General features: G+C 66.9%; 41 protein-coding genes and 1 tRNA gene (1 of these 42 running past the window's edge). 23 read left to right on the forward strand and 19 right to left on the reverse strand.

Translation table 11 applies throughout. The annotated features are described in order from the left end of the window. The 10 genes from tuf to rpoC form a co-directional block, all read left to right on the forward strand. Positions 1-1,047 (forward strand): elongation factor Tu (tuf, locus tag U9J41_RS25730; protein ID WP_322405020.1); only part of this gene is annotated, 1,047 nt, incomplete at its 5' end. 111 nt (positions 1,048-1,158) lie between these two features. Next, positions 1,159-1,234 (forward strand) — tRNA-Trp (locus tag U9J41_RS25735). A gap of 37 nt (positions 1,235-1,271) precedes the next feature. After that, entirely contained in the window at positions 1,272-1,661 is a 390-nt protein-coding gene (gene secE, locus U9J41_RS25740) for a preprotein translocase subunit SecE (protein WP_322405021.1), read from the forward strand. Continuing rightward, positions 1,661-2,284 carry a transcription termination/antitermination protein NusG gene (gene nusG / locus U9J41_RS25745; RefSeq protein WP_322405022.1) on the forward strand — a complete coding sequence of 208 codons (624 nt, stop codon included), beginning with the start codon at positions 1,661-1,663 and terminating at the stop codon, positions 2,282-2,284. Before secE ends, nusG begins: the two co-directional genes overlap by 1 nt. A gap of 105 nt (positions 2,285-2,389) precedes the next feature. Next, positions 2,390-2,821, forward strand: a complete 432-nt coding sequence (gene rplK, locus U9J41_RS25750; RefSeq protein ID WP_322405023.1) for a 50S ribosomal protein L11 — start codon at positions 2,390-2,392, stop codon at positions 2,819-2,821. Continuing rightward, positions 2,822-3,517: a 50S ribosomal protein L1 gene (rplA, locus tag U9J41_RS25755; protein WP_322405024.1), complete on the forward strand. Its 696-nt coding sequence runs from the start codon at positions 2,822-2,824 to the stop codon at positions 3,515-3,517. A gap of 338 nt (positions 3,518-3,855) precedes the next feature. Continuing rightward, positions 3,856-4,383 (forward strand): 50S ribosomal protein L10, encoded by a 528-nt coding sequence (rplJ, locus tag U9J41_RS25760; RefSeq protein WP_056439741.1) that lies wholly within the window; start codon positions 3,856-3,858, stop codon positions 4,381-4,383. Positions 4,384-4,436: 53 nt separating this feature from the next. Further along, positions 4,437-4,811, forward strand: a complete 375-nt coding sequence (rplL, locus tag U9J41_RS25765; protein ID WP_056439748.1) for a 50S ribosomal protein L7/L12 — start codon at positions 4,437-4,439, stop codon at positions 4,809-4,811. 282 nt (positions 4,812-5,093) lie between these two features. Continuing rightward, the gene (gene rpoB, locus U9J41_RS25770; RefSeq protein ID WP_322405025.1) at positions 5,094-9,203 is read left to right on the forward strand and encodes a DNA-directed RNA polymerase subunit beta; all 4,110 of its coding nucleotides are present in this window, start codon (positions 5,094-5,096) and stop codon (positions 9,201-9,203) included. Positions 9,204-9,423: 220 nt separating this feature from the next. Beyond that, positions 9,424-13,674 carry a DNA-directed RNA polymerase subunit beta' gene (gene rpoC / locus U9J41_RS25775; RefSeq protein ID WP_322405026.1) on the forward strand — a complete coding sequence of 1,417 codons (4,251 nt, stop codon included), beginning with the start codon at positions 9,424-9,426 and terminating at the stop codon, positions 13,672-13,674. An 80-nt stretch (positions 13,675-13,754) separates the two neighbouring features. Here the strand turns inward: rpoC and yfcF are convergent, their stop codons facing one another. Then, positions 13,755-14,372, reverse strand: a complete 618-nt coding sequence (gene yfcF, locus U9J41_RS25780) for a glutathione transferase (RefSeq protein ID WP_322405027.1) — start codon at positions 14,370-14,372, stop codon at positions 13,755-13,757. A 278-nt stretch (positions 14,373-14,650) separates the two neighbouring features. On the opposite strand from yfcF, the gene U9J41_RS25785 reads away from it, so the two are divergent. Then, the gene (locus tag U9J41_RS25785; RefSeq protein WP_322405028.1) at positions 14,651-15,220 is read left to right on the forward strand and encodes a cysteine hydrolase family protein; all 570 of its coding nucleotides are present in this window, start codon (positions 14,651-14,653) and stop codon (positions 15,218-15,220) included. Here the strand turns inward: U9J41_RS25785 and U9J41_RS25790 are convergent. Then, on the reverse strand, positions 15,195-15,515 hold the full coding sequence (locus tag U9J41_RS25790; RefSeq protein WP_322405029.1) for a hypothetical protein: 321 nt from the start codon (positions 15,513-15,515) through the stop codon (positions 15,195-15,197). The genes U9J41_RS25785 and U9J41_RS25790 overlap by 26 nt on opposite strands. A 174-nt stretch (positions 15,516-15,689) precedes the next feature. On the opposite strand from U9J41_RS25790, the gene sodC reads away from it, so the two are divergent. Further along, the gene (gene sodC / locus U9J41_RS25795) at positions 15,690-16,220 is read left to right on the forward strand and encodes a superoxide dismutase [Cu-Zn] SodC (protein WP_322405030.1); all 531 of its coding nucleotides are present in this window, start codon (positions 15,690-15,692) and stop codon (positions 16,218-16,220) included. A 9-nt stretch (positions 16,221-16,229) separates the two neighbouring features. Here sodC and U9J41_RS25800 read toward each other — a convergent pair whose 3' ends face one another. The 3 genes from U9J41_RS25800 to U9J41_RS25810 form a co-directional block, all read right to left on the reverse strand. Continuing rightward, positions 16,230-16,700 (reverse strand): nuclear transport factor 2 family protein, encoded by a 471-nt coding sequence (locus U9J41_RS25800; protein ID WP_425261126.1) that lies wholly within the window; start codon positions 16,698-16,700, stop codon positions 16,230-16,232. Between the two features lie 98 nt (positions 16,701-16,798). Then, complete coding sequence (locus U9J41_RS25805) at positions 16,799-17,044, reverse strand: hypothetical protein (protein ID WP_322405032.1); 246 nt, start codon at positions 17,042-17,044, stop codon at positions 16,799-16,801. Positions 17,045-17,123: 79 nt separating this feature from the next. Continuing rightward, complete coding sequence (locus U9J41_RS25810) at positions 17,124-17,792, reverse strand: energy transducer TonB (RefSeq protein WP_322405033.1); 669 nt, start codon at positions 17,790-17,792, stop codon at positions 17,124-17,126. A gap of 260 nt (positions 17,793-18,052) precedes the next feature. On the opposite strand from U9J41_RS25810, the gene U9J41_RS25815 reads away from it, so the two are divergent. Genes U9J41_RS25815 through U9J41_RS25835 form a run of 5 tightly spaced genes read left to right on the forward strand, consistent with a single transcriptional unit; the run spans position 18,053 to position 24,758 of the window. Beyond that, the gene (locus tag U9J41_RS25815; RefSeq protein ID WP_229412640.1) at positions 18,053-18,703 is read left to right on the forward strand and encodes a response regulator; all 651 of its coding nucleotides are present in this window, start codon (positions 18,053-18,055) and stop codon (positions 18,701-18,703) included. A gap of 44 nt (positions 18,704-18,747) precedes the next feature. After that, positions 18,748-19,725 carry a hypothetical protein gene (locus U9J41_RS25820; RefSeq protein ID WP_322405034.1) on the forward strand — a complete coding sequence of 326 codons (978 nt, stop codon included), beginning with the start codon at positions 18,748-18,750 and terminating at the stop codon, positions 19,723-19,725. Beyond that, positions 19,722-21,305 carry a sensor histidine kinase gene (locus tag U9J41_RS25825; protein ID WP_322405035.1) on the forward strand — a complete coding sequence of 528 codons (1,584 nt, stop codon included), beginning with the start codon at positions 19,722-19,724 and terminating at the stop codon, positions 21,303-21,305. The genes U9J41_RS25820 and U9J41_RS25825 overlap by 4 nt, the downstream gene beginning before the upstream one ends. 60 nt (positions 21,306-21,365) lie before the next feature. Beyond that, positions 21,366-23,054, forward strand: a complete 1,689-nt coding sequence (locus tag U9J41_RS25830; protein ID WP_322405036.1) for a M14 family zinc carboxypeptidase — start codon at positions 21,366-21,368, stop codon at positions 23,052-23,054. Between the two features lie 30 nt (positions 23,055-23,084). Next, entirely contained in the window at positions 23,085-24,758 is a 1,674-nt protein-coding gene (locus U9J41_RS25835) for a PQQ-dependent sugar dehydrogenase (protein ID WP_322405037.1), read from the forward strand. A gap of 38 nt (positions 24,759-24,796) precedes the next feature. On the opposite strand, the gene U9J41_RS25840 is transcribed toward U9J41_RS25835, so the two are convergent. The 3 genes from U9J41_RS25840 to U9J41_RS25850 form a co-directional block, all read right to left on the reverse strand. Then, entirely contained in the window at positions 24,797-26,626 is a 1,830-nt protein-coding gene (locus U9J41_RS25840) for a DUF885 domain-containing protein (protein ID WP_322405038.1), read from the reverse strand. Positions 26,627-26,740: 114 nt separating this feature from the next. Continuing rightward, the gene (locus tag U9J41_RS25845; protein ID WP_322405039.1) at positions 26,741-27,874 is read right to left on the reverse strand and encodes a branched-chain amino acid ABC transporter substrate-binding protein; all 1,134 of its coding nucleotides are present in this window, start codon (positions 27,872-27,874) and stop codon (positions 26,741-26,743) included. A 65-nt stretch (positions 27,875-27,939) separates the two neighbouring features. After that, positions 27,940-28,425, reverse strand: coding sequence for an Lrp/AsnC family transcriptional regulator (locus U9J41_RS25850; protein ID WP_322405040.1), 486 nt, complete (start codon positions 28,423-28,425; stop codon positions 27,940-27,942). A 152-nt stretch (positions 28,426-28,577) separates the two neighbouring features. Between U9J41_RS25850 and U9J41_RS25855 the strand changes: the two genes are divergently transcribed. From U9J41_RS25855 to U9J41_RS25865, 3 genes are all read left to right on the forward strand, one after another. Then, complete coding sequence (locus U9J41_RS25855; RefSeq protein WP_322405041.1) at positions 28,578-30,527, forward strand: aminotransferase class V-fold PLP-dependent enzyme; 1,950 nt, start codon at positions 28,578-28,580, stop codon at positions 30,525-30,527. 162 nt (positions 30,528-30,689) lie between these two features. Continuing rightward, entirely contained in the window at positions 30,690-39,398 is an 8,709-nt protein-coding gene (locus tag U9J41_RS25860; protein ID WP_322405042.1) for a GH36-type glycosyl hydrolase domain-containing protein, read from the forward strand. Positions 39,399-39,483: 85 nt separating this feature from the next. After that, the gene (locus U9J41_RS25865) at positions 39,484-41,109 is read left to right on the forward strand and encodes a CehA/McbA family metallohydrolase (protein ID WP_322405043.1); all 1,626 of its coding nucleotides are present in this window, start codon (positions 39,484-39,486) and stop codon (positions 41,107-41,109) included. Here U9J41_RS25865 and U9J41_RS25870 read toward each other — a convergent pair. Further along, positions 41,106-41,696, reverse strand: a complete 591-nt coding sequence (locus U9J41_RS25870) for a TMEM165/GDT1 family protein (RefSeq protein ID WP_322405044.1) — start codon at positions 41,694-41,696, stop codon at positions 41,106-41,108. The two genes, U9J41_RS25865 and U9J41_RS25870, sit on opposite strands and share 4 nt — an antisense overlap. Positions 41,697-41,834: 138 nt before the next feature. Between U9J41_RS25870 and U9J41_RS25875 the strand changes: the two genes are divergently transcribed. Next, positions 41,835-43,475, forward strand: a complete 1,641-nt coding sequence (locus U9J41_RS25875; RefSeq protein ID WP_322405045.1) for a serine hydrolase — start codon at positions 41,835-41,837, stop codon at positions 43,473-43,475. A 119-nt stretch (positions 43,476-43,594) separates the two neighbouring features. Here the strand turns inward: U9J41_RS25875 and U9J41_RS25880 are convergent, their stop codons facing one another. Next, positions 43,595-44,512: a hypothetical protein gene (locus U9J41_RS25880; RefSeq protein WP_322405046.1), complete on the reverse strand. Its 918-nt coding sequence runs from the start codon at positions 44,510-44,512 to the stop codon at positions 43,595-43,597. Next, positions 44,512-46,053, reverse strand: coding sequence for a S1C family serine protease (locus tag U9J41_RS25885; RefSeq protein ID WP_322405047.1), 1,542 nt, complete (start codon positions 46,051-46,053; stop codon positions 44,512-44,514). Before U9J41_RS25885 ends, U9J41_RS25880 begins: the two co-directional genes overlap by 1 nt. A 384-nt stretch (positions 46,054-46,437) precedes the next feature. On the opposite strand from U9J41_RS25885, the gene U9J41_RS25890 reads away from it, so the two are divergent. Beyond that, complete coding sequence (locus tag U9J41_RS25890) at positions 46,438-47,499, forward strand: MBL fold metallo-hydrolase (RefSeq protein ID WP_322405048.1); 1,062 nt, start codon at positions 46,438-46,440, stop codon at positions 47,497-47,499. Here U9J41_RS25890 and U9J41_RS25895 read toward each other — a convergent pair. The 8 genes from U9J41_RS25895 to U9J41_RS25930 form a co-directional block, all read right to left on the reverse strand. Continuing rightward, complete coding sequence (locus tag U9J41_RS25895) at positions 47,459-48,229, reverse strand: spermine/spermidine synthase domain-containing protein (RefSeq protein ID WP_322405049.1); 771 nt, start codon at positions 48,227-48,229, stop codon at positions 47,459-47,461. The two genes, U9J41_RS25890 and U9J41_RS25895, sit on opposite strands and share 41 nt — an antisense overlap. Then, entirely contained in the window at positions 48,229-48,597 is a 369-nt protein-coding gene (locus tag U9J41_RS25900; RefSeq protein ID WP_322405050.1) for an energy transducer TonB, read from the reverse strand. The genes U9J41_RS25895 and U9J41_RS25900 overlap by 1 nt, the downstream gene beginning before the upstream one ends. 101 nt (positions 48,598-48,698) lie before the next feature. Further along, positions 48,699-50,030, reverse strand: coding sequence for a sensor histidine kinase (locus tag U9J41_RS25905; protein WP_322405051.1), 1,332 nt, complete (start codon positions 50,028-50,030; stop codon positions 48,699-48,701). After that, entirely contained in the window at positions 50,027-51,361 is a 1,335-nt protein-coding gene (locus U9J41_RS25910; protein WP_322405052.1) for a sigma-54-dependent transcriptional regulator, read from the reverse strand. The genes U9J41_RS25905 and U9J41_RS25910 overlap by 4 nt, the downstream gene beginning before the upstream one ends. Before the next feature lie 24 nt (positions 51,362-51,385). After that, a complete protein-coding gene (locus U9J41_RS25915) occupies positions 51,386-52,621 on the reverse strand; it encodes an ABC transporter permease (protein WP_322405053.1) in 1,236 nt (411 codons plus the stop codon). 11 nt (positions 52,622-52,632) lie between these two features. Then, positions 52,633-53,943 carry an ABC transporter permease gene (locus U9J41_RS25920; protein ID WP_322405054.1) on the reverse strand — a complete coding sequence of 437 codons (1,311 nt, stop codon included), beginning with the start codon at positions 53,941-53,943 and terminating at the stop codon, positions 52,633-52,635. Between the two features lie 10 nt (positions 53,944-53,953). Further along, entirely contained in the window at positions 53,954-54,670 is a 717-nt protein-coding gene (locus U9J41_RS25925) for an ABC transporter ATP-binding protein (protein WP_322405055.1), read from the reverse strand. A gap of 19 nt (positions 54,671-54,689) precedes the next feature. Beyond that, positions 54,690-55,958: an efflux RND transporter periplasmic adaptor subunit gene (locus tag U9J41_RS25930; protein WP_322405056.1), complete on the reverse strand. Its 1,269-nt coding sequence runs from the start codon at positions 55,956-55,958 to the stop codon at positions 54,690-54,692. A gap of 276 nt (positions 55,959-56,234) precedes the next feature. Between U9J41_RS25930 and U9J41_RS25935 the strand changes: the two genes are divergently transcribed. Beyond that, positions 56,235-57,671 carry the 5' portion of a MutS-related protein gene (locus U9J41_RS25935; RefSeq protein WP_322405057.1) on the forward strand. 117 nt of this gene lie beyond the right edge of the window, so 1,437 of the gene's 1,554 nt are visible here — the first part of the coding sequence; the start codon lies at positions 56,235-56,237; its stop codon lies off the right edge, out of view.

Genomic DNA, 57,671 nt, shown 5'->3' on the forward strand with positions numbered 1-57,671 from the left:
CAGATCGACGCGGCGCCGGAAGAAAAAGCGCGCGGCATCACGATCAACACCGCGCACGTCGAGTACGAAACGGCCAACCGCCACTACGCTCACGTCGACTGCCCGGGCCACGCCGACTACATCAAGAACATGATCACCGGTGCTGCCCAGATGGACGGCGCGATCCTGGTGTGCTCGGCCGCTGACGGTCCGATGCCGCAGACGCGCGAACACATCCTGCTGGCTCGCCAGGTGGGTGTGCCGTACATCATCGTGTTCCTGAACAAGTGCGACCTGGTCGACGACGCGGAACTGCTGGAACTGGTCGAAATGGAAGTGCGCGAGCTCCTGTCGAAGTACGAGTTCCCGGGCGACGACCTGCCGATCATCAAGGGTTCGGCTCGTATGGCGCTGGAAGGCCAGCCGGGCGAGATGGGCGAAGAGTGCATCGCCCGCCTGGCTGAAGCCCTGGACACCTACATCCCGACCCCGGAACGTGCCGTCGACGGCGCCTTCCTGATGCCGGTTGAAGACGTGTTCTCGATCTCGGGTCGCGGTACCGTGGTGACCGGTCGTGTCGAGCGCGGCATCATCAAGGTCGGCGAAGAGATCGAAATCGTCGGCATCACCGACACTGTCAAGACCACCTGCACCGGCGTGGAAATGTTCCGCAAGCTGCTGGACCAGGGTCAAGCCGGCGACAACGTCGGTCTGCTGCTGCGCGGCACCAAGCGTGAAGATGTCCAGCGTGGTCAGGTCCTGGCCAAGCCGGGTTCGATCAAGCCGCACAACCACTTCACCGGCGAGATCTACGTGCTGTCGAAGGATGAGGGCGGCCGTCACACCCCGTTCTTCAACAACTACCGTCCGCAGTTCTACTTCCGTACGACTGACGTGACCGGTTCGATCGAGCTGCCGGCCGACAAGGAAATGGTCATGCCTGGCGACAACGTGTCGATCACCGTCAAGCTGATCGCACCGATCGCGATGGAAGAAGGCCTGCGCTTCGCGATCCGCGAAGGCGGCCGTACCGTCGGCGCCGGCGTGGTTGCCAAGATCCTGGCCTGATCGCAGTAAGATAGTACCTCCGGGCGGAACGTTTCTGTTCCGCCCAACAATAGAGTGTTGCGCGAAGTATCCACCTCGCGTATAATGCTCGATTCAGCTAGAAGTTTTTGTAGGGGCGTAGCTCAATTGGCAGAGCGTCGGTCTCCAAAACCGAAGGTTGGGGGTTCGATGCCCTCCGCCCCTGCCACCGAATTCGGTGCCAGGCACCCGAAAGTAAATTAAGTATGTCTAATCAATCCGTGCAAACCGTCGGCACCTCGAACGACAAGTTCAAGGTCGCGCTGGCAGTGGTTGCTACGATTGCAGGCGTGGTCGGCTTTTTCATTCTGAAAGGCCAGAACAAACCAGCCCTGATGTGCGCAGGCGCACTCGTGGCTGGTTTGGCTATTGCCGTCCTGCTGTTGTGGACTTCCGCCACCGGTCGCGACTTCCTGATCTTCGCGAAGGAATCCGTACGTGAAACGAAGAAGGTTGTATGGCCTACCCGCAAGGAAGCGACCCAGATCACCGCCGTGGTGTTCGGGTTCGTGCTGGTGATGGCAATGTTCCTGTGGGGCACGGATAAGATTCTTGAGTTCCTGATGTACGACGTGATCCTTGGGTGGAAACAGTAATGAGCGAAAACGCTGAAAACGTGCCGGGTGAAGTCCCGGCGGCCGGCGTTCCGGCACAAGACGATGGCGCGCCGCTGAGTGTTCCGGTCAGTAATAAGCGCTGGTACGTCGTGCATGTCTACTCCGGCATGGAAAAGAGCGTGATGCGTGGCCTGACCGATCGCATCGAGCGCGGCGGCATGCAGGAGCAGTTCGGCCGCATCCTGGTGCCGACCGAAGAAGTGGTCGAAGTCAAGAACGGCAGCAAATCGGTAACCGAGCGTCGCTTCTTCCCGGGTTATGTGCTGGTCGAGATGGAAATGACCGACGAGACCTGGCACCTCGTGAAGAACACGCCGAAAGTCACCGGCTTCATCGGCGGCAAGAGCAACAAGCCGACCCCGATTCCGGCGCGCGAGATCGACAAGATCATGCAGCAGGTCCAGGAAGGTGTCGAGAAGCCGCGGCCCAAAGTGCTGTACGAAGTGGGCGAGCATGTGCGCATCAAGGAAGGCCCGTTCACCGACTTCAACGGCAGCGTCGAGGAAGTCAACTACGAAAAATCGAAGGTGCGGGTGTCTGTCACCATCTTCGGCCGCGCGACTCCGGTGGAACTGGAGTTCGGGCAGGTAGAGAAAGTCTAAAACGCCGAATCGGAGCGTCGCAGCAGCAAGGCGGAATCCGATAAGAGGAGCTCCGCCAGATAGGTGGTGGAGCGCTACCACTCATAATCGACAAAGGAGCCAATCATGGCAAAGAAAATCGTCGGTTTTATCAAGCTGCAAGTGGCGGCTGGTAAAGCAAATCCCTCCCCTCCGATCGGCCCGGCCCTCGGCCAGCGCGGTCTGAACATCATGGAATTCTGCAAGGCCTTCAATGCCAAGACGCAAGGCATGGAACCGGGCATGCCGATTCCGGTCGTGATCACCGCCTTCGCGGACAAGTCCTTCACCTTCGAGATGAAGACCCCGCCGGCAACGTACCTGATCAAGAAATTCGCTGGCGTGACCAAGGGTTCGCCGAAGCCGCACACCGACAAGGTCGGCACGCTGACCCGTGCCCAGGCCGAAGAAATCGCAAAAACCAAACAGCCGGACCTGACCGCTGCCGACATGGATGCCGCTGTGCGCATCATCGCCGGCTCGGCACGTTCGATGGGCATCACGGTGGAGGGTATCTAAATGGCTAAGCTGTCCAAGCGCCTCAAAGAAATGAAAGCCAAAGTAGACCGTAACAAGGCCTACGCTTTCGACAACGCCGTCGCAATCGTCAAGGAATTCGCAACCGCCAAGTTCAACGAGTCGATCGACGTCGCCGTTCAGCTGGGCGTGGATCCGAAGAAGTCGGACCAGGTCGTTCGCGGTTCCGTCGTTCTGCCGGCCGGTACGGGCAAGACCGTCCGCGTCGCCGTCTTCGCCCAGGGCGACAAGGCCGAGCAGGCTAAAGCCGCCGGCGCCGACATCGTCGGCATGGAAGACCTGGCAGAACGCGTCAAGGCCGGCGACATGCCGTTCGACGTCGTGATCGCTTCGCCGGACACCATGCGTATCGTCGGTACCCTGGGCCAGATCCTGGGCCCGCGCGGCCTGATGCCGAACCCGAAGGTCGGCACCGTGACCCCGGACGTGGCGGGCGCCGTGCGCAACGCCAAGGCCGGTCAGGTCCAGTACCGTACCGACAAGGCAGGTATCATCCACGCCACGATCGGCCGCAAGTCGTTCAGCGACGAACAGCTCAAGACCAACCTGGTCGCGCTGATCGATGCCCTGAACAAGGCCAAGCCGGCTTCGTCGAAGGGTATCTACCTGCGCAAGGTCGCGATCTCGTCGACCATGGGCGCGGGCGTCCGTGTCGATCACGGCACCCTGGCTGCTTAAGTAAAAAATAAAGCGACGAGAACTTGTTCTCGTCCTTCTCGGCACTGCCGAGAACGACTCCCCGCGAAGGCGGGGATCCAAGTTTAGACCTCATGGTTTTATCGTGGGGCAGATCTTTGGGCTGGCGGCGTCAAGCTGCCAGGCAATCAAAGACCGTTGGGCCAAAGGCAGAGGTTGGGCTGGAGGTTAATACGTAAAACCCAACGCAGATGGCGAACCCGAGCAAGTTTTGTAGTCGATGCTACGTAGTTGTATTCGTTAGTCTCGCTTCTTAACTTCGGACGCCGTGTTCGAACCGATGCGGGGGATTTCCTCCACATCATTTAAGGAGATTGACCGTGGGTCTTAATCTGAATGACAAAAAGGCCGTCGTCGAAGAAGTTTCCGCAAAAGTAGCAACTGCGCAAACCATCGTCGTCGCCGAGTACCGTGGCATCCAGGTTAGTCACTTGACGAAACTCCGTGCAGCCGCTCGTTCGCAGGGTGTGTACCTGCGTGTTCTGAAGAACACGCTGGCACGTCGCGCTGTGGAAGGCACCCAGTTTGCACCGCTGGCTGATTCGATGGTTGGTCCGCTGATCTACTCGATCTCGGATGACGCCGTCGCAGCAGCCAAAGTGCTGGCCGACTTCTCCAAGACCAACGACAAGCTGGTGGTGAAGGGCGGTAACTACGCTGGTAAGAATCTGGATGTCGCTGGTGTTTCGGCACTGGCAAGCATCCCGAGCCGTGAAGTCCTCATCGCCCAGCTGCTGGGTGTCATGCAGGCTCCGGTCTCCGGCTTTGCACGCGTTCTGGCTGCCGTGGCAGCACAAAAAGGCGAAGGTTCCGCAGCTCCGGCAGCGGAAACCGCAGCGGCTGAATAAGCCCTGCCTTTTTGGTCAAGTACTAACTACACAACATATATTTGGAGTTTCAAATGGCAATTAGCAAAGAAGAGTTCCTGGACGCAGTTGGCGCAATGTCGGTCATGGAACTGAACGACCTGGTCAAGGCTTTCGAAGAGAAGTTCGGCGTGTCGGCAGCTGCAATGTCGGCACCGGCAGCTGGCGGCGGCGCCGCTGCAGCAGCTGTTGAAGAGCAGACCGAATTCAACGTCGTGCTGACCGAAGTCGGCGCGAACAAGGTCGGCGTCATCAAGGCTGTCCGCGAAATCACCGGCCTGGGCCTGAAAGAAGCCAAGGACGTCGTTGACGGCGCACCGAAGACCGTCAAGGAAGCCCTGCCGAAAGCTGACGCTGAAGCCGCCAAGAAGAAGCTGGAAGAAGCTGGCGCCAAGGCCGAGCTCAAGTAATACATATGCAAAGGGCACTGGTAACAGTGCCCGGCGCCGGAGTCAAAGCGCGCAGATCCCCGCCGGAAGGTGGGGTATGCGGCTTTGGCTCTTTTGTCGTCCCTACGACAAAATGGGCAGCGCCCCTGTTTTGGAAGCACCGCAGCACGGCATTATCGTAACACAGCAGCACCGGTTCCTAATCACCCGGCGGATCGCGGCGAGATTTGAGGCCTTGCATGTGGTTGCTTAACCACTGGCAATTCCTGAATTCTCATCCTTTCTGTCACTCACGGAGTGTCCATGCACTACTCATTTACTGAGAAGAAACGCATTCGCAAGTCGTTCGCGAAGCGCGCCAACGTTCACAACGTTCCCTACCTCCTCGCTACGCAGCTGGAGTCTTACGAGAATTTCCTGCAGGCGGACGCTGGGCCCTCCGCACGCAAGAACGAAGGTCTGCAATCGGCTTTCACCTCCATCTTCCCGATCGTGTCGCACAACGGTTTTGCGCGTCTCGAGTTCCTCTCTTACGTACTGGGTGACCCCGCTTTCGACGTCAAGGAATGCCAACAACGTGGCCTGACCTTCGCGTCGCCGCTGCGCGCCAAGGTGCGTCTGGTGATCCTGGACAAGGAATCGCCGACCAAGCCGGTCGTGAAGGAAATGAAGGAACAGGAAGTGTACATGGGCGAACTGCCGCTCATGACCGCCAACGGCTCGTTCGTGATCAACGGCACCGAGCGCGTGATCGTCTCGCAGCTGCACCGTTCGCCGGGCGTGTTCTTCGAGCACGACCGCGGCAAGACGCACTCGTCGGGCAAGCTGCTGTTCTCGGCACGTATCATTCCCTACCGCGGCTCGTGGCTGGACTTCGAGTTCGACCCGAAGGACATCCTGTTCTTCCGCGTCGACCGCCGCCGCAAGATGCCGGTGACGATCCTGCTGAAAGCCATCGGCATGACGCCGGAGCAGATCCTCGCCAACTTCTTCGTGTTCGACAACTTCAACCTGCGCTCGGAAGGCGCGGAGCTGGAATTCGTGGCCGAGCGCCTGCGCGGCGAAGTCGCGCGCTTCGACATCGTCGATCCGAAGTCGGGCAAGACGCTCGTGACGAAGGATAAGCGCATCAACGCCAAGAACGTGCGCGACGTCGAGACCGCCGGCATCACCCACATCTCGGTGCCGGAAGACTACCTGATCGGCCGCGTGCTGGCGAAGAACGTCGTCGACGGCGACACCGGCGAGATCATCGCCAACGCCAACGACGAGCTGACCGACGAGCTGCTTGGCAAGCTGCGCGATGCCAACATCGACGCGATCCAGACGCTGTACACCAACGACCTCGACCAGGGCGCGTACATCTCGCAGACCCTGCGCACCGACGACACCGCCGACCAGACGGCCGCACGCGTGGCGATCTACCGCATGATGCGTCCTGGCGAACCGCCGACCGAGGAATCGGTGGAAGCGCTGTTCCACGGCCTGTTCTACAGCCCGGAGCGCTACGACCTGTCGGCCGTCGGCCGCATGAAGTTCAACCGCCGCATCGGCCGCGACGAGCTGGTCGGCGACATGACCCTGTCGAACGAAGACATCCTGGCCGTGATCAAGATCCTGGTCGAGCTGCGCAATGGCCGCGGCGAAGTCGACGACATCGATCACCTGGGTAACCGCCGCGTGCGTTGCGTGGGCGAGCTGGCCGAAAACCAGTTCCGCGCCGGCCTCGTGCGCGTGGAGCGTGCCGTCAAGGAACGCCTCGGCCAGGCCGAAGCGGACAACCTGATGCCGCACGACCTGATCAACAGCAAGCCGATCTCGGCCGCGATCCGCGAATTCTTCGGTTCGTCGCAGCTGTCGCAGTTCATGGACCAGACGAACCCGCTGTCGGAAATCACGCACAAACGCCGTGTCTCCGCACTGGGCCCGGGCGGCCTGACCCGCGAACGCGCCGGCTTCGAAGTCCGCGACGTGCACCCGACCCACTACGGCCGCGTCTGCCCGATCGAAACGCCTGAAGGCCCGAACATCGGCCTGATCAACTCGCTGGCTCTGTTTGCGCGCCTGAACGAATACGGCTTCCTGGAAACCCCGTACCGCAAGGTCGACGGTTCGAAGGTCACCGACAAGATCGAATACCTGTCGGCGATCGAAGAAGGCCGCTACATCATCGCCCAGGCGAACGCCGCGATCGATGCGACCGGCACGCTGGTCGACGAACTGGTGTCGGCCCGTGAAGCCGGCGAAACGATCCTGGTCTCGCCGGAACGCATCCAGTACATGGACGTGGCCCCGGGCCAGATCGTGTCGGTCGCAGCGTCGCTGATTCCGTTCCTCGAGCACGATGACGCGAACCGTGCACTGATGGGCGCCAACATGCAGCGCCAGGCCGTGCCTTGCCTGCGCCCGGAAAAAGCCTTCGTCGGTACCGGCATCGAGCGCACCGTGGCGGTCGACTCGGGCACGACCGTGCAGGCGACCCGTGGCGGTACCGTCGATTACGTCGACGCCGGCCGCGTGGTGATCCGCGTGAACGACGAAGAAGCGCAGGCTGGCGAAGTCGGTGTCGACATCTACAACCTGATCAAGTACACGCGTTCGAACCAGAACACCAACATCAACCAGCGTCCGATCGTGAAAGTGGGCGATCGCGTGGCACGCGGCGACGTCATCGCCGACGGCGCCTCGACCGACCTGGGCGAGCTGGCACTGGGCCAGAACATGCTGGTGGCGTTCATGCCCTGGAACGGCCTGAACTTCGAGGACTCGATCCTGATCTCGGAAAACGTCGTCAAGGACGACCGCTACACCTCGATCCACATCGAGGAACTGTCGGTCGTCGCGCGCGACACCAAGCTCGGCCCTGAAGAAATCACCCGCGACATCTCGAACCTGGCGGAAAACCAGTTGGCTCGCCTGGACGAATCGGGCATCGTCTACATCGGCGCCGAAGTGCAGGCCGGTGACGTGCTGGTCGGTAAAGTGACGCCGAAGGGCGAAACCCAGCTGACCCCGGAAGAGAAGCTGCTGCGCGCGATCTTCGGCGAAAAAGCGTCGGACGTGAAGGACACGTCGCTGCGCGTGCCGTCGGGCATGGTCGGTACCGTGATCGACGTGCAAGTGTTCACGCGTGAAGGCATCGTGCGCGACAAGCGCGCCCAGCAGATCATCGACGACGAGCTGAAGCGCTTCCGCCTGGACCTGAACGACCAGTTGCGTATCGTCGAAGGCGACGCGTTCCAGCGTCTGGAGCGTCTGCTGGTCGGCAAGACCGTCAACGGCGGTCCGAAGAAGCTGGCGAAGGGTGCCGTGATCGACAAGGCCTACCTGGACGACCTCGACAAGTTCCACTGGTTCGACATCAGGCCGAGCGACGACGAAACCGCCAACGCACTGGAGGCGATGAAGGAGTCGATCAACGAGAAGCGCCACCAGTTCGACCTCGCGTTCGAAGAGAAGCGCAAGAAGCTCACGCAGGGCGACGAGTTGCAGCCGGGCGTGCAGAAGATGGTCAAGGTCTACCTGGCCGTCAAGCGCCGCCTGCAGTCGGGCGACAAGATGGCGGGCCGCCACGGTAACAAGGGTGTGGTCTCGCGTATCGTGCCGGTGGAAGACATGCCGTTCATGGCCGATGGTACCCCGGCCGACGTCGTGCTGAACCCGCTGGGCGTGCCGTCGCGTATGAACGTCGGCCAGATCCTGGAAACCCACCTGGGTTGGGCTGCCAAAGGTCTGGGCCTGCGCCTGGGCGAAATGATCAAGGCCAAGGCGGAGACCGAGCAACTGCGCGCCTTCCTGGCCAAGATCTACAACGAAACGGGCAAGAAGGAAGACCTGGACAACTTCAGCGACGAGGAAATCGTCGAACTGGCGAACAACCTGAGGAACGGCGTGCCGTTCGCGACCCCGGTGTTCGACGGTGCGCACGAAGAAGAAATCCGCCGCATGCTGGACCTGGCCTTCCCCGACCCGATCGCGAAGCACCTGGGCATGACCCCGTCGAAGAACCAGGTCACGATGTTCGACGGCCGCACCGGCGAAGCGTTCGAACGCAAGGTGACCGTGGGCTTCATGCACATGCTGAAGCTGCACCACCTGGTGGACGATAAGATGCACGCCCGCTCGACCGGCCCGTACTCGCTCGTGACGCAGCAGCCGCTGGGTGGTAAAGCCCAGTTCGGCGGCCAGCGCTTCGGTGAGATGGAGGTGTGGGCACTGGAAGCGTACGGCGCATCGTACGTGCTGCAGGAAATGCTGACCGTCAAGTCGGACGACGTGAACGGCCGTACCAAGGTGTACGAGAACCTGGTCAAGGGCGACCACGTGATCGACGCGGGTATGCCGGAATCGTTCAACGTGCTGGTGAAAGAGATTCGTTCGCTGGGTATCGACATCGATCTCGAGCGCAACTAAGACAGCGGCACGGCCGCCAGCCTTCGGGCTGGCCCGCGACCTCAACATCGTCGTTCCCGCGCAGGCGGGAACCTAAGTTCGGCGGATCAGCCGAAAAACTTGGATCCCCGCCTGCGCGGGGAGGCGGTTTTAAGGAATGTGGTTCCAGCAAGCACTGGCGAAAATCAGTGAGAAGCTGGCGGTAGTAGTAGATACAGAATTCAATCACCCGGAGTGATAAATGAAAGCACTGCTCGATCTATTCAAGCAAGTTCAGCAAAACGAGAGCTTCGACGCCATCAAGATCGGCCTGGCGTCGCCCGAGAAAATCCGTTCGTGGTCGTTCGGCGAAGTCAAGAAGCCGGAGACCATCAACTACCGTACGTTCAAGCCGGAACGCGACGGCCTGTTTTGCGCGAAAATCTTTGGTCCGATCAAGGACTACGAATGCCTGTGCGGCAAGTACAAGCGCCTGAAGCACCGCGGCGTCATCTGCGAGAAGTGCGGCGTCGAAGTCACGCTGGCCAAGGTGCGCCGTGAGCGCATGGGTCACATCGAGCTGGCCTCGCCGACCGCGCACATCTGGTTCCTGAAGTCGCTGCCGTCGCGTCTGGGCATGGTCCTGGACATGACCCTGCGCGACATCGAACGCGTGCTGTACTTCGAAGCGTACGTCGTGACCGATCCGGGCATGACCCCGCTGAAGAAGTGCCAGATCATGTCGGAAGACGACTACGCCGCCAAGTACGAAGAGTACGGCGACGACTTCACCGCATTCATGGGCGCCGAAGGCATCCGTGAACTGCTGCGCTCGATCGACATCGACCGCGAAGCCGAAGCCCTGCGCGTCGAGCTGAAGGAATCGAAGTCGGAAGCGAAGATCAAGAAATACGCCAAGCGCCTGAAAGTGCTCGAGGCGTTCCAGCGTTCGGGCATCAAGCCGGACTGGATGATCATGGAAGTGCTCCCGGTCCTGCCGCCGGAGCTGCGTCCGCTCGTCCCGCTGGATGGCGGCCGTTTCGCGACGTCCGACCTGAACGACCTGTACCGCCGCGTCATCAACCGTAACAATCGCCTGAAGCGCCTGATGGAACTGCGCGCGCCGGAGATCATCACGCGCAACGAAAAGCGCATGCTGCAGGAAGCGGTCGACTCGCTGCTGGACAACGGCCGTCGCGGCAAGGCGATGACCGGCGCCAACAAGCGTCCGCTGAAGTCGCTGGCTGAAATGATCAAGGGTAAGGGCGGCCGCTTCCGTCAGAACCTGCTGGGCAAGCGCGTCGACTACTCGGGCCGTTCGGTCATCGTGGTGGGTCCGCAGCTGAAACTGCACCAGTGCGGCCTGCCGAAGCTGATGGCCCTGGAACTGTTCAAGCCGTTCATCTTCAACAAGCTGGAACTGATGGGTCTCGCGACCACCATCAAGGCCGCGAAGAAGCTCGTCGAGCAGCAGGAACCGGTCGTCTGGGACATCCTGGAAGAAGTCATCAAGGAACACCCGGTCATGCTGAACCGTGCGCCTACGCTGCACCGTCTCGGTATCCAGGCGTTCGAGCCGGTCCTGATCGAAGGCAAGGCGATCCAGCTGCACCCGCTGGTCTGCGCGGCGTTCAACGCCGACTTCGACGGCGACCAGATGGCAGTCCACGTCCCGCTGTCGATCGAAGCACAGATGGAAGCCCGCACCTTGATGCTGGCCTCGAACAACATCCTGTTCCCGTCGAACGGCGAACCGTCGATCGTGCCGTCGCAGGATATCGTGCTGGGCCTGTACTACGCGTCGCGCGAGGCGATCAACGCCAAGGGCGAAGGCATGATGTTCCCGGACGTGTCGGAAGTCATTCGCGCGTACGACAACAAGGAAGTCGAGCTGGCGACCCGCATCACCGTGCGTATCGTGGAATTCCCGCGTAACGCCGAAGGCGGTTTCGACCAGACGCTGACCCGTTACGAGACCACGGTCGGCCGTGCGATCCTGTCCGAGATCCTGCCGAAAGGCCTGCCGTTCTCGGTGCTGAACCGCGCGCTGAAGAAGAAAGAGATCAGCAAGCTGATCAACACGTCGTTCCGCAAGTGCGGCCTGCGTGCGACCGTCGTGTTTGCCGACAAGCTGATGCAGTCGGGCTTCCGCCTGGCGACGCGCGCCGGTATCTCGATCGCCGTCGACGACATGCTGATCCCGGACGTCAAGAAGGGCATGATCGCGACCGCCGAAGCGGAAGTGAAGCAGATCGAACAGCAATACTCGTCGGGTCTGGTCACGGCCGGCGAGCGTTACAACAAGGTCGTCGACATCTGGGGCAAGACCTCGGACGAAGTGGGCAAGGCGATGATGGACCAGCTGAAGGTCGAGCCGGTCACGAAGCGCGACGGCACGCAGGGCACGCAAGAGTCGTTCAACGCCATCTACATGATGGCCGACTCGGGCGCCCGCGGTTCCGCAGCCCAGATCCGCCAGCTGGCCGGTATGCGCGGCCTGATGGCGAAGCCGGACGGCTCGATCATCGAAACGCCGATTACCGCGAACTTCCGCGAAGGCCTGAACGTTCTGCAGTACTTCATCTCGACGCACGGCGCCCGTAAAGGCCTGGCCGACACCGCGCTGAAGACGGCAAACTCGGGTTACCTGACCCGTCGCCTGGTCGACGTGACGCAGGACCTGGTCGTGACGGAAGACGATTGCGGCACCTCCAACGGCACGCTGATGAAGGCGATGGTCGAAGGCGGTGAAGTGATCGAAGCCCTGCGCGACCGTATCCTGGGCCGCGTGGCCGGTAACGACATCGTCAATCCGGAAACGCAGGAAACCCTGTACGAAGCCGGCACGCTGCTGGACGAAGACATGGTCGAAGAGATCGAGCGTCTGGGCATCGACGAAGTCAAGGTCCGCACGCCGCTGAACTGCGACACCCGTTACGGCCTGTGCGCGAAGTGCTATGGCCGCGACCTCGGCCGCGGCATGCTGGTCAACTCCGGCGAAGCCGTCGGTGTGGTGGCTGCGCAGTCGATCGGTGAGCCGGGTACCCAGCTGACCATGCGTACGTTCCACATCGGTGGTGCGGCATCGCGTGCGGCGGTGGCATCGTCGGTCGAAGCCAAGTCGAACGGTACGATCCGCTTCACGGCGACCATGCGTTACGTGACCAACGGCAAGGGCGCCCAGATCGTCATTTCGCGTTCGGGCGAAGTGCTGATCACGGACGACCACGGCCGCGAGCGCGAGCGTCACAAGGTGCCGTACGGCGCGACCCTGGCTGTCCAGGACGGCCTGGTCGTCAAGGCCGGCATGCCGCTGGCGACGTGGGACCCGCTGACCCGTCCGATCATCACGGAATACGGCGGCACGATCAAGTTCGAGAACGTGGAAGAGGGCGTCACCGTCGCTCGCCAGGTCGACGACGTGACCGGCCTGTCGACCCTGGTGGCGATCGACCCGAAACGCCGCGGTTCGGCCAGCAAGGTCCTGCGTCCGCAGGTCAAGCTGCTGAACGAACAAGGCCAGGAAGTCAAGATCGCCGGCACGGAACACGCCGTGACGATCGGTTTCCAGGTCGGCGCGCTGATCATGGTGAAGGACGGCCAGCAGGCATCGGTGGGTGAAGTGCTCGCACGTATCCCGACCGAATCGCAGAAGACCCGCGACATTACCGGTGGTCTGCCGCGCGTTGCCGAGCTGTTCGAAGCCCGTTCGCCGAAAGATGCCGGCATGCTGGCGGAAGTCACCGGTACGGTCGCATTCGGTAAAGAGACCAAGGGCAAGCAGCGCCTGGAAATCACCGACATGGACGGCAACAAGCACGAGTTCCTGATCACCAAGGACAAGCAAGTGCTGGTGCACGACGGCCAGGTGGTGAACAAGGGCGAGATGATCGTGGACGGCCCGGCCGATCCGCAGGACATCCTGCGCCTGCTGGGTATCGAAGCGCTGGCTCGCTACATCGTCGACGAAGTGCAGGACGTGTACCGTCTGCAGGGCGTGAAGATCAACGACAAGCACATCGAGGTGATCGTTCGCCAGATGCTGCGCCGCGTGCAGATCGTCGAAGCCGGCGACACCGACTACATCGTCGGCGAGCAGGTGGAGCGTTCGGAACTGCTGGAAGAGAACGACCGCATGACGGCCGCCAACAAGCTGCCGGCGACCTACGAAAACGTGCTGCTGGGTATTACCAAGGCATCGCTGTCGACCGATTCGTTCATCTCGGCCGCATCGTTCCAGGAAACCACCCGCGTGCTGACCGAAGCGGCGATCATGGGCAAGCGCGACGGTCTGCGCGGCCTGAAGGAAAACGTCATCGTCGGCCGCCTGATCCCGGGCGGTACGGGTCTCGCCTTCCACCGCGCCCGCAAGGAGAAAGAAGCGTGGGAAGCCGAAGAGCGCGCAGCGCTGCTGCAGCAGGAGAAGGCCAATATGGCTGCCGAACTGCAGGCGATGGAAGACCAGCAGCAGGCGGCGGCTTCGGTCGAGCAGCATCACGGCGACGGCGAGTAATCTTCGCTTTTGCTTTAGCCTAGTCGGCTAATGAAAACGGCACCTCGAGGGGTGCCGTTTTTTTTGGGGATGCCGTTCGCTCAGAGCGGAGGACGCGCCAGGTTCACCCAGGCCTGAACCGACGCTCGTTCCCATTGTCTTTTCGCATAGTCCGCGAGCCGCGCCGGTACGGCGTCGCCATTCAGGACGAGACGGTTCAGCATCAATGCGAGATCCACGTCCGCGATACACCAGGTGTCAAACAAGTGTTCGCGGCCCGGTGCCAGCAACCTGTCCGCAGCGTCGAACAGCTTTTGCGCGGCTTGCCTGGCGGCGATGGAAAGAGGCGCATCGGATGGGCGATAAAAAAGGACTTCTGTCGAACGTTCCTGCCGTATCGGCAGCAGATCGCTTCTCAGCCACGCCTGGATTTCTCGGGCGCGTGCTTTCGCTTTGGGGGCGGCTGGATACAGCGCGACGCCGGGATATACCTCATCGAGATATTCGGTGATCGCCGAGGACTCGGACAAAGAAAAATCGCCCTCGATCAGAGTGGGTACGCGTCGCGTCAGCGACGTAACGGCGTAATTAGGCAAGTGGTTTGCGCCCGCTCCCAGATCGAGCGTTTGCATATCGAAAGAGATATTTTTTTCCTTGAGTCCGACAAAAACAGACATCGCATAGGGACTGGCGTACTGGGCGTCGACGTAGAGAAGCATGAAGGTCCTTTGGCACTCTGTGTAATGTTGTTGGACCGACAACGATAACATCAGATTGCTGTTACTGCACGGACGCAGGCAATGATTGATGTATCAAAATTATGAAATAGACAAGGCCGGCAAATGCCCTCTATCGGTCTGGATGAGGCGCCCCATGAGCGTTGTCAGACATCTCGAGGGACGGTTCCGGTGGCTCGGCGGGGAAACGGTGGCGCCCGGGGTGTTAAGCTCGCGGGGCAGTGACGGCGCGCCGCGCCGCCTGCCCAGCCGAGGACATCATGGCCGTACGAACCGCCCTGCTCATCATCGACATGCAAAAAGGCATGCTCAGCCCAACCCTGCCGCCCCGCAACAACCCGCACGCGGAAGACAACATCGCCCGCCTCCTGGCCGCGTGGCGGGCACGAGATCAACCTGTCGTCCTGGTGCGCCACATCAGCCGCGCGCCGGCGTCGGTCTTTGCGCCCGGCCAGGGCGGCGCCGAATTCCAGGAACGCTTTATGCCGCTGGCGCACGAGCACGTCGTCGAAAAGAACGTCCCGGATGCCTTCATCAATACCGGGCTCGAACGGTGGCTGCATGCGCGCGGCATCCGCCACGTCGTCATCGCAGGCGTGAGCACGAACAATTCCGTCGAGGCGACGGCGCGCACGGCCGGCAACCTGGGATTCTCGACCATCGTCGTGGCGGATGCCTGCTTTACCTTCGACAAGGCGGACTTCGGCGGCACGCCGCGCAGCGCCGAGGATGTCCACCTGATGGCGCTGGCGAACCTGCACGGCGAGTATGCCGAGGTGCGCGCGACCGATGACGTCCAGGCCGTCAGTCCCGCCGCAACCGCGACTTGACCCGCGCCACCACGTCCGCGAAGCGCTGCTCGACAGATTGACCCGGCGTCCTGAGCCAGGCGTCGATGGCCGGCTGGCGATAAAAATTCGGGGCCGATGTTTCGTAGCGCAGGAATTGCATGATCGTCGCGCTGTCCGTGAACCCCAACACCACGGCATGCGCATACGCGCGCTCGAGCCGGTCCAGCAAGCTGCCGTCGCCGGCAAGCTCTGGATGGGCTTCGATGAGGTTGTTGTGAACCTCCTGGATGTACTGGTGTCGTTCCGGCAGGTCCGGTTGTGCGGGTTCAAGCATGATGTCTCCTCACCGTCGTGGCAGCAGCCACCGACCCGCCATTGTTCCTGCGGAACCCGCGATCTTTGTTGTGTCACCTCAAGCTTCCGATCCCGTTCACCTTGATCAATTTTTATCGAATACACTATCCCCGCGACACATTCCTAACCTGAAAGAACCCTGAAAGGAGACGGCATGACTTTGAAATCGCTCATCGCACTCGCATGTGCGCTCACCGCAGCCGCCGGCGTCCAGGCGGCCGACCAGTTGCAGGCCCCGATGACCCTGGTGAGCACGGACGGCACCGGCAAGATGATCGGCAGCGTGACGATCACCGAATCCGGCAACGGCCTCGTGTTCACGCCGCATCTGACGAGCCTGCCGCCGGGTGCGCACGGCTTCCACGTGCACGACATCGCCAGTTGCGGCGTCAACGAGAAGGATGGGAAAAAGGTCGCGGCCGGTGCGGCCGGCGGGCACTTCGATCCGACGGCATCCAAACACCATGCCGGCCCGTCCGGCGACGGCCACCTGGGCGACTTGCCGGCACTCGTGGTGTCGGACAACGGCGGGGCCAGCACGGCGGTGACGGCGCCGCGCCTGACCAGGCTGTCCGAGGTGAAGGGCAAGGCGCTCATGATTCACGCCGGCGGCGATAATTTCTCGGATCAACCGAAACCGCTGGGCGGCGGGGGCGCGCGCATCGCCTGCGGCGTCATCCAGTAACCGGACGATTCACAGGCCCAGGTCGGACAATCCCGGGTGATCGCCCGGCCGCCGTCCCAGCGGCCAGTGGTATTTGCGCTCGGATTCCTTGATCGGCATGTCGTTCAGGCAGGCGTAGCGCCGCTGCATCAGGCCGTGTTCGTCGAATTCCCAGTTTTCGTTGCCGAACGTGCGGAACCAGTTGCCGGAATCGTCGTGCCATTCGTAGGCGTAGCGTACGGCGATGCGGTTGCCGTCCACGGCCCAGAGTTCCTTGATCAAACGGTAGTCCAGTTCCTTCTTCCATTTGCGGTCGAGGAACTGGACGATCTGCTCGCGGCCGTCGACGAATTCCGTGCGGTTGCGCCAGCGGCTGTCCGGCGTGTACGCCAGCGCGACCTTTGCCGGATCGCGGCTGTTCCAGCCGTCTTCCGCGAGGCGGACTTTCTGGATCGCCGTTTCACGGGTGAACGGCGGGAATGGCGGGCGGGATTCGGACATGGATATTCCTTTCATGGGCTGAGGGAGACAGGCCTGTATCGTATGCGAATCCGTCCACGCGCGGTGTGTGAGGTGTGAGGGATGTCGGCGCACCGGCATCAGCGAAAGCGTAGCACGTCGGCCGCTACCGTGGTCCCGGTCAGCGGCAGCAGCAGCGGCGGCAGGCCGGCCGGGCGCGGCGCCTGCGCGAGCGCCCGCACGTGCGCCAGTGCGCGCTCGCTGCCGTAGCCCGGCAAAAAAGGGCCGGTCGGCACGGGCGCCGCATATGGCTGCAGCGCGAGCCAGGCGAGCAGCAGCGCCAGGCCGCAGGCCGCGCAGGCGGCTAGTGATGGTGCGTGACGCATCGTGCGTCTCCCGTCGTTCTTATGGTTTTACGCAAAAAAAAGCCCGCCGGAGGGAGCGGGCCAAGGAGGGGACGACAAACTAGTCGAGCTTCCAGACGAAGGCGAGTTTCGCCCATCCGGATTCCGCCACGCCGTTGTTCGTGGCGGGTTTGAACTTGCACAGGCTGAGCGCATTGATGGCGGCGCGGTCCAGGTCGCGCGAGCCGCTCGACCGGTCGATGCGCGCCGAACTCACGCGGCCGTCCGGGCCCACCAGCAGGGCCAGCGTCGTCGTGCCCGTGTCGCCCCGGCGCGCGGCGGCGGCCGGATAGTCGGGCAGGGCGCAGCCGTTGGCGTCCGCGAAGACGGCCGTGCGCATCTGGCCGGGGTTGGCGCTGGGCGTGGCCGGCGCTTCCGGCATGGGGTCGGACGGCATGGCCGGGAACGGCGACGGATCCGATGCCGTGGTCGCCTGCACCGGGTTCGGCAGCGGCGGCGGCGCGACGTCCACCTCGACCTTCGGCACCACGATATCCGGCGGCGCCAGCTGCTGTGTCGGCTTGGGCGGCTCGGGCGGTGGCGGCGGTGTCGGCCGTTCGGGTTCGATCATGACGAGCACCTGTTCCGGCAGGCTGGACAGGGAAATCTTCTTCGTATTCAGGCTGTGGATGAAGAGCGTGCCGACGACGACGTGCAGGCCCGCGATGAGGGCGAATTTCGCGGCTTTGCCGTCGGGGCGGTTGCCGCTCGAGAGACTCGTGAATTGCATGGCCATCTCCTTGTTGTTGTTGCCGGCATTGCCGGACGTAAATCGGAGTGAAGCGTAAAATCCAACGAACGGAATCAATATATGCTATGTCATAGCAATGCGTAAAGCGATTTCGTAGCAGTTTGTAATTCCACTTGTGCGACGTCCCCGTCCGGTCCTGTCGGAAAATGGTCGCAACCCGCCTCGCGCCCGTTGCTGTTGTGTGGAATAATCGTCTTTGTGCTTTCGCCTGAAAGCAGAGGTAGCCTGGAGAATCAAACGTGCAGAAAGAGCAAAAGCCGATCCGCGTGATGCTGGCGGACGACCACCCGATCGTGATGACCGGGTTCGCGCTGTCGCTGTCGGCGCAGGGAATGGAAGTGGTAGGCCAGGCCAAGAGCCCGAGCGAAGCGGCCGCGATGTATGCGGAATTCCGGCCGGACGTGGCGGTGCTCGACATCCGCTTCGGCACCGAGCTGACGGGGATGGACGCGGCGCAGAACATCCTCAGGAACGACCCCAAGGCAAAGATCGTGTTCCTCAGCCAGTTCGACCAGGACAGCCTGATCAAGGAAACCTACCGCCTGGGCGCGCACGCCTTCGTGACCAAGGATTGCGACCCGGCCGACCTGGCCGACGCCGTGCGCCACGCGCATGCGGGCAAGCTGTACTTCCTGCCGCAGATCGCGGAGCGCCTGGCCAGCCTGGCCGTGCGCGGCGACGTTTCGCCGCAATCGCAGCTGGACGAGCGCAGCCTGGAGATCTTCAAGCTGATGGCCGAAGGTCTCACCAATATGGAGATCGCCGAGCGCCTCAACCTGTCGACCAAGACCATCAGCAACATCAGCCAGTCCGTGAAGGAAAAGCTGGGGGTGCACCGGCAGGCGTACATCACCAAGCTCGCGGTCAAGCACGGCTTGATCGAGCCCTGAACCGTTTCGTCGCCGTGCTGTCGTCCGTGATCCGGTTTGCAAACTTGGGCTTCCGCTTGCGCGGGAGCGACGGGTATCGAGCGTCGTCCCCGCGCAGGCGGGGATCCGGTTGCCGCGCGCGCATCCGGCGCGGCCTGTTTCTGGCCGCCCTGGCGCTGACCGCGACCGCGCACGCCACCACCACGCACGAGATCAGGCCGGAACCCGTGCAGGGCTACCGCTACCAGATCGTCACGACCGACGACAGCGCCATCACGCGCCGCATCGTGGACGACATGGTGCGCCGCCTCGTGCCCGTGTTCGCCGTGTTCCGCACCGAGCTGGCCCAGCACCGGCGCATGCTGTATGTGACCGTCGGCCCGGCCGCGTTGCGCGAGGTCGCGCAGCGCCGCTGCGACTGCGTCGTCATTTCCACGTTCACGTCGAGCCAGGTCGTGCGCTCCATCGTCGGCACCTTGCCGGCGGCGCGCGCCGCCTCGTTCACGGCCGTGTATGCCGAACCGGCGCCGGACGACCAGCTGCGCCTCGTGGCCCTGCTGTACCGGCGTCCCGTGCGCGTGGCCGCCATCCTCGGTCCGGACACCGCGTTCCTCAAGCCGATCCTGGAAAACGAGCACGTGAACGTGCTGCAGGCCGAACCGGACGAGGACATCAACCGCCTGCTGGGCCAGATCGCCCAGACCGACGTGCTGCTGGCGCTGCCCGACAGCGTCGTCTACACCCCGGAAAACTTCCGCAACATCCTGCTCGCGACCTACCGCCACAAGCAGGGCGTGATCGGCTTCTCGGCCGACATGGTGAAGGCCGGCGCGCTGGCGACGACGTATTCCGAGGTCGAGGACATCAATGCGCAGCTGGCCGAGATCGTGGCCGGCTACGTGGCCGGCGGCGAGCTGCCGGCACCCCAGTTCCCGCGCTACTTCCACACCATCGTCAACGAGGGCGTCGCGCACTCGCTCGACGTCGAGGTGCCGGACAACGTGCGCAACTTCGCCCGGCCCATGCCGGCGCACCAGCCATGAAGCGGCCGACCGCCCTGCGCGACGCGTCGCTGCGCGCGGCCGCCCTGCGGTCGTCGACGCTGCGGCCCGCGAAGCTGCGGCCCGGCGCCCTGCAATTCTGGCGCGGCTGGAGCATCGGCCTGCGCATGGCCTTCATCACGATGCTGCCCGTGACCCTGCTGTTCACGTCCTTCGTCTCGTATTCCTGGTACGCGCACCGCGCCCAGGTCGACGAGGAGCTGGCGGAGCGCGGCCGCATCCTCGCTCGCGCGCTCGCGGAGACCAGCGAATACAACGTCATTTCCGGCAACCTGTCGGACCTGCGCCTGACGATCAATGGCCTCGTGCAGTCGGACAGCAGCGTGTACCGTATCGAGGTCGTCGACATGAACGGCCAGACCCCAGTGTCCGTCGCGTCCGAATACCCGATCGTGGCGGAGAGCCGCTCGTTCGAGGCCGCGATCCACAAGCAGGTCGTGTGGTTCAACCTGTTCTCGGACAATGGCACGCCGCACGTCTCCGCCTCCAGCGACACGCGTCCGCCCACGCTGACGACGGAGGTCGTGGGCCTCGTGCGCGTGACGATGTCGCCCACGAACATGCTGGCCAAGCAGCTGCACCGCTTCCGCGTCGAGCTGGCGATGGCCGCGCTGGCGCTGGCCGCGAGCGGCGCGCTCGCGTACATCCTGGCGCGCAGCCTGACGGTGCCGCTGCGCGAGGCGATCTCCGTGCTGCGGCGCATCCGCGGCGGCAACTACCGCGTGCAGCTGCCCGTCACGACGGGCGGCGAGGTGGGCGAGCTGCAGGCGTCGATCGGCGACATGTCGGTGGCGCTGGACCAGTCGAAGCAGGACCTGGAAAACAAGGTGGCCGAGCGCACGCGCGACCTGCTCGCGTCGCGCAACGAGGCGCTGCGCGCCGACGCCGACAAGCGCAAGCTGATCCAGAAGGTCAACAGCATCATCGAGGACGAGCGGAAATCCATCGCGGTCGAGATCCACGATGAACTGAACGCATCGCTGATCGCGGTGCGCCTGGAATCGCAGACGATCCAGCAGCTCGCGGCCAAGGCCACGCCGAGCGAGGAGATCGACCAGGTGCGCGCCAAGGCCCAGGCCATCACCAAGCTCGCGCTGGACCTGTACGCGAACGGCCGCCGCCTGGTGCGCCGCCTGCGTCCAGAAGTGCTGGACATGCTCGGCCTGCACGGCGCCGTCGAGGAGATGGTCAGCCACTACCGCAGCAGCTCCGGCGTGCACTTCGAATTCGAATCGCAGGGCGACTTCTCGAAGATCGGCAACGAGCTGGCGATTTCCGCCTACCGCATCGTGCAGGAAGCGCTGTCGAACATCATGAAGCACTCGGAAGCCGGCTTCGCGCGCGTCAGCCTCACGCTGTCGGACGAGGACGGGGCGCTGCACATCGAAGTGCAGGACGACGGTGAAGGCTTCGATCCGGCCGTGGCGTCGGAAGGCATCGGCATCATCGGCATGCGCGAGCGCGTGTTCGCCCTCGGCGGCAGCATCCACATGCAGTCGCGCCCCGGCGAGGGCACCCTCGTCGCCATCACCCTGCCGCTGAACGACGTGGCGACTGCCTGAAAGCAGTCTTCTGGGGTACAGTAGCGACCTCAGTCTTCCACTCGCTAGCAAACAACCATCATGCTCAACGCATTGCAGACGCCTTTCGAGAAGGGCAACCAGAATCAGACCACGACCTGGTCCGATTGCATCGCCTGGTACGAGAACCTCGCGCACCAATATCCCCAGGTGCTGCGCTTTTCCGTGGTCGGGACCTCCGACGCGGGCGTGCCGATCCACGCCGGCGTCATCTCGGCCGACGGCGTGTTCGACCGCGCGCAGATCAAGGCGGCGCAACGTCCCGTCTTCTTCAACAACAACGGCATCCATCCGGGCGAACCGGAAGGTGTCGATGCGTGCATGGCGCTCGTGCGCGACTTTTGCCAGCAGCCGGACCGCCTGGCCGCGCTGGGTCGCACCGTGTTCCTGTTCGTCCCGCTGTACAACGTGGACGGCGCCTTTAACCGCGCCAATACGTCGCGGGTGAACCAGGACGGCCCGGAAGCGTTCGGCTTTCGCGGCAATAGCCGCCACCTCGACCTGAACCGCGACTTCGTCAAGTGCGACACGCTGACGGCGCAGACATTCAATAAACTGTTCACGGAATGGGACCCGGACGTGATGGTCGACACGCACACGTCCAACGGCGCCGACTACAGCTACACGATGACCCTGATCCCGACCCAGGCCGACAAATTGGGCGGAGATCTCGGCGCCTTCCTGCGCGACACCATGCTCCCCGCGATGTACGCGGACATGGACAAGCGCGGCTGGCCCATGTGCCCGTACGTGAACCCGGTCAAGACGAGCCCCGACGAGGGCATCGCCGACTTCCTCGAGACGGCGCGCTTCTCGACGGGCTACGCGGCGCTGCACGACACGATCGGCTTCATGCCGGAAACGCACATGCTGAAACCGTTCGCCGACCGTTACCACTCGATGCGCGCGCTGGTCGAGACGGCGCTGGACTTCACCGTCGCGAACGGCGACAAGATCGTCGCGCTGCGCCATGCCGCGCGCGCGGCCGGCCGCACGCGCCGCGAATGGCCAGTGCACTGGGCGATGGACGAGGCGCATCCGTCCACCTTCCGCTTCAAGGGTTATGCGGCCAAGTACAAGGCGAGCGTGCTGGGCGACTACCAGCGCCTCTACTACGACCGCAACGAACCGTTCGAGCGCGACATCGCACACTACAACCGCTTCCCGGCCGACGTCGTCGTCCCGGCGCCCAAGGCCTACGTCGTGCCGCAGCAGTGGCGCGAAGCGATCGAGCGCCTGCGCTGGAACGGCGTCAAGCTCGAACGCGTCGATGCGGAGCATACGCAGGAGGTGTCCGCGTACCGCATCGCGGAAGTAGCGTCGCGGGCGCACGCGTACGAGGGACACATGTTCCACGACGACGTGCAGCTGGAGCGCGTGCGCGAGACGGTCGTCATCCGCGCCGGCGACTACATCGTCCCGCTGGCGCAGGACCAGGCCCGCTACGCCGTCGAGACGCTGGAACCGCAGGCCCACGACAGCTTCTTCCGCTGGGGCTTCTTCAACAGCGTGCTGGAAAAGAAGGAAGCGTATTCGGATTACGTGTTCGAGGACGAGGCCGAGCGCATGCTGGCCGCCGAGCCCGAACTCGCGGCGCAGTTCGACGCGTGGAAGGCCGCGCACCCCGACCTGCTGCGGGACCAGGGCGCGGTGCTCGACTTCATTTTCGCCAACTGCGCGCGCTGGCGCGAGCCGGAGTGGCGCCGCTATCCGGTCTTCATGATCGACTGAATCGACTGAACTGCCCACGGGAGGGGAAACATGCATAACAAGATTGCCGCCGCGCTGGCACTGCTGGGTGCCGCATCGATGGCAACGGCCGCGCCATCCGCCGGCCAGACCTATTTCGCGCAAAACTGCGCCAGCTGCCACACGGCCGATGCCGCCATGGGCTCGCGCGCGGGGCCGCCGCTGTTCAACGTCGTCGGCCGCAAGGCCGCGGCGGCGCCGGGCTATAACTATACCGACGCGCTGGCGAAGGCCGGCGCCGCCGGCAAGACGTGGACGCGCGCGGAACTCGACATCTTCCTGCGCGACCCGGGCAAGGACGTGCCGGGTACCGCGATGCCGGTCGCGATCGCCGATGCGAAGCAGCGCGCCGCCGTGATCGACTATCTCGCGGCGCAGAGCGGCAAGACGGCCGCCCCGGCCGCGCCGAAGGCAGCGACCGGCGAACGCGCCGGCGCCTGGACCGACGACAAGCCGGGCGACGTGCACCACATCACGGTCGGCCAGCTGGTCGCGCCGTTCGCCAGCGAGAGCGCGGGGAATGGCCCCAAGCTCGCGAAGCGTCCGGACGGCGCGCTGCCGGCCGTGCCGAAAGGCTTCAAGGTGAGCATGCTGGCGGAAACCGGCAAGGCGCGCTATGCGCTGCGCGCGCCGAACGGCGACATCATCCTGGCCGACTCGGGCAAGGGCGAAGTCCGCATCCTGCGCCTGGGCAGCGATGGCGACAAGGTGGCCTCGAGCAGCGTGTTCGCGACCGGCCTGTCGCGCCCATACGGCCTCGCGTTGTGGCCGGCCGCGAATCCGACCTACCTGTACGTGGCGAACGCGAATTCCGTCGTGCGTTTTCCGTACGCGACGGGCGACCTGAAGGCGAAGGGGAAGGACGAGACGATCGTCGATAAGCTCGTCGACGGCATGGGCAACCACATCACGCGCACGCTGGCGTTTTCGCAGGATGGAAAAACCTTGTTCGTGTCGGTCGGCTCGGCCACCAACGTCGCGCAGGGCATCGGCAGCAAACCGCCGCAGCCGCTGGCGCAATGGGAGTCGGAACACGGCATGGGCGCCGCGTGGGGCGAAGAGACCGACCGCGCCACCGTGCTCGCGTTCGACCCCGACGGCAAGCACCGCCGCAACCATGCCAACGGCCTGCGCAACTGCGTCGGCATGTTCGTGCATCCGGACACGGGCGACCTGTATTGCAGCGTCAACGAGCGCGACGAACTGGGCGACAACCTGCCGCCCGACTACGTCACGCGCGTCAAACGCGGCGGCTTCTACGGCTGGCCGTGGTACTACCTGGGCGCGCACGAAGACCCGCGCCTGAAGGGCATCCGACCGGACCTGAAGGACAAGGTCACGGTGCCCGACACGCTGATCCAGGCGCACTCCGCGCCGCTGGGCATGACGGTGTACCACGCCCCGGCAGGCGCGCGGCACGCGTTCCCGAAAGAGTACGACGGCGACATCTTCCTCGCGCTGCACGGCTCGTGGAACCGCGGCATCCGTACCGGCTACAAGGTCGTGCGCGTGATGATGAAGAACGGCGCGCCGACGGGCCAGTACCAGGATTTCATGACCGGCATGGTGCTGTCCGACCGCGACGTGTGGGGACGTCCGGCCGCGGTGACGGTGGCGGCGGATGGGGCGTTGCTGGTCGTCGATGACGGCGGCGGCGTCATGTGGCGGATCGTACCCGACAAATGATGCCGTGGGGTGGGCACCCTGTGCCCACCCCACGCGCTTTACCTGGTCTCAGCGATCCAGCGATCCACCTTCTTCTCCAGCAGTGCCAGCGGCAGCGTGCCTTCACCCAGCACGATCGCGTGGAATTTCGGCAGGCTGAATTTCGGCCCGAGCGCCTTCTCCGCGCGGGCGCGCAGTTCCTGGATCTTGAGGGCGCCGATCTTGTAGCCCAGCGCCTGGCCCGGCCATGCCATGTAGCGCTCGGTCTCGCTGCGTGCGAGCGATTCCGGATAGCCCAGCGTCTCGCGCATGTACTGGATCGACTGCTCGCGCGTCCAGCCTTTCGCGTGCATGCCGGTGTCGACGACGAGGCGCACGGCGCGCAGCATTTCGTCGTTCAGGTGGCCGAACCAGTCTTCCGGCTTGTCGTACAGGCCCATCTCCGTGCCCAGCGTCTCGGCGTACAGAGCCCAGCCTTCGGTAAACGCGTTGTTGCCGCCGAACTTGCGGAAGTTCGGCAGGTGCAGTTCCTGCATCAGCGCGATGTGGAAGTGGTGGCCCGGCTGGCCCTCGTGCAGGAACAGGGTGACCATGCCGGTGCTGCCGTACTGCGTCGGATCGTTCACGACGGACCAGAACACGCCCGGACGCGAGCCGTCCGCGGCCGGCGGCGTGTAGTGGTCGGAGGCCGTCGCGCGCGACAGTTCCGGTTCCAGGCGCAGGTCGAGCGGCGTCTTCGGACGCAGCGAGAACAGCGCCGGCAGCTTGGTCTGCAGCTGCGCGTTCAGCTTGCGGTAGACGTCGATGATCTCGCCCTCGGTCTTGAACGGCTTGTACTTCGCCTGTTGCGAGACCCACACCGGCAGCCCGGCCGCCGGACCGTTGTAGCCCATCTTCGGACCGATGCGCGCGTATTCGCCCTGGATGCGCGCGACTTCCTTGAGGCCGATCTGGTGGATCTGTTCCGGTTGCAGGTCGGTCGTCGTCTGGCTGGCGACGCGCGCGAGATACCAGTCCATCCCGTGCGGCAGCGCGCTCCAGCCGGTGCTCGTGCGGCAGGCCGGCAGGTAATCGTGCTCGATGAAGTCGGCCAGGCGCTTCAACGCCGGATCGAGCTTGCTATCGATGGTGCTGCGATAGCTCGCGGTCAGCGTCTTCTTGTCGGCATCGGAGAATCCCGCCGGGAAGTGCTTCACCGGCGTGTAATAGATGCTGTCCTCGGCCTTGGTCGCCACCAGTTGCTTGAACTGGGGCAGGGCGGCTGCCATGATCGCCTTCGGCTGCACGACGCCGCGCTTCATCCCTTCGCGCATGTTGGCGATGGCCTGGTCGATCCACGGACCGAGCTGGTTCAGGCGGCTCAGATAGGCCTGGTAATCCTTCACGGTCGCCAGCGACTGCGCCTGCTGGCCGCTGCTGTAGTTCGCGAGCGTGACGGGCAGCGCGTCCATCTGGTTCAGCGGCAGCAGGTGCTCGGGGAACGGCTCGAAGCGCAGCGCGGTCTTCAGTTCGTAGTCGAGGATGTCGTAGCTGGTCTGGTCGCGCTGGGCGAGGCCGTCGCGGCGGATCGTGTGCAGGCGCTTGAGGTAGTCCTTGTACAGCGCGAACTGGTGCGCGCGGTTCTGCGGCGCGATCGACATCCCGATCTGGTCGGCGAAGCGGTTGTCGCCGCTCTCGCCGGCGGAGATGGGATCGAAGCGCGCCTGCGCGTCCCAGTATTCGTCGGCCAGCTTGTTCAGCTTTTTCGATTCGGCGGTGGTGGCGGCGGTTGGGGCGGCGTTCGTGGCGCCGGCGGTGGCCGCGGGCTTGGCGGCGTTGTCGGCGATGGCCGGCGCGCAGGCGATGAGGCAGGCGGCGGCGATGGTGCCCAATTTGAGGATCGGTTTCATATGTGTGTCTGCTTGGTGGAGATGAAAGAAATGCGGGTGGGCACACGGTGCCCGCGCGAACGTTCGCGGATCGCGTACGTCACGCGTGGGCAGGGCCGCCCACCCTACCGGGATTCAATAATTGGCCAGCGGCGCCAGCTGGCCGCCCTTGAAGGTATAGACCGTGACGGCCGTCTTCCTCAGGTTGCCGTTCGCATCGTAGCCATAGGTGCCGGACACGCCCTGGTAAGTCATCGTGTGCAGCTGCTTGCCGACGGCGGCGGCGTCCGTCGTGTTCGCGGCCTGCATGGCGCGGGCGATGAACATCGTCTGGTCGTAGAATGCGGGCGCGTACACGTCCGGGTCGTGCTGGAAGCGCTGCCTGTAGCGGGCTTTGAACGCGGGGCCGCCGGCCTGCTTGTCGAGCATCGCGCCGGCCTGCGCGCACATCACGTTGGCGCCGACGGCGTCACCGCCCAGCTTGGCCATCTCCGGGCTGCACAGCGTGTCGCCGCCCAGCAGGCGCACGTTCGCCATGCCGAGCTGCTTCATCTGGCGCGCCATCGGGGCGGCCTGCGGCGCATAGCCGCCGAAGAAGATGGCGTCGACCTTTTTCGCGCGGAACGCGGTGAGGATGGCGGAAAAGTCGCTCGCCTTGTCGTTGGTGAACTCGCGGCCGGCGACGGCAACGCCGGCGGCGCGCGCCTGCTTCGCGAATTCGTCGGCGATGCCCTGGCCGAACGCGGTGCGGTCGTCGATCACGCCGACCGTCTTGAGTTTCAGTGCCCTGGCGGCGTACGCCGCCATCGACGCGCCCACCTGCGCATCGCTGGCGACGATACGGAATACGTTCGGGTAGCGCGACTGGGTGATCTTGGGGCTCGTGCCCACGGTGGACATCAGGATGCCGGCATCGTTGTAGACGCGCGCGGCGGGAATCGCCACGCCCGAGTTGTACGGGCCGAGCACGAACTTGACGCCGGCGTCGGCGAATTTCTGCGCGACGTTCACGCCCGATTTCGGATCGCCCTGGTCGTCTTCGGACAGCAGTTCGAATTTCAGGGTCCTGGCGCCCACCTTGGGCTTGTGCGCGTTGAGTTCCTCGACCGCGAGGCGCACGCCGTTCTCGTCATCCTTGCCGGCGAAGGCATTGGCGCCCGACAGCGGGCCGCTCACGCCGATGCGCACGACCTGGTCCTGGGCGAGCGCGGAGGTACCGGTCGCCAGCAGGATCGCCGCCAGCGCCACGGTTTTCATCGTTGATGCCATGTGTATGTCTCCGTTGTTGTGCAACGGTCGCCATCATCGCATGATAGTCGTGGCGTGCAAACAGGTCAGGCCGGCAGCCCGTGCGAGATCAGTTCCAGCGGCAGCGCGGTGGTGCACTTGATCTGCTCCATCGAGAACGCGGAGGAGACGCCGGACAGCTGGGCTGTCCTGATCAGTTTTTTGTAGAAGCGGTCGTAGCCGTCGATGTCGGTGGTGACGACCTTGAGCAGGTAATCGACGTCGCCGCTCATGCGGTGGAATTCCAGGACTTCGGGCAGCGCGACGACGGCGGCGGCGAAGCGCTCCAGCCATTTTTCGTCGTGCTCGTTGGTGCGCACGCTGACGAACACGGTGACGGGCAGGCCGACCTTGTTCCGGTTGACGATGCTGACCCGGCTTTCGATGTATCCCTCTTCTTCCAGGCGCTTGACCCGTTTCCAGCACGGGGTGCTGGACAGCCCGACTTTCTCGCTCAAGCCGGAGATCGACAGTGTCGCGTCCGCCTGCAGGGCTGCCAAAATCGCGCAGTCGTATTTGTCGAGTGAATTCATCTTGTCCATGTCGCGGTATCTAGAATGTTCGTTCTTCAGCCCAGGAAAAAGAAAAGATTCTTTAGTACGTCATTTTCGGCACTAAACCGTAACATATTACTCAACAATCGCGCTCATGGCGCATTTATTTTTGGACTTTTAGCAATTATTTCATGGCCCCCGACATCTACCTCGACGCAAACGCCACTTCGCCGGTCCTGCCTTCCGCCATCGCCGCCGCCGTCGACGCGATGCAGGCCTCGTTCGGCAATCCGAGCAGCAGCCACGCCACCGGCCTGCGCGCCAGACGCATCCTCGACACGACCCGCGCCCGCGCGCGCCGCGTGCTCGGCGCCGGGCCGGGACGGGTGCTGTTCACGAGCGGCGCCACGGAAGGCATCCAGACCGCCGTGCTGTCCGCGCTCGTCGCCGTGCGCGAACGCCGCGCGGCCGGAGAGGTCTGCGGCGACCTGCTGGTCTACGGCGCCACCGAGCACAAGGCCGTGCCGGAAAGCCTCGCGCACTGGAACCGCCTGCTCGGCACCGGCCTGACGTTGCAGCCGCTGCCCGTCGACGCCACGGGACGCCACCGCCTCGACGTCCTGCGCGACCTGGCGCCGCGCGCCGCCATGGTCTGCACGATGGCGGCCAACAACGAGACGGGGGCGATCTCCGACCTCGACGGCATCGCGCGCGTGCTGCGCGAGGGCGGATCGAAGGCCTACTGGATGGTCGATTGCGTGCAGGCGCTGGGCAAGCTGCCGCTCGCCCTGGCGGACACGCGCATCGATTACGCGCCGTTCTCCGGCCACAAGCTGCATGCGCCGAAGGGCATCGGCATGCTGTACGTGCGCGACGGGGCGCCCTGCACGCCGCTGATGATCGGCGGCGGCCAGGAAGGCGGACAGCGGTCCGGCACCGAGAACATGGCCGGCATCGCCGCCCTCGGCGCCGTGCTGGCCGCGCTGGAAGAGGGGACGACGTTCCGCGGCCACGCCGAACTGGCGGCCATGCGCGACCGGCTGGCCGCCGCGCTGCGCGACGCCTTTCCCGCCATCGCGTTCAACGCACCGTTCGAACACACCTTGCCGACCACCCTGAATTTCTCCGTGCCCGGCGTGTCCGGCAAGGACCTGCTCGACCTGTTCGACGCGGCCGGCGTGCGCGTCAGCGCGGGTTCGGCCTGTTCCGCCGCCAAATCCACGCCCAGTTATGTGCTGGACGCGATGGGCCTGCCCTTGGCGCGCAGCGGGGCCGCCGTGCGCCTGTCGATCGGGCCGCTCGCGGACGACGCCTTCATCGACGCCGCCTGCGCGCGTATCCGCCGCTGCGGCGCGGCGCTGCGCGCATCGCCACTCGGCGGCGGGCATCCCGGCGTCATGCAGGTCAGCGGCGAAGGGCGGCACGGCTGGATCGTGTTCGATGCCGCAAGCTGCGTCGTGCTCGATCCGCCGCGCGGACAGGCGGACCGCATCGCCGCGCTCGTGCGCGACGCCGGCCTGCGCGTGCGGGAATTCGACGCGGATTGCGCCGCCGTCGCGCTGGACGACGGCAGTCATGCACCCTGCATTGCCATCGGCGGCGCCGTGCTGGCCCGTGTGCCGGACGGCTACCTGCTGGGCGCCGCGGACGCGGGCCGCCTGCCGCGCACGAACGTGCGCCACGTCTTCGGCGCCGTCGACCCCGAGCGCCTGACGCGCATCGCGCCCGCGGGTGCCGTCCAGTGCCACGGCGCCGACGTCGATGGCATGGCCTGCGCCACGCTGGCCGCGCCATGCGGACGCGAACGCGAACGCGAACGCGAACGCGATGCCGGTGCGGCCTGGCAGCTGCATCCGGAAGCGCTGGAAGGGTTCCTGCGCCGCCACGCGGACGCGCTGCTCGTCGATGTGCGCGAAAGCGTCGAGGCGGCGGCCGGCGCGGTGACATTGCACGGCCGCGCGGCGCGCAACGTGCCGTTGTCGCGCCTGGCCGAGCATGTGGCGGCGTGGTTGTCCGAACCGGCGCGTCCCGTCGTATTCGTGTGCCGCAGCGGCAATCGCAGCGCGAAGGCGGCCCAATGCCTGCGCCGGGCCGGGCATGCGCAGGCGTGGACCCTGGTCGGCGGTCTCGCGCTGGCCTGAACATACCGATTGTCAACCTGTGTTCGCTACCGCACAGTTTGCAGGCACATGATCTCTTAGCATGGCAAAAGCCGTGCGCCCTCGAGTCTTTTCGCTCTCACCCGAATGGTCGCGTCCCGCGTCAGCCGGCGGTCGGTTGCGCACGCCACCATGAGGTTCCTGTTGAAAGAAGAAAAAGCGCACGCGCCCGCAGCCCGCGGCCTCGCCAACGACGACGCACCGCTGCGCGCCGAACTGTTTTCCGCCGCCCAGATGGCCGTGCATGGCCGCCGTCTCGCCGCGCGCCATCAACTGGGCAGCCAGCCGGGCAGCGACCGCCTGCTGGCGCGCCTGGCCGATAATGCCGCCGTCATCGCCGACGCGTGCGCCGGCCTCGCCCTCGCCGCCAAGGCCGGCGTGCGCCTGGCGCCGGCGGCCGAATGGCTGCTCGATAACGACTACCTGATCGAGGAGCACGTCCGCCTCGCGCGCAGCCACCTGCCCGGGGATTACTGCCGCGAGCTGCCCTGCCTGCAGGATGCCGATGCGTGCGGCAGCCCGCGCGTGTACCAGCTGGCGCTGGAGCTGATCGCGCATGGCGACGGCCGCCTGGAGCCGGAAAGCCTGGCGCGCTTCGTCGCCGCCTACCAGGAGGGCGCGCCGCTGGCGCTGGGCGAGTTGTGGGCGATCCCGATCATGCTGCGCCTCGCGCTGATCGACAACCTGCGCCGCATCGCCGTACGCCAGGCCGACAGCCGGCGCCAGCGCGAACTGGCCAACCGCTGGGCCGACCGCATGACGGCCAAGGCCGACGAGCGCCCCGGTGACCTCATCCTCGTCGTGGCCGACATGGCGCGCGACGTGCAGCCGATGGGCTCCGGCTTCGTGGCCGAACTCACGCGCCGGCTGCAGGGCCGCAGCGGCCCGCTCACGCAGGCATTGCAATGGATCGCCACGCGCCTCGCCGACGAAGGCCGCACGATCGACCAGGCCGTGCAGGCCGACGTCAAGCAGCAGGCCACCGACCAGGTCTCGGTCTCCAACTCGATCGCCAGCCTGCGCCTGCTCGGCAGCATGGACTGGCGCGAATTCGTCGAGACGATGAGCGCCGTCGAGCAGGCGCTGCGCGGCGACCCGGCCGGCGTCTACGGCAACATGGACTTCGCCACGCGCGACCATTACCGCCACGTGGTCGAACGCCTCGCGCGCGCCAGCGGCCGCAGCGAGGCGGAGGTCGCGGCCGAGGCCCTCGCGCTGGCCGCGGAACCGCGCACGGTCGGCGAGGGCGGCCTGGACGCGCGCCTGCGCCACGTCGGCTACTACCTGGCCGGCAACGGCTTGTCGCGCCTGGAAGCGCGCCTGAACCTGCGTCCGCGCCTCGATGCCGTGCTGCGCCGCGCGGCGCGTGCGCGTCCGCTGCTGGCCTACCTGGGCGCCATCGGGGCGCTCACGGCGCTGTTCGCGGCGGCGGCCGTCGTGCATGCGGCGCAGGACGGCGGCGGCCCCGGCGTGCTCGTCGCCCTCGGGGTGCTGGGTGTGCTCGGCGCGAGCCAGCTGGCGCAGGCCCTCGTCAACCTGATGGCCAGGCGGCTGGTGGCGCCGGCGCCGCTGCCGCGCATGGATTTCAGGTCCGGCATCCCGTCCGATGCGCGCGCCATCGTCGTCGTGCCGGCGTTGCTGTACAGCCGCGACAACGTGGCGGCGCTCGTCGGCGCGCTCGAGGTGCGCTACCTGGCCAACCGCGATCCGCACCTGCGCTTCTGCCTCCTGACCGATCTGGCCGACGCGCCGCGGCAAGAGGTGTACGGCGACGCCGAACTGATCGAACAGGCGCGCGCCGCCGTCGCCGCGCTGAACGCGAAGTACGGCGCGGCCCAGCCGTTCCTGCTGCTGCATCGCCAGCGCGTGTGGAGCGAAGGCGAGGGCGCCTGGATCGGCCGCGAGCGCAAGCGCGGCAAGCTGGAAGACCTGAATGCCTTCCTGTTGCGCGGCGAGCGCGCGCCGTTCGCCGTCATCGAGGGCCCGGTCGACGGCCTGGACGAGATCCGCTACGTGATCACGCTCGACGCCGACACCCGGCTGCCGCGCGACGCCGCGCGCGCCTTCATCGCCGCGATGGCGCACCCGCTCAACCATCCCGTGCTCTCGGCCGATGGGCGGCGCGTGGCGGAAGGCCACGGTCTGCTGCAGCCGCGCGTGACGGCGGCGCTGCCGCTGGAGGATGCGTCGCGCTACGAACGCATGTGCGGCGGCGAGCCGGGCATCGATCCGTACACGCGCGCCAATGCCGACGTCTACCAGGACCTGTTCGGCGAAGGCTCGTTCACGGGCAAGGGGATCTATGACCTGGAAACGTGCGAGCGCGTGTTGCGCGGGCGCTTTCCGGACGACCGCGTGCTGTCGCACGACCTGCTGGAAGGCTGCTATGCGCGTTCCGGCCTGCTCGGCGACGCCGTGCTCGTCGAAGCCGGCCCGGCGCGCTACAGCGACGACGTCAGCCGCCGGCACCGCTGGATCCGGGGCGACTGGCAGCTGGCCGGCTGGCTGCGTGCGCGCGTGCCGCTGGCGGACGGCCGCACGGAACCGAATCCGCTGCCGCCGCTGGCGCGCTGGAAGCTGTTCGACAACCTGCGCCGCAGCCTCGTCGCACCCACGCTGACCGTCGCGCTGCTGCTGTGCTGGACCGTGCTGCCGGCACCCGCGTTCTGGAGCGCGGCCGTGCTGGCCGTGTTCTTTCTGCCGTTCGCGCTGGGTGCGGCGATCGATCTCGCCGACAAGCCGCACGACCTGCCGCTGGGCCAGCACCTGCTGAACTGGGCGCAGTGCGCGCGCATCGGCCTGGGCCACGCGCTGCTCGACACGGCCTTCCTGCCGCACGAAGCCAGCTACAGTGTCGACGCGATCGTGCGCGCCGCCTGGCGCATGCGCGTGTCGAAACGGCGCCGGCTCGAGTGGCGGGCGTCGAGCCTGTCGCGCTCCAGCACCGACATGGAATCGAACTGGCAGAACATGTGGTTCGCGCCCGCGTTCGCGGTCGGTGCCGCCGTCCTGCTCAGCTTTGCGAATCCGTTCGCGCTGTTCGCCGCCGCGCCGCTGTTGTTGTTGTGGTTTCTGTCGCCGGTCGTGGCGTGGTGGGTCAGCCTGCCGGCCGCGCGTCCCGTGCCGCACCTGTCGGGCGACCAGCGCCGCTTCCTGCGCGTGCTTGCGCGCCGCACCTGGGCGTTCTTCGAGGACCACGTCACGGCGCAAGACAACTGGCTCCCGCCGGACAATATGCAGGAACATCCGGCGCCCGTCGTTGCGCACCGCACGTCGCCGACGAATCTGGGGCTGGCGCTGCTGGCCAACCTCACGGCCTGGGACTTCGGCCATGCGGCCACGAACGAACTGCTGGCGCGCACGCGCGCGACCTTGGGCACGATGGCCCGGCTGGAACGCCACCGCGGCCATTTCTACAACTGGTACGACACGCGCACGCTGGCGCCGCTGGCGCCGCAGTACGTGTCGGCCGCCGACAGCGGCAACCTGGCCGGCCATCTGCTCACGCTCGCCGCCGGCCTGGAAGGCCTGGCCGACGAACCCATCGCGTCCAGCCGCGCGCTGGACGGCATCCGCGACACGCTCGACGTCGTCGAGGAACATGCGACACCCGCCATGCCCGCCGTACGCGAGGCGATCGCCGCGCTGCGCCACCAGCTGACGCCCGAGCGCTGCCGCAACGCGGGCACGCTGCCGGGTCTGGCCGAGTGCCTGCAGGCGCTGGCGCGCCAGGCCGAGGCGCTGTGCACCGTCGTGCCGCCCGAGGCCGACCCGCTGCTGCGCGACTGGGCCGGCAAGCTGGCGGCGCAAACGGCAGCCGCCCAGGCCGACCTGCTCCTGATGGCGCCGTGGATGCGCGTCGTGCAGGAATACGTGATCGATTCGAGCCTCACGCGCATCCCGACCTTGCGCGAGCTGGCCGGCTTCGGCATGAAGGCGCCCGGCGACGACCTGGCGCCGGAAGAGCGCGCGCGCCAGCTGCTGCTCGCGCGCCTGGTGGCGGAGGGTTGCGTCGGCGCGCGGGCGCGCCTGCAGGAGATCGCGCAGCTGGCCCGCGACGCGCGGGCGTGCGCCGACATGGATTTCCGCCTCCTGTACAACGACGACACCGGCCTGCTGGCACTCGGCTACCACGTCGCCGAGCGCCGGCTGGACGCGGCCAGCCTCGACCTGCTTGCGTCGGAAGCGCGCCTGGCCAGCTTCGTCGGCATCGCGCAAGGCCAGCTCCCGCAGGAGCACTGGTTCGCGCTGGGTCGCCAGTTGTGCCTCGTGCACGGCCAGCAGCTGCTGCTGTCGTGGAGTGGATCGATGTTCGAATACCTGATGCCGCTGCTGGTGATGCCGGCGTACCGCGATACCTTGCTCGACCAGACCTGTCGCGGCATCGTGCGTGCCCAGGCCGAGTATGGGCGCCGGCGCAACGTCCCGTGGGGCATCTCCGAGTCCGGCTACAACGCGGTGGACGCCGCGCTGAATTACCAGTACCGCGCGTTCGGCGTGCCCGGCACGGGCGCGAAACGCGGTCTCGGCGAAGACCTCGTCGTCGCGCCGTACGCCACGATGATGGCGCTGATGGTCGAGCCACGCGCCTGCGCCAACCTGGAACGCATGGCGAAGCTGGGCTTCACGGGCCGCTACGGCTTCTACGAGGCCGTCGACTACACGCCGGCGCGCCTGCCGCACGGCCAGGCCTGCGCCATCGTGCGTTCGTTCATGGCGCACCACCAGGGCATGGGATACCTCGCGCTGTCGTACCTGCTGCACGACCGGCCCATGCAGCGCCGCTTCGAAAGCGATCCGCAATTCCAGGCCACGCTGCTGCTGTTGCAGGAACGCGTGCCGGCCGCGGGCGCGCATGCGTCCGCGCGCGCCGAGGCCGAGGAACTGCGCCTGCCGACGCCGGACGCCGGCACCACGGCGCGCACCGTGGCGCGGCCGGATGCGGCGCCCCAGGAACTGCAGCTGCTGTCCAATGGCCGCTACCACGTGATGGTGACGGCCGGCGGCGGCGGCTACAGCGTCTGGCGCGACCTGGCCGTCACGCGCTGGCGCGAAGACCCGACCGTCGACGACCGTGGTCACTTCTGCTACGTGCGCGACCTGGACGACGGCACCGTGTGGTCGAACACGTGGCAGCCCACCCTGGCGCGGCCCGAGCACTACGAGGCCGTGTTCTCCGAAGCCCGCGCCGAGTTTCGCCGGCGCGACCACGGCATCGAGCTGCACACGGAGATCGTCGTCTCGCCCGAGGACGACATCGAACTGCGCCGCCTGCGCGTCGCCAACAAGACCGGGACGACCCGCACGATCGAGCTGACGAGTTATGCGGAGGTGGTGCTGGCGCCAGCCGCCGCCGATGCCGCGCATCCGGCGTTTTCCAAACTGTCCGTGCAGACGGAGATCCTGGCCGAGCGCGGCGCGATCCTGTGCGCGCGCCGCCCGCGCCACAAGGACGACGCCGTGCCGTGGCTGCTGAACCTGATGACGGTGCACGGCGAGAACGTGGACGCGTCGCTGCCGGAATTCGAAACCAGCCGCGCGGCGTTCATCGGCCGCGGCCGGAGCACCGCGCGTCCGGCCGCGCTGGAAGGACGCGCGCCGCTCGGCGGGTCGGCCGGCGCCGTGCTCGATCCGGCGGCGGCGATTCGCCGCGTCGTGCGCCTTGCCCCGCACCAGGAAGTGAGCGTCGATATCGTGCTGGGCGCGGCCGACACGCGCGCACAGGCGCTGCGCCTGATCGACAAATACCAGGTCCGCCACCTGGCCAACCGCGTGTCCGAACTGGCGTGGACGCACGGCCAGGTCGTGCTGCGCCAGCTGAACGCGAGCGAGGCGGACGCCCAGCTGTACGCGCGCCTGGCCGGCAGCGTGCTCCACCCGCAGGCCGCGTTGCGCGCCGACCCGGCCGTCATCGCGCGCAACCAGCGCGGCCGGTCGGGCTTGTGGCCCTACGCGATCTCGGGCGACTACCCGATCGTGCTGCTGCACATGCGCGCCGCCGCCAACATCGAACTGGCGCGCCAGCTGATCCAGGCGCACGCGTGGTGGCGACTGAAAGGGCTCGTCGTCGACCTCGTGATCTGGTGCGAGGACGGCGGGTCGAAGACGGACGGCGCGCGCCAGGCACTGCACGACCAGATCATGATCCTGATCGCGTCCGGCCTCGACGCGCAGTCGATCGACCGGCCGGGCGGCGTGTTCGTGCGCCTGCCCGACCAGATCCCGAACGAGGATCGCGTGCTGATGCAGGCCGTGGCGCGCGTGATCCTGTCCGACGAACATGGCGGCCTGGCCGAACAGCTGCGCCGCGCGGCCGCGCGCAAGGTCGAGCTGCCGCCGGCGTTCGTGCCGACGTTGCCCGCGCGGCAGCACGCGCCGGCAAAGCCGGTGGTCCCCGCGCTGGTGCTGGACAACGGCATCGGCGGTTTCAGCGAGGACGGGCGCGAATACATCATCCGCACGGGGCCGGGCCGGCCCACGCCGGCGCCCTGGGCCAACGTGCTGGCCAGTCCCATGTTCGGCAGCGTCGTGTCGGAAAACGGCCAGGCCTACAGCTGGAACCAGAACGCCCATGAATTCCGCTTGACGCCGTGGGACAACGATCCGGTGGCCGACCGCGGCGGCGAAGTGTTTTATGTGCGCGACGAACAGACCGGCGTGTTCTGGTCGCCGACCGCGCTGCCGGCGCCGTCCGGCGGCGACTACGTCACGCGCCACGGCTTCGGCTACAGCGTGTTCGAGCACGCGGCGCACGGCATCCACAGCGAGCTGCTGACGTATGTGGCGCTGGATGCGCCGCTCAAGCATGTCGTCGTCAAGCTGCGCAACGACGATGCCGTCCCGCGCCGGCTGTCCGTGACCGGTTACGTCGAATGGGTGCTGGGCGACCTGCGCGCAAGATCGGCGCTGCACGTGGTGACGGAGCAGGACCCCGTCAGCGGCGCGCTGTTCGCCCGCAATGCCTACAACGCCGACTTCTCGGGCCGCGTCGCCTTCTTCCACCTCGATGCCGAGCACGTGGCCTTCACGTGCGACCGCGCCGAATTCATCGGCCGCGACCGCAGCCTGGCCGATCCGGCCGCGCTCGGGCGCTCGACCCTGTCCGGCCGCGCGGGTGCCGCGCTCGATCCTTGCGCGGCGCTGCAGACCGTCGTCGAGCTGCAGCCGGGCGAGGAGCAGGAACTGGTGTTCATGCTCGGCGTCGGCGGCCGCCGCAACCTGGACGCATCCGGCATGGTCCAGCGCCACAGCGGCGCCGCCACGGCCGCCGCCGACCTGGCGCGCGTGCGCGACTTCTGGGACGATACGCTGGGTGCCGTGCGCATCGAGACGCCGGAGCCGGAATTCGATGCGCTCGCCAACGGCTGGCTGATGTACCAGACGATCGCCTGCCGCATGTGGGCGCGCAGCGGCTATTACCAGTCGGGCGGCGCCTACGGCTTCCGCGACCAGCTGCAGGATGCGATGGCCACCGTGCACGCGCGGCCCGAACTGCTGCGCGACCACATCCTGCTGTTCGCCGGCCACCAGTTCGTCGAAGGCGATGTGCAGCACTGGTGGCATCCGCCGACCGGGCGCGGCGTCCGCACGCGCTGCTCGGACGACTATCTGTGGCTGCCGCTGGCCGTGCATCGCTACGTCGGCGTCACCGGCGACCACTCCCTGCTGGACGAGATCGCGCCGTTCATCGAAGGCCGCGCGCTCAAGCAGGACGAGGCATCGTGGTTCGACGTCCCCGGCCAGTCGCGCGAACAGGCCAGCATCTACGAACATTGCGTGCGCGCGCTGCGCCGCGCCCTCGCGTTCGGCCCGCACGGCCTGCCGCTGATCGGCACGAGCGACTGGAACGACGGCATGGACCGCGTCGGCGACGGCGGCCGCGGCGAGAGCGTCTGGCTCGGCTTCTTCCTGTACGACGTGCTGTGCCGCTTTGCCGACCTGGCCGACCGCCGCGGCGACTACGGCTTCTGCACCACCTGCCGCAGCGCGGCCCAGGTCCTCGCGCACAATATCGAGGACAACGCGTGGGACGGCGAATGGTACCGGCGCGCCTATTTCGACGACGGCACGCCGCTCGGCTCGCGCGACAACGACGAATGCCGCATCGATTCGACCGCGCAGAGCTGGGCCGTGCTGTCCGGCGCGGCCGACCGCGGACGGGCGCGCATCGCGATGGACGCCGTCGACGCGCATCTCGTGCGGCGCGACGCGGCCCTGGTCCAGCTGCTCGATCCGCCGTTCGACGAGGGCCGGCAGGACCCGGGCGATATCCGCGGCTACGTGCCGGGCGTGCGCGAGAACGGCGGCCAGCACACGCAGGCCGCGATCTGGACGGCGATGGCGTTCGCGCAGCTGGGCGACACGGAACGGGCCTGGGAACTGGCACGCATGATCAACCCGCTCAATCACACGCGCACGGGCGCGGCCTGCGACGTCTATCAAGCCGAACCGTATGTGATGACGGCCGACGTGTATGCGGCCGCGCCGCACGTGGGACGGGGCGGCTGGAGCTGGTACACGGGGTCGGCCGGCTGGATGTACCGCCTGATCGTCGAATCCCTGCTCGGCGTGACGCGCGCGGGCGACACGCTGACGCTCGTGCCGCGCCTGCCCGCCGGCTGGAACGGATTCCGCCTGCACTACCGCTACCGCGGCAGCCACTACACGATCGCCGTGCGCCGGGCCGACGCGCCGCTGCTCCGCGTGGACGGCGTGGCGCAGCCGGGCAGCACGATCGCGCTGGTGGACGACGGCCGGACCCACGAGGTGGAGCTGCACGTGACCGGCCGCCACGACGCGGCCGCCAGCGCGCCGCATGCGGGCAGGACGGCGTTCGAACAGATGCGGCCTTAAAATTTGTCAATAAATTAATATCGATATGATAATTTTATGAGCCATGGATCAAGGTGGACATGCGTGCAATTGCAAAAATTGCATCATGAAAACCCCGATCCCCGCTCTTTCCCTGGTGCTGGTCGCGGCCGGCGTGTTCAACCCCGCGGCCGCCGTCACGCACGAGCACAGCGAATTCGATGCGACCTTGCTCGCGCCGTACCACGGTGACGCCGGCGCGCGTCCGGATGCGCGTACGTTCGCGCTGTCGTTCGACTATCCCGGCCTGCGCGGACGCGTTCCGGTGACGTGGCGCCTGGACCTCGTCGCGCCGTCCGGCCGCCGCGTCGCGCAGTGGCGCGGGCACCTGGCGCTGGGCGGCAAGCCGCTCGATGTGGCCGTGCGCTGGACCGGCAGCCTGGCCGGCCGCCGGCCCGCGCCCGGCATCTATCACGTGCGCCTGCATGCCGCCGCCGGCGGCGCGACGGCCGACCAGTCGTGGGACATCGCCGTGGGCGCGCCGCCGGCACCGGCGCTGCCGGCCTTCGGTCCGCTGGCGACGGGGCACGCGCACATGATGGCCGCGCCGGCGCCGGGCGCGCTGCCGTACACGGTCTACTACGGCAACCTGCACAGCCAGACGCGCGACAGCGACGGCGGCGGTCCCGTCGCCACCTGCCACGGCGCGCAAGATCCGCAGACGGCGCCCTACGGCCCCGACGCCGCCTACCCGTACGCGCGCAACCACGGCCTGGACATCCTGATGGTCTCGGAGCACAACCACATGTACGACGGCTCGGACGGCACGAACCCGGACGCCGATCCCGTGAAAGCCAAGGCCATGTACCAGGCCGGCCTGAAGACGGCACGCGACTATACCGCTGCGAATCCGGGCTTCCTGGCCTTGTACGGCATGGAGTGGGGCGTGATCGGCAACGGGGGCCACCTGAACATCTTCGACAGCGACGAGCTGCTCGGCTGGGAAAAGAACGCGAAGGGCGAGCTGATTGCGGACACGGAAACGCCCAAGAGCGACTACGCCGCGCTGTATGCCCTGATGCGCCGGCGCGGCCTGACCGGCCAGTTCAATCATCCGGCGCCGACGGGCCAGTTCGTCGTCAACGGCACGCCGCTCGCGTACACGGCGGACGGCGATGCCGTCATGGCCTTGTGCGAAGTGGTCAACAGTTCCGCGTTTTCCAGCAGCGAGAACGAAGGAGAAACCCGGCGCAGCAATTTCGAACAGGCCTGCAACAAGCTGCTGGAAGCGGGCTACCACGTCGCGTTCAGCAGCAACCAGGACAACCACTGCGCCAACTGGGGCGCGTCGTACAGCAACCGCAGCGCCGTCCTGATCCCGAACGGCGTGCCTCTCACGCGCGCCAGCTTCCTCGCGGCCGTGCGCGCGCGCCGCGTGTTCGCCACGATGGACAAGGATGCGCAGGTGGTCTTCACCGCGAACGGGCACCTGATGGGCGAGCGCTTCGACAACACGGGATCGCTGCGCCTGCAGGTGGCGTACGCCGGCGCGGCCGGCCGGCGGGCCGCGACCGTGGCGATCGTGGAAGGCGTCCCGGGTCGCAACGGCGCCGTGAGCCAGCTGTCCGACAAGGCCGACGTCACGACCGTGCCGGCGCCCGGCGCGCATTTTTATTATGCGAAGGTCACGCAGGACGACGGCCGCGTGTTGTGGTCGGCGCCCGTGTGGATCACGCAGGCGGCGCAGCCCTAGAACCCGAGGTTGCGTCCCGCGCCGAGCAAGGTCGCGATGCCGAGTACCGCGAAGATGAGCGCGGCCAGGCCGTGCACGAGTTTCAGCGACCCCGGGTTGGCGTTGAGGCGGGCGGCGATGCGGTCGCCGAAGTACACGGCCGGCACGTTCGCGATCATCATGCCGAGCGTCGTGCCGGCGACCACGGACACGGCGGCGCTGTAGCGCGCCGCCAGCGCGACGGTCGCGATCTGCGTCTTGTCGCCCATCTCGGCGACGAAGAACGCGATCGCGGTGGCGAGGAAGACGCCGAAGCGCGCCGGCGGGGTCTCGTCGTCGTCGACTTCGTCCGGCACCATGATCCAGGCGGCCATGCCGAGGAAGGCGATGCCCAGCACCCAGCGCATGACGTCGGGGCCCAGCAGCCTGCCGACGAGGGCGCCGACGGCGGCCGCGAAGGCGTGGTTGGCGATCGTCGCGACGAGGATGCCGCAGACGATAGGCAAAGGACGGCGGAAGCGCGCGGCGAGCAAAAAGGCCAGCAACTGCGTCTTGTCGCCGATTTCGGCGAGGGCGACGATGCCGGTGGATACGAGGAAGGCGTCCATCTGGGAGCCGCGGCGAAGCGCGGAAGGTCGAGCGGTGAAAGGCGGATCATAGCAGAGCCCCGGGCGGAAATGCTATCCTGCTCGGCGCTCCCGCCATCCGGGACCGTTCACCATTCGAGGAACCCAAGAGTGCAATCCATGAACCGCATCGCGGCAGCGATCCTGCTCGCTTTCTCCGGCGCCGCCCTGGCGCAGGCGCCCGCCGTCCCCGCCGCATCCCCCGTTTCCGCTTCCGCCGCCGCCGCGTTCGACGCCGCCGCCGTCCTGAACGCCCACCTGGCCGACGACGTCGAACGCACGATGAAACTGTTCGACGTGCCCGGCATCGCGATCGCCGTCGTCAAGGACGGCAAGGTCGTGGCCACGCAAGGCTTCGGCGTGCGCAAGCTGGGCGCCCCCGGCAAGGTCGACGGCAAGACACTGTTCGAGATCGCGTCGAACTCCAAGGCGTTCACGGCGGCCGCGCTGGCGATGCTCGTCGACGAAGGCAAGCTGGCGTGGGACGATCCGGTCACGAAGCACCTGCCGGACTTCCAGATGTACGACGCGTACGTCACGCACGAGATGACGGTGCGCGACCTGCTCACGCACCGCAGCGGCCTGGGTCTCGGCGCGGGCGACCTGCTGTGGTGGCCGACGACGAATTTCTCGACCGACGAGATCATCCACAAGCTGCGCTACATCCGCCCGGCCACGAGCTTCCGCAGCAGCTATGCGTACGACAACCTGCTGTACATCGTGGCCGGCAAGATCGTCGCAAGCAAGTCGGGCAAGACGTGGGGCGAGACGATCCACGAACGCATCCTCGCCCCGGTGGGCATGGCGTCGACGACGACGAGCCTCCTCGAAAACGCGGGCAATCCGGACGTGGCGAATGCGCACAGCAAGATCAACGACAGGATAGCGGCCGTGAAGGCGATGCCGGTGCCGAACGCCGTGGGCGCCGTCGGCATCAACACGAATGCCGAGGACATCGCGCGCTGGATGAACGTGTTGCTGGCCGGCGGCCGCGTCGGGACGGGCGCCGACGGCAAGGAAGTGCGCCTGTTCAGCGCGAAGCAGGCGCGCGAGATGTGGACGGCGCAGACGCCGATGCGCATCAGCGAGCCCGATCCCCGGCTGGCCGGCACCCGCCCGAACTTCCTGGCCTACGGTCTCGGCTTCCAGCTGCGTGACTGGCAGGGGCGGCTCCTCGCCATGCACAGCGGCGCGCTGCAGGGCTTTTATTCGAAGGTGCTGCTGGTGCCGGAAGCGAAGGTCGGCATCGCGATCCTGACCAATGCCGAAAGCGGCGGCGCGCTGAACGCGCTGCAGTACCAGCTGCTCGACCGCATGCTGAACCCGGCCGCCGGCACCGACTGGATCGGCGCCGTCAAGGCCGTCGAGGACGAGAAGCACGCGAAGGAACTGGCGCGCCTCGCCACGGCCGGCGCGGCGCGCGCGGCGAAATCGCAACCGTCGCTGGCGCGCACGGCGTACGACGGCGACTACCAGGACCCGTGGTACGGCATCGCGACGATCAGGCACGTCGGCGGCAAGCAGGTGTTGACGCTGTCGCGCACGCCCGACCTCACGGGCGAGCTGGAACACTACCAGCACGATACGTTCATCGTGCGCTGGAAGGAGCGCAACTTCAACGCGGACGCCTACGTGACGTTCGCGCTGAACCCGGACGGCAGCATCGAGCGCATGAAGATGCAGCCGGTGTCCACCGAGACGGACTTCAGCTACGACTTCCAGGATCTGAACTTCACGCCCGTGAAGAAAAAATCCCCTTGATCCGTCGGTTCCGCGCAGGCGGGAACCTGATTTCGCGTGCGTGGCCGCGCAAAAACTTGGGGCCCTGCCTTCGCAGGGGCGACGGTATGAAAGCCGCGGGTCAGATGTAAAGCCGCACGTCAGATCGCCGGCACCGGCGAGAACCCGGAAATCGCGCGGTACTTGCCGTTGCCGTAGCGGAGCACCTGGCGCTGGTCGATCGCGGCCGGCGGCCCGGCGAACGCCTCGGCGCGGCTGATCGCGCCCTGGTAGTGGACGGTCAGGTCTCCCGGCTGGTCGTGCGTGGCGTCGATCGACCAGCTGCCCTCGATCGCGTAGCAGTCGTGCGGCTCCGGGCCGCCGCCATCGCCGTGCGCGGCCGGATCCTGGGCGTGCGGCTTGATGAGCGGCGCCAGGCGGCGCTGGCAATCCGCCGCGCTGTCGGTGTTGATGCCGGACAGCGCCAGTTCCACGGCGGGTTCGCGCCGGATCATGTCGCGGCCCACTTCATACACGGCGAGCCAGGTGCCGCAATAGCCCTGCCAGCAGCTGCCGTATTCGACGGCCACGGCCGGGTGCCGCGCGGCCAGCGCGACTTCGCGCATCGCGGCGGCGCCGGAAAAACCGCGCAGCGCGAAGATGCCCTGGCGTCCGCTCACGCCCCAGGTGCCGCGGCGCTGCTCGAACTGGTAGGCCGCCAGCGCCATCGGCGTCGCATGGACGGCGGCGGAGCGGTCGTCGTCGCCGGCCGGCACGAGGCCCGCGACGAGCGTCACGTGCGTGGCGTCGGTGCGCAGCACCAGCTTCGGTTCGACGAGCACCCGGTTCGTGCCCGTGTTCCAGCCGGCGTAGATGCCATGCGCCATGCCGGGAAGGGGCGGCAGCGTGGCGCTGTGCACGCGCCCGGCCGCGCTGTCGCTCCAGCCGGGGAAGGCCAGCGCCGCCAGCTGGGCCGGCGTGGGCAGGGGCGCCGCGCCCGCGCCGAAACACAGGGCCGGCACGCAGGCCACCATCACGACCGCGCCGACCGCGCGGCGCCAGGAAGTCGCGCGCCCCATCAGATCTTCTTGCCGTTCCAGACGGCCATCATGTCGGGCGAGCCCTGCGAACGGATGCCGTTGTCCTGCAGGATGCCCTCGGTCGCCTCGACCATCGCCTTGCGCGGCACGACCATCGTCTCGCCGACGCGCTGGTCGAAGCGCAGCACGACCAGGTCGTCCTTGAGGTCGCGCAGCAGGGCAACCAGGTGGCGCAGGCTGCGCACGGGCACGCCGTTGACCGAGTCGACGACGGAGCCGAACCGGTTGCTGTAGCCGGCGACGACCTTGTGCGGGAAGAACGGCGAGCTGACGACGACGAGTTCCTCGTGTTGCGCGTCCGGCTCGTCGCCGCGGCGCGTGACGAGCGGGCTGGCGTTGAAGCCGTACGCGTTCTGCAGCTGGACGTTGGCGTTGAGGAAGGAGAGGTATTCGGCCGTGGCGCGCGAGAACACGATCGGGCCGTACACGAAGTACGACGGGTAGCTGCCTTGCAGCGGCGGGATCAGGAGGGGCCGCGGGCCGCCGACGGGCACTTGCACCTGCATCGTCTTGCCGTCGCGGATGATGGTCAGCGGCGCCTTGCCGTCCTTCGCGACCTGCTGCACGCGATACTGGAAGCGCACGCGCAGGTTCGGGCCCAGCTTGACCATGCCCTGGTCGTCGATTGGATAGTCGCCGATGCGCGTGATGACGTCCCATTCCTTCAGCGGATACGCGGCATCGCCGCGGTAGGGGCGGTGCACGACGATGCCGTCGACCGACCTGTCGAGCTTGAGGTACTGGCGCAGGACCGGATTTTCCAGGGTCTGGACGTCGTCCAGCAGCAGCGGCTTGCCGTCGTAGCGGCCGTCGGCCACGTCGCGCAGGAACAGTTCCACTTCCTCGTTCGGGATCACGTAGCCGATGTTCTGGGCATTCGTCGCCACCGAGAACGCGAGGCCGATCATCTTGTCGCCGTCGATCACGGGGCCGCCGCTGTTGCCGGGGTTGATCGGCGCGTCGATCTGCACGCGCAGGCCCGCGCTGCCGTACCCGTAGTGGACGAATTCGACGCGCGAGACGATGCCCTTGGTGACGGACAGCGACGTGCCGCCGAGCGGGTAGCCGTACGCCATCACGGCCTCGCGCACGTCCGGCAGCACGCTCGAGCGCTTGACCGGATGATGCTTGTCGAAGAACGATTCGTCGTCCAGCTTCAGCAGGGCCAGGTCCATGCCGCGCGCGATCGCGACGACGGTGGCGCCGACCTTGTCGCCGTCCTGGCTCGCTTGCACCTGCACCTGGCTCGCGTAGCCGACCACGTGGGCGTTGGTCAGGATGCGCTTGCCCTCGATGACGACGCCGGATCCCGTGATGTCCTGCGGCGTGGCCTTGGTCCAGGGCTTGAACGGGTCCGGACGGCGCAGCGTGCTGAAGATCTTGACCACCGAGTTCTCGACGGTGGGAGACACGGACGGCGCGGCGGTCGGCGGGGCGGTGGCCTGGCTGATTTCCTGGGCGTGGAGCGTGCAGCTGGCCAGCGCGATCGCGGCGGCCGCGGCGAGGCGGACGATCTTCATGGATTCCCTGTTCCGGTATGCGAAATGTGACATGCAAGCGTTGCCGTCGCAATATACACGGTGAGTAACTGTAAAAATGCACGAAATGTCACGCGTAATCATTCCGTAATGTTGTACATGCATATATGTCGTGTCCGGTCACGGGGCGCGGACACTGGCCGGACGGCCGCGGACACCGCGAACCGCCGCAACGCAGCCAAATCCGCGGCCCCGTCGCGCCGCTTCCGCGCGAGCGACGTGGCGGGCGGCGCCGTCGTAACGCAAATAAACCGGGCCTGCGCCGGGGCGACGTTTTGGTTGCGACGGATCGGTAAATCCGCCACGTCGGCATGATTGTCCGGAACGTGCGATGATCGTTCATTGTCCGAGCGAACCGCCGCCGCCATGTCCGAACTTCCTGCCGCCGCCGCGCCCCGCCTCCCCGATGGCCGTTTTCGCAACGTCGTGCCGCGCCGCCGGCAGGGCATCGGCGAGATCCTGTCCCTGATCTGGAAGCTCGCCACGGCGAAGCCGAAGACGACGGTGCCTGGCCAGGCGCTGCCCGTACGTACGTTGACGACGGCCGACATCGAGTCCGCGCCCGACGCGAGCCTGTGGCGCCTGGGCCATTCGACCATGCTGTTCAAGCTGGATGGCCGCTACTGGCTCACGGACCCCGTGTTTTCCGAGCGCGCGGCGCCGGTGCAGTGGGCGGGGCCGAAGCGCTTCCACGCGCCGCCCATCGGCATCGAGGCGCTGCCGCGGCTCGCCGGCGTGATCCTGTCGCACGACCATTACGACCACCTGGACCACGCCAGCATCATGCGCCTGATACCCAGGACCGATCTGTTCGTCGCGCCGCTCGGCGTGGGCGACCGCATCGTCGGCTGGGGCGCCGACCGGGCCAAGGTGCGCCAGCTCGACTGGTGGCAGACGACGGAAGTCGACGGCATGCGCCTGACGGCCGCGCCGTCGCGGCATTTCTCGGGCCGGGGCCTGCGCGACGGCGACCGCACGTTGTGGGTGTCGTGGGTGATCGAGGCGGGCGGCCTGCGCCTGTTCTTCAGTGGCGACACCGGCTATCACGACGATTTCAGGACCATCGGCGAGCGTTTCGGCCCGTTCGACGTGACGTTCCTCGAGAACGGCGCGTACAACACGATGTGGCCGGAGGTGCACATGCATCCGGAACAGACGCTGCAGGCCCACCTCGACCTGCGCGGGCGCTGGATGGTGCCGGTCCATAACGGCACCTTCGACCTCGCGCTGCATCCGTGGTACGAACCGTTCGAGCGTATCCGCGGCCTCGCGCGCGCGGCCGGCGTGCAGGTGGCGACGCCGCTGATGGGCGAACGCCTGTCGCTGCTGCAGCCGCAGGAGGGCGGCGCGTGGTGGCAGGAGGCGATGCAGGCGCCGGCGGAACCGGTCAGTCCTGGTGATCGCGCATCCACTCCTTCAACCCGTTGACCCAGTTCTTGGCCGGCAGGTTGTAGCGCCGCTTGATGTCGCCCGCGCGCTCGTACAGCACGGAGAAATCGATCTGCGGCGCGTCCTTGAAGGCGACGACGACGATGTTGGCGTCGTGGACCTCGGGCAGCCAGACGACGGCGTCGAACGCGTCCTCCATCGCCTCCAGGTTCTTGTCGTAGCTGGAAAAGTCGCCGAACACGTTGGCGGTCATGATGCCCCCGGTCTTGAGGCAGGCGGCGCAGGCCGCGTAGAACTCGGGCGTGTCGAGCACTGGGCCGCGCGCTTCCTCGTCGTACAGGTCGACCTGCAGCACGTCGACCGTGCCGTGGTTGGCCGGGTCCAGCACGAAGTCGAGGGCGTCCATCTCGCGCACGTCCAGGCGGTCGCCGTCGGGCGGCAGGCCGAAATGCTCGCGGCAGATGGCGATCACGTTCGGATTCAACTCGACGGCCGTCACGCGCGCCTGCGCAAAGCGCTGGTGGCAGAACTTCGTCAGCGCGGCGCTGCCGAGGCCCAGCTGCACGATGCGGCGCGGTTCCGGCAGGAACAGCATCCACATCATCATCATCTGCACGTATTCGAGCTCGATCGCATCCGGCCGCGCCAGGCGCATCGCGCCCTGCACCCACGAGGTGCCGAGGTGCAGCGAGCGCACGCCCTCGAACTCGGTGATGGTGGCCGGCGGGTGGCCGGGCCGGGAAAAGCGGGGATCCCTGGCGTTCGACATTACGGCAGCGACCAGGCGTATTGGACGGGTTGCCACGCCGCGACCGTGTGGCCGTTCTTCAGCGCGGGCTTGAAGCGGCACAGCCGGAGCGCGGCTTCGGCGGCCTGGTCGAGGATGGCGTAACCGCTCGACTTGAGCAGGCGCGATTCGCGCACGGTGCCGTCGCTGCCGACGAGGAAGGCCATCATCGACACGCCGCTCATGCGCGCCTGCAGCGCTGCGGGCGGGTAGACGGGGGGCGCGCAGTCCTGGCCCGGCAGCTGCTGTTGCGGCGGCTGCGGCTGCGCGGCGGCCGTGCGCGTGGCCGGAGACTGAACGCAGCCGGCCAGCGCCAGCGCGGTCATGCAAAACAAGGGAAGTCGCATCATCCTTCGAATGCTCCAAAGTCGACGAAACCGGAAGTATCGCACGATCGTGCGCTTCGACGGGAAATTGCCCAAAACCGGGCTCTGACCCCGAAGGGTCGACTTCAGGCGGGGAGGATCAGGGTGACGGCCAGGCCGCCGCCGTCGCGGTTGCCGAGGGTGATGCGGCCGCCGTGGGCCTCGGCGATTTCGCGCGCCAGCGCCAGGCCCAGGCCCGTGCCGCTGCGCTTCGTGGAGTAGAACGGGACCAGGGCGTTCGTCAGCACGGCGTCGTTCATGCCCGTGCCGCGATCGAGCACGTCGATGCGCACGACCTCCTGCACCCGGCGCACATGCAGTTCGACGTCGTCCGGGCGCGAGCCGGATTCGTGGGCATTCTTGAGGAGGTTGAGCAGGGCCTGCTCCATCTGCGCGCGGTCGATGCGGGCCGGCGCTTCGGGCAGGTCTCCCTTGGTCCGGAACTCCACCTGCTCCGCCAGCCCGGCGACGACGTCGGCCCAGGGAATGGTGTCGAGGCGGGGCGCCGGCAGCTTGGCGAAACGGGCGTAGCCGAGAATGAAACTCTCCAGGTGGCGCGTGCGCTCGCCGATGGTCTGCAGGATCTGCGGCAGGCGCTCGGTCTGGCCGCGCCGCACCAGCTCCGTGCCGGAGTGGGCGAGCGACGCGAGCGGGGCCAGCGAATTGTTCAATTCGTGGCTGATGACGCGGATGACTTTTTTCCAGGTCTGCACTTCCTGGCGCCGCAGTTCGGCCGTCAACTGGCGCAGCAGCAGCAGTTCGTGGCGCCGCCCGTTCAGGCTGAAGTTGCGGCGCGCCAGGTGGTACACCTCTTCCTCTTCGCCGGCGCCGGCCGTGAACAGGCCGTCGCCGCCGCGCGCCAGCGCTTCGACGAGCGCCGGCGTCTGCGCCAGCACGTCGTGCAGCGCGTGGCCCTCCAGCTTGTGGCCCGCGAACAGCAGCTGGCGCGCGGCCACGTTGGCGTAGACGATCACGCGCGCGTTGCGCTCGGGCGCGCCGGGCGGTTCCGTCACGAGCAGCATGGCGACGGGCGTGTTCTGCACCATCGTGTCGAGCAGCAGTTCGCGCTGCACGAGGCCGAGGCGCTGCTCGCGCAGGACTTCGCCGAGCGCGTTGTGGGCGGCGATGAGGTCCGACAGTTCGTCGTTCTGCGGCCAGTGCAGGCTGAACGAAAAATCGCCGTCGCGGTAGCTGGCCACGGTCCCTTCGAGGGCGCGGAACAGCGACAGGATCGGTTGAATCTGCGAGCGCAGGGTGATGATCGAAATGGGCACGACGCACAGCAGGCAGATGCCCAGCACGGCCAGCGGCCGGCCCGGCAGCAGGTGGTCGAGCGCCAGCGCGATCAGGATCCCGACCGCCAGCAAGGTGGCGACGAGGGCCGACCAGCGCGTGACGAGGGACAGCCGGAATTTCATGCAGCGCGTGCGATACCCAGCCGCTCCATGCGCCGGTACAGCGCCTGGCGCGACAGCCCGAGTTCGGCGGCCGCCTGCGCGATCACGCCGCCGGCGCGCGCCAGCGCCTGGATGATGGCGTCGCGGTCCGGCTCCGCATCGGGCATGCCGCCCGCCGGCAGCGGCAGGCCGAGGTCGGCCGCCTTGATCACGTCGCCCTGGGCCAGCAGGTTCGCGCGCGCCATCACGTTCTTCAGCTCGCGCACATTGCCCGGCCAGGCGTGGGCCAGCAGCGCCGCTTCCGCGCCCGGGTGCAAGGTCTTGCCGCGTGCGCGAAAGCCGTGCGCCAGCGGCAGGATGTCGCCGGGGCGCGCGGCCAGCGCCGGCAGCTTCAGTTCGATGACGTTCAGGCGGTAATACAGGTCTTCGCGGAAGGTGCCGGCGCGGATCATCGCGCCCAGGTCGGCGTTCGTCGCGCTGATCACGCGCACCTGCACCTGGCGCTCGCGGTTGGAACCGAGGCGCTCGAAGCGGCCGGTCTCCAGCACGCGCAGGAGTTTCATCTGCCCGGCCAGGGGCAGGTTGCCGATTTCGTCGAGGAACAGCGTGCCGCCGTCGGCCGCCTCGAACTTGCCCTCGCGCGCCTTCGACGCGCCCGTGTACGCGCCCGCGTCGGCGCCGAACAGTTCCGCTTCGATCAGTTCGGAGGGCAGGGCGCCGCAGTTCAGCACGACGAACGGGCCGTCGCGGACCATCGAATTCGCCTGGATGATTTCGGCGATGCGTTCCTTGCCGGTGCCGTTCGGCCCCGTGATCAGGATCGGCACGTCGGCGCGCGCCACCTGGCAGGCGAGGCTCAGCACGCGTTCGGTGGCCGGGTCGGCCCACACCAGGCCGCGCAGGTCGAAGTTCTGTTCCAGTTCGCGCCGCGCGCGGCGTTCGCGCTGCAGGCGCTGGCCCAGGGCGCGGTTGGCCTGCCCCAGTTCGATCAGGTTGGTCACGGTCGCCAGCAGGCGGTCGTCGTTCCACGGCTTCGACAGATAGTCGGCGGCGCCCGCCTTGATCAGGTCGACGGCCGCGTCCAGGTGCGTCCACGCCGTCAGCAGGATCACGGGCAGGTCCGGATGCCGCGCGCGGATCTCCCGGAACAGCGCCACGCCTTCCTCGCCCGACGTGGTGTCGGCCGTGAAGTTCATGTCCTGGATGACCAGGTCGACCGGCTCGCGCGCGAGAATGGCCAGGCCCTCCTCGGGCGAGGCGGCACGCAGCGCGGCGATGTCGTGCAGCGAGAACAGGACGTCGAGCGCGATGCCGACGGCGGCGTTGTCATCGATGATCAATACGGTAGGCATGCCCGCTAGCATATCACTGCCGGGTCAGACGCTGCGGGTGGCCGTCGCCGGCGAAATGCCGGCCGCGCGCCACGCCGGGCCGTAGGCCGCCAGCACGCCCAGCAGCCAGAAGCCGAGGGCGCCGGACACGAGGTAGCCGGCCGGCAGGCGCGCCATCTCCAGCTTGCTGACGAGGAGCTGGTTCAACGCGAGTCCCAGCGCCACGCCGCCGAACACGCCGGCGCTCGTGATCATGAAATTCTCCATGATGAAGTAGCGCAGGATGTCGGTCTTCTTCGCGCCCAGCGCGCGGCGCACGCCGATCTGCTTGCGGCGCTGCGTGACCCACAGGCTGGCCATGCCGACGATGCCGCTCGCGGTGATCAACAGCAGCAGCACGCCCACCGTGATCAGCATCCACTGCAGCGCGACGTCGGCGCGGTAGCGGTCCTTGCGGTCTTCGTCGGACGTCTTCATCCTCGTGATCATCGGCGTGGCCGACGACTTGCGCAGGGCGTCGTCGACTTCCTTCATCACGCGGTCGCGCTGGCCCGGCTCGGTGCGGATCGCAAACAGCTCGACCGGTCCGCCGCCGTACAGGCGCGCCGGGCTGATGACGGAATACATGCCCGATTCGCCGACTTCGGCCTGGGTGCTCATCAGCGTCTCGACGACGCCCACCACCTGCGCCGGCTGGGCATCGGTGCCGGTGCCGAAGAACATCGTCTTGCCGACCGCCGACTGGCCCGGCCACATCTTCTCGGCCAGCGCCCTGGTGACGATGACCTGCGGCGGCGCCTGGGTGCTCGTGTCCTGGTTGACGTCGACGAGTTCCGCGGGCAGGAAGTCGCGGCCTTCGACCAGCTTCAGGCCATAAGTCTTGACGAGCGAGTCGCCCGAAAAATAGGTCGACGCGATGGCGCTGGCGTGGGTCTGGCGGCGGTCGACGGCCACGCTCGTGTTGCTGCCGCTGCGTCCCATGGGCATCTGGGTCGTGTGGGCGGCCGAGGCCACGCCGGGCACGGCGCGCAGCAGCGCGGTCTGGCGCTTGATGGCGGCCAGCTGCTGCTCGGGCGTGTCGTTCGACAGGGTGCGCACCGTGATGTAGAACGTCGAATGTTCGTCGACCAGGCCGGACGGGCGTGCGGCGACGGCCCGGCGTTCGTTGACGATGTGGGCGGCGTTGGACAGGATCGCCAGGCTCAGGGCGACCTGCAGCGCGACGAGGATCGGGCCGGTCTTGTTGCGCAACAGCGCGGACAGGATGGGACGGATTTCCATGGCGGTTTTCCTTACTGCGATTTGAGCTGGATGGCCGGCGTGACCTGGCAGGCGCGCCAGGTCGGCAGCAGGCCGGCGAGGATGGCGGCGCCGACCGACATCAGGAATGTCAGGATCAGCATCTGCCAATCCATGTGCGCCACGGCGGCCGTCTGCTTGCCCTGCATGGCGATGAGGCCCAGCGCGCCGAAGGCCAGCACGAGCCCGAGCAGGCCGCCGACGAGGCCCACGACGCTCGTCTCGATGAGGAACTGGCGGAAGATCTCGCCGCGCGAGGCGCCCAGCGCGCGCCGCACGCCGATCTCGGAGGCGCGCACGGAGAACTTCGCCAGCAGCAGGCCGACCGTGTTCACGAGGCACAGCACGAGGAAGCCGAATGCGAGCCAGGTCTGCAGCTTGCTGTCCTTGCCGACGACCTTCGTGTACTCCAGCCATTCCGGCACGTTGAACAGGCGGTTCGGCGCGTTGCGCTTCAGGCGCCCCAGCTTGCGCTGCTCGGCCGCGTAGTTGTCGAGCCACGTCTGCAGGTCGGCGCGGTCGCTTGCCGCCGCCGTCTCGAACCACGCCGTGATCCACGTGCATTCGGACGTCAGGCGGGCGGCGAAGCCGGCGCCCGAATTGCTCGAGCAGCTCATATTGCCGTTGTGCGTGACCTCGTGGCGGATGGCGGTGGCGAGCGGGATGAAGAATTCCTCGCCCTCGCCGTAGCGCACGCCGCCGGCCAGGCGGTAGAAGCGCGGCAGCGCCATCCACTTGTCGGTCACGCCCACCACGGTGAACGGCGCGCCCAGCAAGGTGAGGCGCTTGCCCACCGGATCGGCGCTGCCGTACAGTTTTTCGGCGATGTCGCGGCCGAGCACGACGACGTCGGCGCCGCGCGCATCGTCCTGTTCCGTCCAGGCCTGGCCGTTGATGAACGGGACGTCGAGCATGGCGAAGAAGTCGCGCGTGGGCGCGAGGCCCGTCATGTTGAACGGCGAGATGTCGGTGCGCGGCGGCTGCACCGGCGCCTGCAGGCCATACAGCGCCGTGCGGCGCACGCCCTGGCCGCTTTTCAGCATGTTCTGCGCGTCCTGGTACGTGATCTGGATGTCTTGCGGCTCGTCGCCCGGCGCGTAGTCCTCGGGATTGCCCGGGTCGAGCAGCGGCACGAACAGGCGGCTGCTCTTTTGCGGGATCGGGTCGCTCGACATCATGTGCAGGATCGTCAGCGTGGACACGCTGGCCGCGACGCCGACGGCCAACGTGAGGATCATCAGCGCGGTGAGGGCAGGGTTGCGGCGCAGGCTGCGCACGCCAAGCCTGAAGTAATAGCCGAACATGGTGCGCTCCTTATGCGGTGGTGGCGGTGGCCTGGCTGTCGACGAGCGTCGGGCCGCGGCGCACGAGGTCCGACACCTGGCCGTCGATGATGTGCACGTTGCGCGTGGTGCGCACGGCCAGTTCCGGGTCGTGCGTGACCATCAGGATCGTCGTGCCGGCCGCGTTGATTTCTTCCAGCAGTTCCATCACGCCGCGCGCCATCTGTGTATCGAGGTTGCCGGTCGGTTCGTCCGCCAGCAGCAGCTTGGGCGAACCGGCCAGCGCGCGCGCGATGGCCACGCGCTGCTGCTGGCCGCCGGACAGCTCGGCCGGATAATGCTTCATGCGCGAGGCCAGGCCGACCTTGGCCAGCGCGTCCTCGATGCGCCTCTTGCGCTCGCTCGTGTTGAAGCCGCGGTAGCGCAGCGGGACGTCGACGTTGTCGAACAGGTTCAGGTCGGGGATCAGGTTAAAGCCCTGGAAGATGAAGCCCAGCTTTTCGTTGCGCAGGCGCGAGCGGGCGTTGTCGTCCAGGCCCTTCACGTTGACGCCGTCGAGGATGTATTCGCCCGCCGTGAATTCCTCGAGCAGGCCGGCGATGTTGAGGAAGCTCGTCTTGCCCGAGCCGGACGGGCCGGTGACGGTGACGAATTCGCCTTCCTTGACTTCGATCTCGAAGCCGCGCAGCGCGTGCGTCTCGATCATGTGGGTGCGATATACCTTGGAGAGATTGGTCATGCGCAGCATGGCGGGTCCTTTGGATTCGTTATTGATTGATCGAGATGCGTTGTGCGTTGTTGAACGCGTCGGTGCCGGCGACGACGACCTTGTCGCCCTGTTTCAGGCCGGAGAGGATTTCGACGGCCGAGAGGCTCGTGGCGCCCATGCGGATCGGCGTGCGCGTGGCGATCCCGTCGCGCACGACGTAGGCATAGCGTCCGCCCTCGCTTTCGACGAACGGGCCGCGCGCCACCATCAGCACGTTCGGCTTTTCCTCGATGAGCAGGCGCGCCGTCACGCGCTGGCTCTGGCGCAGGCCCTTGGGCTGCGCGCCGTCGAAGCGCACGCGCGCCAGCACCATGCTCTTGACGACCTCCGGCGACAGCGCCGACAGCTTGCCCGTCGCGGTGCCGGAGGGCAGGGTGACCTCGGCGTTCATGCCCAGTCCCAGGTCGGCCGCATACGTCTCCGGCACCTCGACCTCGACTTCGAGCTTGGACAGATCGACGAGCGTCATCAGTGGCGCGTTGGCGGCGACGACCATGCGGTCCTGCACGTTCAAGGTGCCGATGAAGCCGTCGACGGGCGCGCGCACCGTCAGTTCGTCGACGCGGCGCTGCGCTTCTTCCATCGACAGGCGCGCCCGTTCCAGTTCATTGACCTTCGTCTTGAGCGCGAGCGCGACGTCCTCGCCTTCCAGCACGGACGCCTCGGCCGCGTGCCTGGCGCGGATCTGGGCCGACTGCAGCGCGTCCTTCGCCTTCTGGTAATCGATCTTGGCGATGACGCCCAGCTGGCCGACGCTGTCGTAGCGTTCCAGCGTGCGCTGGGCGGACAGGCGGTCGATCTCGGCGGTGTCCGCGTCCTTCTGCGCCAGCAGCTTCTGCTTGCGCGACAGGATATGCTGGCGCGCCACCTCGGCCTTCAGGCCCTCGTAGGCGGACGTCTCGCGTTTCAGCACGTCCGCCAGGTCGGGCGATTCCAGCACGGCCAGCACCTGCCCTTTCTTGACCGTGTCGCCGGCGGCGACCTTCAGGTTGACGGTGGACGGCGCCTTGGCGTACAGCGTCGGGCTGACGGCGGCGACGACGCGGCCGTTGACGGACGCGTCGCGCACGAGCGTGCCGCGCGTGACCTCGGCGATGCGCAGGCGCGCTGCGCTGACGGACGCCTCGCTGCCGCGCCAGGTGGACACGAGGCCGGCGCACAGGGCGGCCACGATGACGGCGCTGCCGACCCAGAGCGCGCGGCGCTTCAGCTTGTAACCTGGCGGCGGAGCGATGGTGGCGTCTTGTTGTGATGTATCGCGGATCATGATGTGGACACGGGTTGTGGACAGTGCCTGTGTTTGCACGATCCATGCCAGACGTTAACCCTTTGATTTCATTGGATGGCCGCCGGATATGGTTGCGTCCGCGGTTGTCCGCGCGCGGCTTGGCCGGACAGTGCGGACGCTCTTGATATTCTGGGAAGCGGCCATAGTTCCTTATTTACAATAATCCGGCGCCGCCGTGGAAAGTCGTGTATGCCCCCTTTCTTGTTTCGTTTGTTCGACAAATTGCGTTCCCTGGCATCGCGCGGCGTCCGGCTCATGACGCCGTCCGAATCCGACCCGGGCGACCAGCCGTTCACGCCGGACGAGGTGGCGGCCTTGCACGCGGCCGTGCCGCCCGATGCCGCGGATGCCATCGACGACGCGACCTGGCGCGACCTGCTGCTGCCGCATTATGCGGAGACGCTGGCGCCCGGCACGAGCATCTTCGGGCGCCAGGTGCTGGACCGCGATTTGCGCGGCGGCGCGGATGACGAGGCAGTGGCGGCGCGGCGTGCCCGCATCGAGGCGCTGCTGGACGATCCCGCGCAGCTGGACGCCCTGCGGCGCGCACTGGCCTGCCTGCGCCAAGCGGACGTCGACGTGGCCACGCTGCTGTTCGCGGACGCGCAGCCGGTCCGGCCGGACTGGGTCGGCAGGCTGTTCTGGCTGCCCGTATTGCTGGCGGCATCGATCGCGGCCGCGCTCCTCGTGTCGCCCTTGGGCTGGCTCGGCGTCGGCGTCGCGATGTATTTTCTGGTGATGGTGCACATGCGCTACCAGGACCGCATCGGCCGCTGGACACGCACGCTGCGCGCGCTGCAGATGCTGCTGCGCGCCTGCTCGCTGCTGGACGGCAGCGGCAGCGCGCAGGCCGCCCCGTTCACGGGCCGCGGCGCGCCGGCCGGGCGCCTGAGCCGATCGCTCGACCGCTCGCTGCAGGCCGCATCCGGCGTGCCCGGCATCGCCGTCGCGCGCGACTACGCGGACTGGTTCGCGGCGGCCGACGTGCGCCATTACTACCGCACGCTCGATCTCGTGTTCGGCCAGCGCGATTTTCTGCGCGAATGCTACCGGCTGTGCGCCGGGCTGGAAGCCGACGTGGCGCTGGCCCGCCATCTGCGCGATCGCCAGGGCTGGTGCTGGGCCACGCGCACGCGCACGGGCCCGCGCACGCTGGCGATCGAGGGCGGGGCGCATCCGCTGCTCGACGAGGCACGGGGCTTGTCGGTGGCGCTGGACGGCAAGGGCGCGTTCCTGTCGGGCCAGAACGGCGTCGGCAAGAGCACGTTCCTGCGCATGCTCGGCTTGAACCTCGTGGTCGCGCGCGCGTTCGGCTTTTGTTATGCGCGCAGCGCCAGCCTGCCGGCGCTGCCGGTGGTCGCCAGCATGCAGAACGAGGATTCGCTGCTCGGCGGCCAGAGTTTATATGTCGCCGAGCTGGCGCGCGCGCGGTCGCTGCTCGCACGCGCACGCGGGGAGCAACCCGTCGTCTGCCTCGTCGACGAAATCTTCCGCGGTACGAACCACGAGGAATCCGTATCGGCCGCGACGGCCGTCGTCGACGAACTGGCCCGGCACGCGCTGGTGGTCGTCTCGTCGCACAACCTCGTGCTGGGCGCCCTGCTGGCGCATGCGCTGGCGCCGTGGCGCATCGTGCGCGGCGCCGACGGGTTGGCGATGGAACCAGGCGTCCTGGGACGCACGAACGGTGTG

It is taken from the genome of Massilia luteola, from assembly GCF_034420155.1.
Lineage (GTDB): Bacteria > Pseudomonadota > Gammaproteobacteria > Burkholderiales > Burkholderiaceae_D > Telluria > Telluria luteola.

Bases quoted from the DNA above. Each gene is read 5' to 3' on its own strand.
- secE (WP_322405021.1), top strand. From the start codon at position 1,272: ATGTCTAATCAATCCGTGCAAACCGTCGGCACCTCGAACGACAAGTTC.
- nusG (WP_322405022.1), top strand. From the start codon at position 1,661: ATGAGCGAAAACGCTGAAAACGTGCCGGGTGAAGTCCCGGCGGCCGGC.
- rplK (WP_322405023.1), top strand. From the start codon at position 2,390: ATGGCAAAGAAAATCGTCGGTTTTATCAAGCTGCAAGTGGCGGCTGGT.
- rplA (WP_322405024.1), top strand. From the start codon at position 2,822: ATGGCTAAGCTGTCCAAGCGCCTCAAAGAAATGAAAGCCAAAGTAGAC.
- rplL (WP_056439748.1), top strand. From the start codon at position 4,437: ATGGCAATTAGCAAAGAAGAGTTCCTGGACGCAGTTGGCGCAATGTCG.
- rpoB (WP_322405025.1), top strand. From the start codon at position 5,094: ATGCACTACTCATTTACTGAGAAGAAACGCATTCGCAAGTCGTTCGCG.
- rpoC (WP_322405026.1), top strand. From the start codon at position 9,424: ATGAAAGCACTGCTCGATCTATTCAAGCAAGTTCAGCAAAACGAGAGC.
- yfcF (WP_322405027.1), bottom strand. From the start codon at position 14,372: ATGCTTCTCTACGTCGACGCCCAGTACGCCAGTCCCTATGCGATGTCT.
- U9J41_RS25785 (WP_322405028.1), top strand. From the start codon at position 14,651: ATGGCCGTACGAACCGCCCTGCTCATCATCGACATGCAAAAAGGCATG.
- U9J41_RS25790 (WP_322405029.1), bottom strand. From the start codon at position 15,515: ATGCTTGAACCCGCACAACCGGACCTGCCGGAACGACACCAGTACATC.
- sodC (WP_322405030.1), top strand. From the start codon at position 15,690: ATGACTTTGAAATCGCTCATCGCACTCGCATGTGCGCTCACCGCAGCC.
- U9J41_RS25800 (WP_425261126.1), bottom strand. From the start codon at position 16,700: ATGTCCGAATCCCGCCCGCCATTCCCGCCGTTCACCCGTGAAACGGCG.
- U9J41_RS25805 (WP_322405032.1), bottom strand. From the start codon at position 17,044: ATGCGTCACGCACCATCACTAGCCGCCTGCGCGGCCTGCGGCCTGGCG.
- U9J41_RS25810 (WP_322405033.1), bottom strand. From the start codon at position 17,792: ATGCAATTCACGAGTCTCTCGAGCGGCAACCGCCCCGACGGCAAAGCC.
- U9J41_RS25825 (WP_322405035.1), top strand. From the start codon at position 19,722: ATGAAGCGGCCGACCGCCCTGCGCGACGCGTCGCTGCGCGCGGCCGCC.
- U9J41_RS25830 (WP_322405036.1), top strand. From the start codon at position 21,366: ATGCTCAACGCATTGCAGACGCCTTTCGAGAAGGGCAACCAGAATCAG.
- U9J41_RS25835 (WP_322405037.1), top strand. From the start codon at position 23,085: ATGCATAACAAGATTGCCGCCGCGCTGGCACTGCTGGGTGCCGCATCG.
- U9J41_RS25840 (WP_322405038.1), bottom strand. From the start codon at position 26,626: ATGAAACCGATCCTCAAATTGGGCACCATCGCCGCCGCCTGCCTCATC.
- U9J41_RS25845 (WP_322405039.1), bottom strand. From the start codon at position 27,874: ATGGCATCAACGATGAAAACCGTGGCGCTGGCGGCGATCCTGCTGGCG.
- U9J41_RS25850 (WP_322405040.1), bottom strand. From the start codon at position 28,425: ATGAATTCACTCGACAAATACGACTGCGCGATTTTGGCAGCCCTGCAG.
- U9J41_RS25855 (WP_322405041.1), top strand. From the start codon at position 28,578: ATGGCCCCCGACATCTACCTCGACGCAAACGCCACTTCGCCGGTCCTG.
- U9J41_RS25865 (WP_322405043.1), top strand. From the start codon at position 39,484: ATGAAAACCCCGATCCCCGCTCTTTCCCTGGTGCTGGTCGCGGCCGGC.
- U9J41_RS25870 (WP_322405044.1), bottom strand. From the start codon at position 41,696: ATGGACGCCTTCCTCGTATCCACCGGCATCGTCGCCCTCGCCGAAATC.
- U9J41_RS25875 (WP_322405045.1), top strand. From the start codon at position 41,835: ATGAACCGCATCGCGGCAGCGATCCTGCTCGCTTTCTCCGGCGCCGCC.
- U9J41_RS25880 (WP_322405046.1), bottom strand. From the start codon at position 44,512: ATGGGGCGCGCGACTTCCTGGCGCCGCGCGGTCGGCGCGGTCGTGATG.
- U9J41_RS25885 (WP_322405047.1), bottom strand. From the start codon at position 46,053: ATGAAGATCGTCCGCCTCGCCGCGGCCGCCGCGATCGCGCTGGCCAGC.
- U9J41_RS25890 (WP_322405048.1), top strand. From the start codon at position 46,438: ATGTCCGAACTTCCTGCCGCCGCCGCGCCCCGCCTCCCCGATGGCCGT.
- U9J41_RS25895 (WP_322405049.1), bottom strand. From the start codon at position 48,229: ATGTCGAACGCCAGGGATCCCCGCTTTTCCCGGCCCGGCCACCCGCCG.
- U9J41_RS25900 (WP_322405050.1), bottom strand. From the start codon at position 48,597: ATGATGCGACTTCCCTTGTTTTGCATGACCGCGCTGGCGCTGGCCGGC.
- U9J41_RS25905 (WP_322405051.1), bottom strand. From the start codon at position 50,030: ATGAAATTCCGGCTGTCCCTCGTCACGCGCTGGTCGGCCCTCGTCGCC.
- U9J41_RS25910 (WP_322405052.1), bottom strand. From the start codon at position 51,361: ATGCCTACCGTATTGATCATCGATGACAACGCCGCCGTCGGCATCGCG.
- U9J41_RS25915 (WP_322405053.1), bottom strand. From the start codon at position 52,621: ATGGAAATCCGTCCCATCCTGTCCGCGCTGTTGCGCAACAAGACCGGC.
- U9J41_RS25920 (WP_322405054.1), bottom strand. From the start codon at position 53,943: ATGTTCGGCTATTACTTCAGGCTTGGCGTGCGCAGCCTGCGCCGCAAC.
- U9J41_RS25925 (WP_322405055.1), bottom strand. From the start codon at position 54,670: ATGCTGCGCATGACCAATCTCTCCAAGGTATATCGCACCCACATGATC.
- U9J41_RS25930 (WP_322405056.1), bottom strand. From the start codon at position 55,958: ATGATCCGCGATACATCACAACAAGACGCCACCATCGCTCCGCCGCCA.